This window comes from Flavobacterium sp. ST-158 (assembly GCF_058309975.1).
Map to the genome: position 1 here is coordinate 57,672 of NZ_JBZEEN010000010.1, position 57,671 is coordinate 115,342.

The following is a 57,671-nucleotide window of genomic DNA, read 5'->3' on the forward strand; positions in this document are numbered from 1 at the left end:
ATTGGTTTGGGTAAACGGACACAATCTAGGACGATATTGGAATGCAGGCCCGCAAACACGCCTATACTGTCCTGCTCCTTATTTAAATAAAGGAAAAAATGAGATTATAATTTTTGACATGTTAGAAACACAATCCTTTCCTGTAAAAGGTTTTCAAACCGCAAAATAATATTTTCACAATTCATTTTTAAACCCAATACAATTTATTATGTCTATATAAAACTTATGCTACATATTAAAGCAGATTCAAGAATCTAACGCAATTTTATTAAAAGATGAAAAAAAATAATTACAAATATTTAGGTTTATTCACTGGTTTAATTTTATGTTTTGGATGTAAAAACCAAGCATTAGTTGGCACGAAAAGTAAAGCAGAATCAAATGCTAAACCTAACATTATTTATATTCTAGCCGATGATATGGGTTATGGTGATTTGAGTTGTTATGGTCAGACCAAATTTAGCACACCCAATATAGATAAATTAGCAAAGGAAGGTATGTTGTTTACGCAACATTATGCAGGGACTACAGTTTGTGCACCATCCAGATCTTCATTTTTAACCGGACAGGATACAGGACATACTCCTGTGAGAGGAAATAAAAGAGCAGGACTGGAAGGTGAATGGCCTATGCCAGCTAAGACCTTCACTTTAGCCGAAGTCTTAAAAGAAAAAGGCTATCAAACAGGGGCTTTTGGTAAATGGGGACTTGGTTTTCCTGGTTCTGAAGGAGATCCTTTAAATCAAGGATTTGATACTTTTTATGGATATAACGCACAAAATTTAGCGCACAATTATTATCCGTATTATTTATGGAATAACCGCGAAAAGGTCATGTTAAAAGGAAATGAGGGGACTCAAGAAAATGAATATGCTCCTATTTTAATTCATGAACAAGCTTTAGCGTTCATTGAAAAAAATAAAGACAAACCTTTCTTTTTATATTACCCAAGTATTATTCCTCATGCAGAATTAGTGGCTCCAGAGGTGTACATGAAAAAGCATATTGGACATTATGGACCAGAAAAAGAATACAAAGGAAACGATGGTCAAAGAAAAGGATATAGACTAGGAAAGTATGGCTCTCAAAAATATCCACATGCAGCTTTTGCAGCTATGATTAATTTACTAGACGATCAAGTGGGTGAAATTATGGATAAAGTAAAAGCTTTAGGCTTGGAGGATAATACAATTTTCATTTTTACTTCGGATAATGGTCCACACCTTGAAGGAGGTGCTGATCCAGATTATTTTGACAGTAATGGAATCTATAAAGGCTATAAGCGAGACTTGTATGAAGGAGGAATTCGAGTACCAATGATTGCAAAATGGAAAGGAAAAATACCTAGTGGGGTTACAACAAATCAAGTTTCGGCTTTTTGGGATGTTATGCCTACTGTTACCGATATTTTAAAAATTGAAAAACCAAGTAATATTCAAGGAATTTCATTTTTACCTACTATTTTAGGGCATCAAGAAAGTCAAAAACAACATGATTATTTGTACTGGGAATTTCATGAAAAGAAAGGAAGACAAGCGATACGAAGAGGAGATTGGAAATTAATTCGATACAATGTAAATAATGGTGGGAAATATCAGTTGTATAATTTAAAAGATGACGCTAGTGAAACTAATGATTTAGCTAATAAATTACCAAATGAGGTAGCTCAATTAGCTAAGATATTAGAAGGAGCCAGAGTAGAATCAGAAGTTTTTGAATTTGAAAAAAAGAAGTAAGATAGCTTCGAAACTTGTCCTATCGGGTTCATAAAATAATAGTGTCATAATTACAATCAGTTCATTCCTGATCTAGTAGTTTACTTATCCTTATTGCAAATACGATCGGGAATCCACAATTCAATTCGTAAAAGATGGACTTTATAAAATAGTTCCAAAAGACAAAGAGACAGTTATCAGTATTGACTTTTTTTGTGAACAAGGACAGAACAATTAGCAACATTGAGATTAATATAAAGTACCACACTAACGACAAACGAATTGAAGAAGTTAAAAAATTTATTCAGTCAATAAAAATGTAGACGCCAGCAAAGGTGAAAGGACAATAGGTTAAATCAAAAGTGGCACTATTTGCATAGAAAGAAAAGAAAAACATTGCATAACAGCAGTTTACAAAAATAGTAGGGTTTAGACTTAATTGAAAGTTGGTTTTGTACTTCCAAAGTCAGTGTTTAACCAAAAGTTTAAACTTCCTTAATCTGCCACTTCTGCAAGCTGCGAAAGGTTCTAATTCTAAATTGAGCATACAAACGTTTTATTTGTGCAATATTTTGGCAAATAACTACAAAAGTCATAGGTACAAAAACTATAAATTTGACAAACACATTAATCCTCAACTTCACACGAATATGTATAAAATATTAAAAATTTCGTTTTACTTACAAGTTTGCTTAACAACGCAAGCTTTTAGTATGGATTATAAAATCTCAAACAACTCTTTGTCTCAACAAATCAATAAAATACATTTTTTTAATGACATCCAAGAACAAAAGGAAGCCCTAATTACTATCAAACTGTTACTGGATAAAAAATACATTAATGTTAAAACAAATTATTTAAAGGGATATCAAACTATAATAGCATCTAACTTTAATTATAAAAATAGTAAAGAACTTAATGCTATTTTAATTTCAAATAAAGATGCTGTTCAAAACATTATCGAAAAGGTAAATACTGCCTTAGAAACACCTTTAGCATCAAAATCATTATTTCAAAATGATTTTCCAAAAGCTTTTAATTTCAGAAAACCAGAACATATAAATGAGGAAACAATTTTCAGTGACTGGGAATCTAATTATTCAAAGTTAGATGGGATTTTTGGTAAAGTATTAAATGAAGAATTAAATGAACTTAAAACTAAAAATAGTCCAAATTTCTTTAATCGATTTGCTATTGACAACCCTTCAAAACTAGTGGTATTGCATTTTAATGGGAGATCCAGAAGTCCAAAATGGGAAATAAACAACTATTCTGCTGGTCACTGGATTTACACTACAGGTTGTGACTTAACGAAAGATATTAATGAAAATGACACTGAGATTTATGTATCTGATTCTAATATCTTTAAAACAAATTACGGGATTCGTGGTGCAAAAAAGAATGATGATATAGTACTTGTACCATTAGACAATAATGGTCAAAAAATATGGGAAGATGCCGAACAAATTACTCTAGTATCTAAAGAAAATGGAAAAATAACAGTGCTTCGTGGTCAATACGGCACCAAAGCTCGCACTTTTATTGCAGGAAAAACTTATATCGCTCCTCATTTTGTAGAAGGACCTTGGGGAAATATTAAAATTAATAATTTAATGTGGGCATATAACTTATCTACTACTTGCCCAAAAGATAAAAATGGTAAACAATGTGCTGATATTTTAGCTGATGAAATCGCATCGTGGTTTAAACTAGATGGTCCATTATTTGCTTTTAATGGTATTCAATTTGATGTTTCCCCATGGAATATGAAAAATGCCTTACTTAAAAAAGTTGCCGATATAGATAATGATGGAAAAGTAGATAGCGGATACATTAACAATATCAATGTTTATGGTCAAGGTGTTTTACAATTTTACACTCGATTAAAACAAAAATTAGGACCTAATAAATTAATTATTGCCGACGGAGCTTTAGAAGACAGTCAGAGAGCCGTTGGTGTAATAAACGGAATGGAAGCCGAAGGATTTTGTACTTGGAATGATGTGTACAAAGAGTTTTCAAAACCCTTAAGTTTTTTTAATTATTGGAATAAATATGGGGTGAAAGATCAATTCTCTTATGTAACCCATAAAGATAAAATGGAAGGCAGTGATAAAGAGAAATTGGATAGAGAACGAATGGTTGCCGCAACAGCACAATGTTTGGGTGTTGGCATAAACTCTGTGACTGACAACACCATCAAGGATAAAAATAATAAATTCTCCTTTATAGATGAACTCACAAAAGGTTCCGAAAAAATTACACATTGGTTAGGAAAACCACTAGGAGCAATGATAAACATTGCAGAAACAAAATCTCCTGTAATACAATCATTAAAACAATATAAAATTGAAAGTCAGGATTACAGTTCCAAATTAACTGATACAGGAATTAATTTCACAGCATTAAAACAAGACCTTAAAAGTTCTTCCGTTAGCATCAAAAATGTTGCACTGCCTAAAGGCGATATTATCATCTGTTTTGATGCTATTACAAATAGTCCTTTACCAGGTTTCAATGAATCTATTCCGCGTCAAATTTCGGTTTCATTAAAAGGACGAAACCCTGAAGAAAATACAGCTGATGAGATTTTAAATTATGTAAATTCTAAAGATATGCTGCCTTGTAGTTTCTATTTTAGAAATGCAGGCGGAACAAATGCCGACATAGTGATTACTTTAGAAGGTAACACCAACTTTTCTCTTAAAAACTTCCGAATTTATAACTCGCCACAAGTACTGGCGCGTGAATTTGAAAATGGTGTTGTCTTAGTAAATCCATCACTTAACGACTATACTTTTAATTTAAATGAGCTTTTTCCAAAGCAACATTTTAAAAGAATCTCAGCTACCAAAAATCAAAAAAACGAATTGAATACTGGAGAAAAAGTAGGAGAAAAAGTGCTGCTATCGAAATTAAACGGTTTGTTTCTTATTAAAGACAAATAACCAAGATTACTATAAATTACTATAAACCAAAATTTAAATGAAAAAACTCACACTTATATTAGCTCTCTTTTTAAGTAATTGCTTTCTTTTTGCTCAAGAAAAATTTGAAATTGGAACAAACGATTTATCCATCAAATTTGAAGTTAAAAAGGATGCAACACTAAAAGAAAGACTGCTACTTCCTGCTAAATATCAAGGAACTATAGATTTACCAGAAACTATCGATCAATCTGATGTTCCAGTTTCCTTACATTTAAGTGGTCAAGACAGACCTAGTCATCACGGTATAAAACTTGCTGGTGGAATGCCTGGAATGACACTTAAATTTGTAAAAAAGGAAGAACAGACTATGCCTTGGGGTAAAAGAATTATGATATATCTGAAAGATTCAGATTTAAAGCTAGAGCTTATTTCATATTACGACTTTTATGAAGGAACCAGCACTTGCAGACGCTATACAAAAATTACTAATCAAGGTAAAAAAGATGTTGATATTGAATTTCTAAGTTCGGCTATGATTAATAATGTGGGGAATTTAGGCGAAGGCGCTTTAGAAGATAAAATACGTATACACTGGGCTAATAATAGCTGGAAATCAGAAGGGCAATGGCATGAAGAAACCCCTTCTGAAGCTGGTTGGGGTGCCAATGGAATATTTCAATTATCGGGCATATTTCATAATAATTTAGGTTCTATGTCAACTGTAAAAGAGCTTCCTATGGCCATGGTTGAAAATAAAGCGACTGGTTTAATCTGGTTTTGGCAAATTGAGCACAACGGCTCTTGGCATTGGGAATTTTCGAATGTACAAACACCCAAAAACTTTTCGGGATTAAAATATAGTTCGCCAACTTACATATACCTAGGTGGACCTGATGAGCAACACCACCAAGCTTGGAAGAGCTTAAAGCCAGGTAAATCATATCAAACCGTTCCTGTTGCCATAGGCTGTGTAAAAGGAAAATTTGAAGATGCCGTTAGTGCATTAACAAGCTACAGAAGAAAAGCGCTTTTAAGTGCTAACAAAGACAATGTTGCATTGCCTGTTATTTTTAATGATTACATGAATTGTTTGTTTGGCGACCCTACAACTGCTAAAGAAATTCCTTTAATCAAAGCTGCCGCAGAAGTGGGTTGCGATTATTTTGTGGTAGATGCCGGATGGTACGCCGAATTAAAAGAAACATGGTGGGATGCTGTGGGCCTATGGTTGCCTGGTAAAACCAGATTTCCAAACGGAATTAAGGAAGTTATGGACAGCATAAAGTCTAAAAAAATGATTCCGGGACTTTGGCTTGAAATTGAAAGAGTCGGTATACATTCTCCTTTAAAAGACAAACCTGATAGTTGGTTTTTTATGCGACATGGAAAAAGAGTGATGGATCATTCGAGTTTTTTCTTAGATTTTAGAAATAAAGATGTAGTAGATTATGCAACTAAAGTAGTAGACCGTTTGGTGAATACTTATGGTGCTTCATATATAAAAATGGATTATAACACCAACACTTTAATGGGTACAGAAACCAATTCGGAAAGTTTTGGTCAGGGCTTATTAGAGCATCAAAGAGCCTATCTTTCTTGGATGAGAGGTATTTATGCTAAATATCCCGATTTAGTCATAGAAAATTGTGGTAGCGGAGGTGTAAGAATGGATTATGCCATGCTTTCTCTTCACCAGCTTCAGTCATCCAGTGATCAGACTGATTATAGAAAATACCCTTCTATTGTAGTTGGCGAAATGGCTGCAGTTTTACCAGAACAATTAGCGGTATGGTCGTATCCGCTAAAAGATGGAAACAAGTACGAAGCGGCATTTAATATGGTGAATGCCATGTTATGCAGAATCCATCAAAGTGGCCATCTGGCAGAACTACCAACTGAAAGTTTAAACCAAGTAAAAAACGGTATTCAAGTTTATAAAAACGAATTAGCAAAAGTGATACCTCAAGCCACAGCATTTTTCCCATTAGGTTTTGCCAAAATTTCTGATAATTTAAATCCAGTGGCTTTGGGGTTAACATCTGAAAAAGCTGATTATTATGCAGTGTGGCGATTAGGAGGATCAGAAAGGGTGCATATTGAATTAAAAAACAAAGGAAAAGCAGCAATTTTATATCCTAAAGATTTGGGCGTAAAACTTACCCAAGGGTCGAATTCTTTCGATGTAATTTTTCCTGAAACCTATAATGCTGTAATAATAAAAGTTACAAAATAGAACTACTGTTAAACTAAAATCATAAAAATGAATAAAATAACCCTATTATTTTCAACTATTTTCTTGTCCGCATTATTTAGTAATGCGCAAACAAAAAATTCACAACCTAACATTCTCTTTGCAATTGCCGATGATGCTTCTTATGAGCATATGGGTGCCTATGGCTGTCAATGGGTAAATACTCCTGCATTTGATAGAATAGCAAAAGAAGGTGTGCTTTTTAATAAAGCATACACCCCTAATGCAAAATGTGCTCCTTCCCGTGCAACTATTTTAACTGGAAGAAACTCTTGGGAACTAGAACAAGGAGCTAATCACATGTCTTTTTTCCCTAGTAAGTTTACATCCTTTCCCGAAGTTTTAGCAAAAAACGGATATCAGGTGGGCTACACTGGAAAAGGTTGGGCTCCAGGAACTGCAAAAAATGCAGATGGAACTCCAAGAGATTTATTGGTAAAATCATATAATGCTAATAAATTAGATGCTCCTACTACTGGCATACATTCTGATGATTATGCCGCTAATTTTAATGAATTTTTAGCAAAAAGACCTTCAAACAAACCTTTCTTTTTTTGGTATGGAGGTTGGGAGCCACATCGTCCTTATGAATTTGGTTCTAGTTTAAAAAATGGTAAAAAATTATCTGATTTATACGATGTATATGCTATGTGGCCTAAAACAGATTCTGTAAAAACAGATATTCTGGATTATGCATATGAATTAGAATACTTTGATAAACAATTGCAAAAAATGATTGACAAATTAGATAAAGAAAATTTGTTAGACAATACCGTCATCATTGTAACCTCAGATAATGGAATGCCTTTCCCGAGAATTAAAGGTCAAGAATATGAATATTCAAACCACCTTCCGTTAGCAATTATGTGGCCTAAAGGCATCAAAACAACCAATCGTAAAATCGAAGACTTTGTCAACTTTACTGATTTAGCACCAACGATTCTTGAATTAGCAGGTGTAAAAGCCGAAAATAACAACATGAAACCCATAAGAGGAAGAAGTTTAGTAAACATTTTAAAATCAACTAAAGAAGGTCATTTAGAAACGGATAGAGACCATGTACTCATTGGTAAAGAAAGACATGATATTGGAAGACCAAATAATGAAGTCTACCCTATCCGAGGCATTTTCAAAGGAGATTATTTGTATCTATACAACTTTAAAACAGATAGATGGCCGGTAGGAAATCCAGAAACAGGCTACCTTAATTGCGATGGAAGCCCTACTAAAACGGCTATTTTAAACACCTTTGGGACGAGTCAAAACGTACTATGGCAACTTAGTTTTGGTAAACGACCACAAGAGGAATTATATAATGTAAAAACAGACCCTTTATGTTTAAATAATCTTGCTGCTGAATCTGATTTTAAAGCACTTAAAGAAAAACTACATCAGCAAATGACTAACGAGCTAACAGCCCAAAAAGACCCTAGAATTTTAGGCAAAGGTGATATTTTTGAAAGCTATAAAATATCCCCATTAAAATACATGAATTACTACGAAAATTTCTTATCAGGTAAATTTAATGATCAATTATTCTGGGTAAATAAATCCGATTATCGTCCAGAACAAGCTAAATAATGTAAAGCCTATAAATACTCATAGTATAGAATATTTATTAGTTTTTAAAATAATCAATCAAAACCAAGCATCGATGAAAACAATGAAATCACAGAGTAAGCTTAAACTTTTATTACTGGCTATACTTTGCTTCAGTAGCACTTTTAGTAATGCGCAACAACTCACAAAAGACCAAAAAATGGCTTGGTGGAGAGAAGCAAAACTTGGAATGTTCATTCACTGGGGAGTATATTCGGAACTGGCTGGGGTTTGGAATGGAGTACAACAAAAACAACAATCGGCAGAATGGATAATGAATGTAATGAAAATTCCTGTTACTGAATATCAATCTTATGCTAAGAAATTTAACCCTGTAAATTATAATGCTGACGAATGGGTTAAAACCGCTAAAGATGCCGGAATGAAATATATCATTATCACTGCAAAACACCATGATGGTTTTGCTATGTTTAAAACCAATGCCAGCAAATGGAACATAGTAGACGCAAGTCCATATGGAAAAGACATTCTAACACCACTTGCCGAAGCTTGTAAAAAATACGGAATAAAACTTGGGTTTTATTACTCACAATCTCAAGATTGGACTAACCCTGGTGGAAATGTTTCTCCTAGAGCTGCGGCTTATGGCTGGGACAATCCAAAAAGCTGTGAAATTGATGCTTACGCGGTAGCACATGATGGAAAATGGGATCCAATCCAAAGCAAACAAAATTTTTCTCAATATATCAAGAATGTGGCCGTTCCACAGGTTAAGGAACTACTAACAAATTATGGTGATATTTCCATTTTATGGTGGGATACACCAAGATCTATGACAGAAGATGCGGCAAGACAATTACAACCTTTATTAGACCTACAACCAGGAATTATTACCAATGACAGATTATGCAAACCAAACTTTTTAGGTGATACTAAAACCTATGAGCGTAAAATACCTAGCTTACAAGAGCTGGATGGACAAGATTGGGAAGCCTGCAATACCATGAATACAAGCTGGGCCTATAAGAGTTGGGATAATGATTGGAAAAGCTATGAAGAATTGTTAACTAGTTTAATTGATATTGCATCTAAAGGTGGTAACTATTTACTAAACGTAGGTCCAAAACCTGATGGAACTTTCCCTGATGAAGCGAAAGAAAGACTTAAAAAAATTGGTGATTGGATGAAAGTGAATGGTGAAGCTATTTATGCTACTAAAGTTAATCCTTTAAACCCTGTTAGTTGGGGAAGAATCACTAAAAAAGATGATGCAAAAGGAAATACGACGCTATATATTTCTGTTTTTGAATGGCCTAAAAACGGTGAGCTTACACTTCCTGATTTAAAAAACAAAGTAAGCAGTGCAACACTTTTAGCCAATGGAAAAGCTTTAAAAACAACTACATCTGACAAAGGACTGACTATCAAAGTACCAACTAATGCACCAGATAAAGTAGCAAGCGTAATAAAAGTACAAGTAATAGGAAATCTTACTGTAGATTTTTCAAAACTAAAAGAAATTCCAGTAGCCAAAAAACCTAAATTGTCACCAGAGCAAAGAGCTAAAAAAGAAGCAGAAGACAGGAAAAATGATATTGACAATTAGTATATAAATTTGAGTTTTTAGATGTTTGAAATGGGAAAAGCCGGAGATTTAATCTTTGGTTTTCCTATTTTAAAAAAATAAGCCCCTACCCTTCTATTTTACCCTTAAAAAAAACAACATGAAAAAATTAAACGGAATTATTTTACTCGCCTTACTCTTCCAATTCTTAACTGCATTTAAAAGTGAGGATAAAGCTACCATCGAAAACCAAAACATTAGTCGCGAATTTTCAGTTAGTAAAAATAGATGGGTGACTACTAAAATAACAAACAAAAAAAATGCTCAAACATTGATTCCATTATCTTGTGATGAGTTTAAAATAAGAATTTCCAAAGGAACTGATAAAACAGGAACCGATAAAATACTTAGTACAAAGGATTTTATCTTTGTTTCCCAAAAGAAATCTAAAGCTAAGAATAGTGAAATTCTAAGTGTCAAACTAAAAAATGAATCATTAGGGCTTCAAGTCACTTTAAACTATGAATTGGGTAAAAATGATTTTTATTTACGTAAACAATTAGAAATAGAAAGTACTAAGGATTTTACGATAGAGCGAGTTGATGTGGAATCAATGGCTTTTGAAGATGCGTACCAACCTTATAAACTGAAATCGATTACGGCAAACAGCAAAGGAAAACCAAACTGGAAACCGGGTCTTGGTCAGCCATTATACACCAAAACCAGTGGTACATTCTGGGGAATTGAATTTCCAGCAGCAACAAATTTTGTTGAAAAGAAACAATTAAATTGTGGTTATTTATCTGGTAAATCAGTAAATAAAGATTCAAAATACACATCATACAAATCAGTTGTGGGAGTTGCCGCTGATAGTAATTTGATAGATGAGGCTTTTTTTAATTATATAGACGAGATCAGAGTTCGTCCGCTACGCCTTCAAATTCAGTATAATTCATGGTTTGATTTTGGTAAAGCTGTTACTCAAGAGTCATTTTTAAAAAGTGCCAATATCTTAAACGAAGAATTAGTAGTAAAAAGAAATTGTCGTCCTTTAAGTGCTTATGTGATAGATGATGGTTGGGAAGATAGTTTTTCTCCAAAATCCGATTGGTCTGATGAAGTTTGGAAAACAAATGAAAAATTCGATACTGATTTTGATACGCCTTTAAACAAAGCAAAAGATTTTAAATCAACAATAGGTCTTTGGCTTAGCCCAGGGGTTTTGTTTGGATCAACCAGAATGCAAAAATCGATGAAAACGCAAGGTTACGAGACCTTACAACATTCCATGTCTTTATCGGGACCTAAATATATGGCGGCTTTAAAAAAGAGACTTTTGTGGTTGACGGAAAAAGGAATTTCCTATTACAAATTTGACGGAACTTTTGGTCATCTGCGTCAAAGAGATTTTGAATTAGAAGGACGTGGCACTGCTGCAATGCCTCAATTAAACCTAACTAATTTACAATCGGGCGATTCAATCCTGAACAGCTCAAAATACGATGAGTTAAAAACCTATTATTTGGTTTCGGGAACAGAAAAAATGATTGATATTTTTGATGCAATGGCTAAAATCAATCCAAATGTGTACATCACTATTTCTAACGGAGTTTATTTGAGTCCTTGGTGGTTACAACATGTAGATGCCAGCTGGATGATCAATGCAGGAGACGCTTCAAAAGGTAGTGGTAGAACAGATGAATTGACGTATAGAGATGGGATTTATTATGAGATTTGGAAAAAAGAAAACACCAAATTTCCTATGAATGCTATTTTTAACCATGAACCTAAAAAAACAAAGGCTGAAGAAGACAAAAACTCCGATGAATTTCAAAAATATTTATTGATGAATTTCTCAAGAGGAACTGGCCTTATCGAACTGTATTTAAAAACAGATATCGTAACCGCTTCTGATTGGGACGTACTGGCAAATGGATTAAAATGGGTGTACCAAGTATTTCCAACATTCAAGAATATACACATGCATGGTGGTAACCCAAACCAAAAAGAGGTTTACGGATACACAGCATGGGATAGCAATCAAGGATACATCTCGTTCCACAATCCGTCTGATCTTCCTGTAAAATATAGGCTTAAACTTGATGAGCAAATTGGAGTAAAAGAAGGCAAACAATTGTATCAAATTTCCTCAATGTTAAAAGATGGAACGCTAGGTTTTGCAACTAATTATAAATATGGAGATACCATAGAAATTGAACTAAAACCTAAACAAATTATGGTTGTTAATTTCAATACAAAAGCTTTAGATTGGAATAAACTTTTAGCTATAAAATAATAAATGGTTTTAATTATATGCAGTTGAAGGAAAGTAATCTAATACTTTCCTTCAACTGTTTAATTTGTATTTTTTAATAGCTGACAAAATGAATTCTAATAATATATCAAAGTTTTTTTTACTATTTTTTATTGGCATTGGATTATCGTTATGCTCATACAGTCAAAAGGCAACACCACAACCCTCATCTTTAAAACTTTGGTACACGCAGCCCGCAAATGCAAGCATAGCCGATCTTCCTAAAGGAAAAAAAGATGATCTAGAATGGTTAAAAGCATTGCCTTTGGGAAATGGTTCTTTAGGTGCTATGGTTTTTGGGGACGTAAACAAAGAACGTATTCAGCTAAATGAAGAAACCATGTGGTCAGGCAGTCCTGATGACAATGACAATCCGAATGCTTATCCTGCACTTGCCGAAATTAGAAAATTACTTTTTGAAGGAAAATACAAAGAAGCAAACCAACTAACAAAGAAAACACAAATTTGTAAAGGAAAAGGAACAGGACGCGGAAATGGAGCGAATGTACCTTTTGGTAGCTTTCAAACATTAGGTGATTTATGGATCGATTTTGAAAAACAATCCACTTACGAAAATTATCATCGTGAATTAGATTTAGAAGATGCTGTGATAAGAGTAAGCTATACTCAAGACGGTATCAAGTATAAAAGGGAAATTTTTGTTAGTCAACCAAACCAATTGATGGTTATTAAATTAACAGCCGACAAATCAGGGAGTATCTCTTTTAAAAGTTCAATGACTAGACCCGAAAGATTTGAAACAACAGCAAAAGACAATGAGTTAATAATGCAAGGGTCACTTTCAGATGGCAAAGGCGGTAATGGATTAGAATACATGGCAAGATTAGCTGCCGTAAACAAAAATGGAACCGTACGCTATGAAGGTGCTAATCTAATTGTTGAAAATGCCGATGAAGTAACATTGTTACTCACAGCTTCTACTAATTATGTTTTAAATTATCCTAATTATAAAGGGCGACCTTATAAAAAAATTACTGCCGCCAACTTAGAAAAAGGAAAGCGGACTTCTTACAATGATCTATTAAAGTCTCATTTAGAAGATTATCAAAAATATTTTAATAGAGTAAGTCTTAAACTAAGTTCTCAATTAGATACGATTCCTACCGATGTAAGAATTCAGGAGTTTAAAAAAACGAATTCAGATTTACATTTGGTAGAGCTTCTATTTCAATATGGTAGGTACTTATTGATATCTTCTTCCAGACCAGGAACTTTACCCGCAAATTTACAGGGAATTTGGACAAATAAAATTCAAACTCCTTGGAATGGTGATTTTCATACCGATGTCAATGTCCAAATGAATTATTGGTTAGCCGAAACTGCTAATTTAGGGGAAATGCATTTACCCCTATTTGATTTAATGGAATATTTACAGAAGCCAGGAGCTAAAACTGCTAAAACACACTATAACTGCCAGGGTTGGATAGTACATCCTATCACGAATGCGTGGGGATTTACTGCTCCGGGAGAAGATTCAGGTTGGGGAATGCACATTGGTGGAGGTGCTTGGCTAACGACCCATATCATGGAACATTATTACTTTACTTTAGATAAAAATTTTTTAAAGAAAAGATATCCAATTTTAAAAGGATCTACCCAATTTTATATGGACTGGCTAATCACTGATCCTAAAACGGGCGAGTTGATTTCAGGACCTTCTGTATCTCCAGAAAATAAATTTAGAGCATCGGATGGCAGTATTAGTAAAATATGTATGGCGCCAGCACACGATCAACAAGTAATTTGGCAATTGTTTAAAAACTATATAGATGCCTCTAAGGAATTGAAAATAAAAGATGCTTTTTTAGAAAAAGTAATTCAAGCCCAGCAAAAATTAACAAAACCAAAAATTGGTAGCGATGGGCGTTTGATGGAATGGAATGAGGAATTTAAGGAAGTAGAAAAAGGACATCGCCACATATCCCATTTATTCGCATTACACCCAGGATATCAAATTGATATTGACAAAACACCAGAATTGGCTTTAGCTGCAAAAAAATCATTAGATTTTAGAATTGCAAATGGAAGTGGTCAGACAGGTTGGAGTGCGGCTTGGTTAATTAATCAATATGCCAGATTACGAGAGGCAGAAAATGCAGAACACAGTTTAAATACTGTATTATCCAAAAGTATCAACCCAAATATGTTTGGCTCACACCCTCCTTTTCAGATGGATGCTAATTTTGGAACTACCGCAGGCATTATAGAAATGTTGCTTCAAAGCCAATCGGGAAAAATAGTACTTCTTCCCGCATTACCTAAAGATTGGAAAGATGGTGAAGTTTGTGGACTTTGTGCCAGAGGAGGTTTTGTAATTGATATGAAATGGGAATCGGGTGAGCTTATTAATGTTCGTGTCTTTTCTAAAAAAGGAGGCGATATCACACTCAAATACAAAGACAAAGAACTCTCATTTGCAACAAAAAAGAACAAGGAATATTTCCCGATGAAAGAAGGAAAAACATTTAGTAAATAAATGTAAAAACCAATTGAAGTATCATAAAAAAAGTAGTATGGGATTTTCTTAGCGTCCTTTTCAACTTTTTATATACCATCAAAAAATATTGTTTAAAATTCTAAATTTAACATTAATGACTTATATAAAATGAAAAAAAAACATCTGCTTTTCTTTAATGTATTCGTATTAATTCAAACCTGTGTTTTTGCACAAACGAGACAAATAATAACGCTCTCCTCTGGTTGGAAGTTCCAAAAAGGAGACCAAACAGAAGCTTATGCTCCTAATTTTAACGATTCTAAGTGGGAATCTGTTAGCATTCCGCATGACTGGGCTATATTTGGTCCTTTTGATAAAAATATTGACATGCAAAAGGTTGCAGTTCGTGAAAATGGAGAAAGAATACCTTCAGAAAAAACAGGAAGAACAGGATCGTTACCGTTTATAGGCACTGGATGGTATCGTATAAAACTTCCCTTAAAACAACTTCATAAAGAAGAAAAGGTAATTTTATCTTTTGAAGGAGCCATGAGCCAGCCAATCGTTTATATTAATGGAGAAAAAGTAGGAGAATGGTCTTACGGCTACAGTTATCATTATTTTGATATTACTAAATATTTAAATAAAAGCAAAAATACCTTAGCCGTCAAACTTACCAATTTAGATCAAGCTTCTCGTTGGTATCCTGGAGCTGGATTATATCGTAAAGTACAGTTAATTATAAAAAACGAAAAAAGCGTACAACAATGGGGTACAAATATCACTACTTTAGATGCTGATACAAACTTAGCTAATGTTACTATTAAAACAAAAGTTAATGGCGAAAATTTAAGCTTAACCACTGATATTATAGAGATTGCCTCAGGTAAAGTGGTGGCGACCGATAAAGCTACGAAAGCTAATAATGATGAATTTATTCAGGAAATTAAGGTAACAAATCCCAAACTATGGAGTCCTGAATCTCCAAATCTGTATAAAGCTATTTCCCATTTGTACGATGGAAATCAATTAAAAGACGAAACAAGCACTACTTTTGGAATAAGAACCATAAGCTATAGTGCAACTAATGGATTCCGTTTAAATGGTAAAAACCTAAAATTTAAAGGAGTTTGCTTACACCACGATTTAGGTCCTTTAGGAACTGCTACCAATAAATCTGCCTTGCGAAGACAACTGAAAATTTTAAAAGACATGGGCTGTAATGCTATCAGAACCTCACACAACATGCCTTCGATAGAGCAATTAGAACTTTGTGATGAAATGGGAATTATGGTTATGGCAGAAAGTTTTGACGAATGGAAAAAAGCTAAAATGAAAAATGGCTATCACTTGTATTTTGATTCAGAAGCAGAAAAAGATATCGTTAATTTAGTAAATGCTACTAGAAACCATCCTAGTATTGTGATGTGGTGCTCCGGTAATGAAGTACCTGACCAATCTAGTCCAAATGGAATAGAAATAGCAAAACGTTTACAAGATATTTTCCACAGAGAAGATCCAAGCCGTCCGGTAACATCAGGAAAAAGTCAGGTTGCTAAAATTATTAAATCAGGTTTCGGAGCTCTATTTGATGTTCCCGGATTAAATTATCATTTAGCTTTATATGAAGAAGCACACAAACTTTTACCACAAGGTTTTATTTTAGGTTCAGAAACGGCTTCGGCTTTTAGCTCCCGAGGAGTATACAAATTCCCTGCTGTTCTGGCTAAAAACAAAAAGTATGATGATAACCAATCCTCATCGTATGACCTCGAATATGCCGGTTGGGGAAATCTTCCAGATGATGATGCAATGATGCAAGATGATAAACCCTGGGTAATTGGAGAATTTGTATGGACTGGTTTTGATTATTTGGGTGAACCAAATCCATACGACACCACTTTACCTAATAAAAATTTATTTTCTAGAAGCTCTTATTTTGGTATTTGCGATTTAGCCGGTATTCCTAAAGACCGCTACTACTTATACCGAAGCCGATGGAACGAAAATGACGAAACCTTACATATTTTACCTCATTGGACTTGGAAAGGACGAGAAGGCGAAACAACCCCAGTTTTTGTATATACCAACTACCCTACAGCCGAACTTTTTATAAACGGAAAAAGTATGGGCAAACAAACCAAAAGTAATGCAACGCCACTAAAAAGGTATCGCTTAATGTGGATGGACGTAAAATATGAGCCTGGCACAATAAAGGTAGTTGCTTATGATGAAAAGGGTAATGTTAAAGCTACTAAAGAAATAAAAACTGCTGGAGAACCTTATAAAATAGTTTTAAATCCTGATAAAAAAACATTAGATGCAAATGGAGAAGATATTTCATTTGTTACCGTTAGTGTAGTTGATAAAAATGGTATTGAATGCCCAACAGCCACCAATCAATTGAATTTTAAAGTTACAGGAGCTGGAACATACAGAGCTGCTTGTAATGGTGATGCGACATCTTTAGAGCAGTTTCATTTGCCTACAATGAAATTATTTAGCGGTAAATTAGTGGTATTGGTGCAATCTGGAATTAAAGCGGGAAAAATAAATTTAGAGGTAAGCGGAAAAGGGCTGAAAGGAACCAATTTAAATTTAAACAGTACTTCAACTGATTCTAATAAATAAGGTTTTAATTCTTTTATACTAAAAAGCAGCATCCGAAAAGGTGCTGCTTTTTTATTTTACAATACTTAATATTAATCTTCCTTTAAAATAATTTTTATTTTCATTTCTTTGCCTCTGCTTCCTCCCTCATAAACAATGGTATATTGTTCATTTGTATGTAAATTATAATTAGGTACAACTTTTAAAACATCATCTTGTTTGATTCGATACTCAATAGCATCATTTAACTTAAAATTCAAAATATTATCCTTTGTCTTTAGAGTAAAAAAATTACTATTAAGCTGTTGTATCACACCAGTAACCAAAGTTCTATTTTCAAATCGCTCTACAGGAGGCAGCCATGTTGGTCCTTTTGCTAAATTGAATTTTGGTGCCGAAGCCAACTGCAAAACGATTATCGGCAAATTGCCCGTATTAATTTCCGAAGTCAATTGAACGTTGGCTGTTGTTTGCCCTATATTTTGTTTAAAGGATACTTTCTTTTTGCTTGATAGCAAATAAGCAGTACGTATAGGGGTTTCAAGTCCTGCAATTTCAATTTCTGGTTTTGATAAAAAATCTCCGTTAAGGTGCATGTAAATTTTATCTCCGTTTAGAGTTATGGAACCCCAACTAAACTCTCCACTAAATGGCGAACCTTTTGTTTGGTAGATGGCTTCTCCATTAATTTTCATCCATTCTCCAATTTTTTTTAAGCGATTCTTTTCTTCTTTATTAATTTTCCCATCAGGTTGAGGCCCTATGTTCAGCAAAAAATTAGAGTTACGACAGGCCGTTTTAGAAATCATCGCTATCATTTCATCGGGTGATTTCCAATTGGCATCATTCTTATCATAAGCCCAGTTTAGTCGCATCGTCATAATCGATTCCAGATAATTCCCCATACCTGGAGAAGCGAGTTCTCGATCTCTTAAATTTTTATAATCCCCAAGACCATTTCCTATCCTACTGCTAATTATGCATTCGGGTTGATACTTTCTAACTAATTTTACACAACTTTCATTTAGTTCTTTGTGTTTAGCAATTCCCATATCAAACCATAATAAATCTATTTTTCCATAATTGGTCAAAATTTCGGTAAGCTGATTTTCTACTAATTGTATGTATTTTGATGTGTTTGGTGTGGTATCCAATCTGATTTTGTTACTATTGTACCAATCTTTCTCATGAGAAAAATACAAACCTACTCGCATCCCTTGTTTATGACAAGCATCAACATATTGTTTAATGATATCTTTTTTATAAGCCGTTGCCTGAGTAACATTCCAAGGCGAATATTTACTGTCAAAAAGTGTAAATCCATCATGATGTTTAGATGTTAAAACCATATATTTCATCCCGGCATCTTTAGCAATTTTAACCCATTCTTCAGCATTGTACTTTGTAGGGTTAAAAGATTTTGCCACCTTTTCATAGTCTTCTTTTGGAATATCGGCAGTAAGATAAATCCATTCACTACTGGCAACTCCCATATCTTTACCATAATCTACGCCTTTCCATTCCCCTCCTAAAACAGAATATACACCCCAATGTAAAAACATCCCAAATCTGGCATCAGTCCACCATTCCATTCGCTTAGCATGGTCTTGTTCCTTGTTAACTTGGGAAAAAGCTTTATCCTTTGAAAGAAATAATAAAGCAATTAAAATTAATAATCCTTGTTTTTTCATAAATATTAATATTCAATAATGAGGTGTAAATTTGATAGTTTAGAAATCCAAAAAATGTTATTGCAAATAAATATTATACAAAGGCTGATACTTTTTTTGCAAAGCAAGAACTGTTTTTAATTCTTGATTAGGCACTAGTGATTCTGCTTTTTTGGGTGTATTGATCCATTTTGTTTCCCAATTAGCTAAATCATCATAAAAAGGATTAGCTCTTAATGCTTGCCTTCCATGAGTCATTTTAAGTCCTTCTTCGGTATAATTACTATTTTCTTTTAGATTTTTATGAAGAAAATCAAAGAATTTCTGCCAGCGTGGTAAGTAATAATTCCCAATTAAACCTCCCCACTCTCTCCAAGAATAGTCAAAAATTAGTGGGTCTCTTCCTCCATCAGAACCCCATTGCGTTAAAAGCATGCTGGCATTAAAATCATAAAGATTTTTTTCTTCGGTATTGTTTCCCCAGGATTGAGCATCCGCTAACCATTTATTAAAATTTAATGTGGGGCGTGTTTTAGTTAATTGATCCACATCTTTTAATAAGGTTAAAAATCGTTGTGTATGCAATTCAAAATCTTGAAGATTTTTAGCTTTATAAGCCTCGCTAATTTTAGCATCAATTTTTTGGGATAAATTACTTAATATTTGGCGTTGGATATCAACAATATCGTATCTGTAACCATCAGATTGATTTAAAGAGGAATCAGCTAATAATAAATCTAATACTTTGATTAAATCCTTTTGATCATAAGTAATTTTAAAAGGAGCATTAGGGCCTGATTTTTTAGGAATAATTGCTGGTCTAGCGGCAATCATTGAACTCGCTTCTACACCATTAGTACCTTTTTTATAGGCACTAGTAGCCAATAGTTGTATTGCTTCTTGATTATTATCTGTTTTTTTACCGTATCGTCTTATTGCATAATCACTTAACCAGTTTTTTAAATTAATACTTTCAGCATGAAAAGGCATTTCAAAAGCTAAATCATAATACAACGGATTTTGCATAATTCCCTCCATAAACAAGCCACTTCCAACAAGATTTGGTGCCGTTTCTTTTAAAGAACTATATTGATTTGAAGCTAAAAGACTAATATCACCATGCAAATTTATTCGATTACCAAAGTTATGCAAGTTCCCTGTTACGAATGAATACCCCCAAAAATTGTCTTTAGTAGCTGCTTTTTTACCGTTCAAATCAAGTATTAAAAGTTTTGTTTTCTCAACCGCCTTAACAATTTTTTCATTAATACTCCAAGACTGCATTACCCAAATTCCATCTTTATCATTTGACAACATTAGGTTTTTAATTGTTTTACCTACTGCATCTAAGTATATGCTATCCGTTCTTGGTGGTTTGCTTTCATGAAAAGGATCGGCAGCATAAAAACCATGAAGACCAAACAGTTTTTTTTGCTCCTGAAAAAAAACGTTACCAAATTTAGTAAATAACGGGTCCAGAGGGTCTAACTGCTCACATCCTTCAAAATTACACCAGTTTTTTGTTTGTTGCATTTTGGCATTAGGAAATTTTTCTCTAAAAGAACGTGGGATATATCCTGAAAAACCTTGCTGAATAGGTTTCATCCCCAATTCTAATTCACGCTCTATGATTTGTTTTCCTAATACAATATGGCTGTCTATCCAAGATTTAGGCAGTGGTCCACCAAAACCTTCAATATTTGTCATCCATTGCCAGGCCATAAAAGCTGGTCCTGCTAAAAATTTTCGAGCTTCTACATCAGTATAGCCCATTTTAAGTAAACTATTGTACCAAACTCCTTCTAAACCCACTACGGTTAAAGGCATATTGATACCATTCATGGCCATAAAATCAATCTCTTTTTCCCAACGTTTCCAATCCCACCATGCCATAGAATAACTAAATGTACAGTAATTAAACATCACACGGTAATCTGGTTCAATAGCTTTAGTTATAAGTTTATCAGGCAAAGGCAATTGCTCTGGTAAATTTAGCTGCGAGCCATTCCACGAAAAGTTAACATTACAGTTGTATTTTAAATACCAATTTAGTGCTGATGCAAGTGCAATAGTATTGTTTCCTTTTAAAAGTATTTTATTGGCTTGTGTTGAAATTTGAAAAGTATCTTTTTTTATGGAAGGTAGGTAAGCCAGTTCTATTTGTTTATAATGTTGGGGCAGTACCCTTTTTATTAAATCTTGGGCTGCTAAAATTGCTTGTTGGTTTTCCTGAGCATACCCAAAACAAACGCCCAGCATAAACATCATTGTAATTAATCTTTTCTTAATCTTCATTATCTATATTATTGTTATTATTTGTAGCATATTTTTTAGGAGTATCATCGTATTTAGCTTTGAAGGAACGATTAAAATGAGAGGCATTTTCAAAACCAACCATATACATGACTTCTCCTACTGAATACCTATTTTGTTTTAATAATTGTGCTGCTCTTTTTAACCTAACATCTATAATTAATCCATTGATAGACATCCCTGCCTCGGATTTGATAATGCGGAAGAGTTTAGATCTGCTTAAATTAATATTATCACAAAGATCGGATACGGTATATTGATGGTTTTCAATATTTTTTTCAATATCCGCCATTACATCACTAAAAACTTTTTCATTATAGCCTAAAACTTGTATTTCTGTAGGTTCTAATTTTTCTATTAGATGCCCTTGCGCCATTAGTTTTTCTTTAGATTGTATTAAATTGCGAATCTTTAAACTCAGTATTCTTAAATTAAATGGCTTTTCAATAAAATCATTTGCTAAAGCTTGCAATCCCTCAATTTTGCTTTCTTCAGATCCTTTTGCCGAAATGATAATAATAGGGATATGTGCCAAAAATTTAGTTTTTCTGACGGTTTTAATTAAGCTTAAACCATCCATTTCGGGCATCATTAAATCGGTCAGGATTAAATCCGGATGGCTTGCTTTTATAGCTTCCATGGCCTCTACCCCATTTCTGCAGGCAATTACATCATACTCGCTTTTAAGATAATCTATTAATAGATTTCTCATGTCTTCATTATCTTCAGCAACAACTATTGTTTTCTCCTTTTTTAAATTGTTTTTTTGGTAAGCAGGAGAATTGTGGTAGTCTTCTAAGTAAGGAAGCTCAACTATAAACGAAGTATACGATTTTGTTTTATCACTAAATTTTTGACTATCAATTTTGATAGTTCCTTTGTGCAATTCTACAAGATATTTAGCTATAGATAATCCTAAACCATAACCTTCAATAGGTTCGTGTTCTTCGGTTCTAAAAAACGGCTCAAATATTTTAGTTTGTATTTCTGGAGCAATATAGCTTCCATAATTTTTAATTTCAATACAAACAAAATGATTTCTTTGCTCTAAATTGATTTCAATTTTTGAATGTGTTGGTGTAAATTTTATGGCATTAGAAATTAGGTTTAAGAAAACCTGATCTAATTTATTTACATCAATTAAAGCATATAAATTTTCTTTTCCGTTCATTACAAATTCCAGCGAATTGTTAGCAGCAATGTCTTCAAATTGAGAAAAAATCTGATGCATGAAAAAGTATAAATCAGTAGCTTGAGTCTCTATTGCAACTTTCCCTAATTCATATTTTCTTAAATTTAGTAATTGATCAATTAAGTGTTTTAATCGCTTAGAGTTTTTATATACAACATCTAATTTATCAAACACTTCTTTGGAAAGATTTGAATAATCAAATATTTGCTCAATTGGAGTTAATATAAGACTTAGTGGTGTTCTTAATTCATGAGATATATTAGTAAAAAACTGTACCTTATCCTGGTAACTTTTTAGCTCTTGCTCCTGTTTAAATTGTTGAAACTGAATTTCATTTTTAGTCTTAACCTTAACAAGCGCAAACTTTGTTGAAAAATAAATTATAATAATAATTATTAGAAAGTATACTAAATAGCTGTAATAACTTTGCCAAAAAGAAGGCAATACATTAATAATTAAAGGAGTACTTACTTTACTCCAAATTCCATCACCATTATTAGCCTGGAATAAAAATTTATATTCTCCTGGTTTTAAATTAGAATAATACGCAAAATTTCTTTTATTGTTTGTATATATCCAATCTTTGTCAAAACCATAAAGTTTATATTTATATCTTTTTTTATCGCTGTTTTGGGTGTGAATAGCCGAAAAATCAATACTAAAACTTTTAATACGGTGGTTCAGAGAAATCTCTTTAGAATAACTAATACTCTTAGGAAGGATTATATCACCTTCTACTTCCTCACCTACTGTCACTACCTTATTTTCAACATTTAATGCTGTCAATGCTAATTTAGGCGGTATATTATTATTGACTATACTGGCTGGATTAAAAATATTAAAGCCATTAATTCCCCCAAATATTAATTCCCCATTTGTTAGTTTAAACGCGGACCAAACCTTAAATGAATTGCTTTGAAGTCCATCATTTGCATCATAATAAGAAAACTTTTTATGTTTATAATCAAACTTAGTTAAGCCTTTAGAGCCTATCCAAATATTGCCATCATTATCTTCTAAGATGGATTCAACATCATCCGTTAATAAGCCATTATTTCTATTATAATGTATCGCAATATTTTTTTTAAGATCTATTACGGTTAACCCTCCACCAAGCGTTGCCACGTAAAGAAGCTGATTTTTACTTTTAATAATACTAGTAACCCAATTAGATCTTAAAGTTTGATTTTTTACATTAAAAAATTGGGTACTTATCAATTTATAATCTTTTGATAGTTTTAATTTATATAGGCCATCTTTTATTGTTCCTACCCAAAGTTCAAAGAAATCCTTATGACTATCCTCATCTAAAAAAATATTATAAATGAAGTTTAATTCAATTTTAGCTTTCTTAAGACTGATATCATTAATATGTTTAATTATTTTGTTATTTTTCATCAAAAGCATTCCCTTTGATGTAGCTACCCAGATAACTCCGTTTTTATCTTCAATTAATCTATTTACTCTTGAATTTTCTAAACCAGTATTAATAGTAGTTAATTTAGGATTAATTCCTTTTTTGATGGCATCAGTATTAATATCATTTAAAACATACAATCCATCATAAGTACCTACAATAAGGTTGTTGTTTTTTGTTAATAACAGAGATGAAATATAATTCTTATTGCTAAAAGCGTCAAAGGTTGTATTGTCTAGAAACTTAAAGCTATTCTTAGCCCTGTCCATTAATACCACTCCTTCTCCTCGAGTACCAATCCAAATATCATTTGGATTTTTTGAGGTAAAACAGATAACTTGTTTTATAGGAACTTTCCAGTTAGAAGATGCTTTAGGATAAGAAATAAATTTCTTATTGAAGGAATTGCTATAATAAATTCCATGGCCTAACACACTGGTATATAAAGTTCCAAAACTATCTTTAAAAATTTTTTTTACCTCAGGTTGCTTATTGTTTATTATACCTGAAATGCTTGTATCCAACTTAATAAAGTCGCTAATTTTTATAATATCAGCACCATTATTTGTAGTTCCTACATGAATGTTCTGCTCTGTCTCATCTACATATATACAGGAAACGGCATAATTTTTATAATTAGAAATTTCTCCTGTTTGAAAATTGAATTTAAATAAACCTTTTCTATTTCCTATTAGAAAATAATAAAATTCTCCCACTTTTAATTCGGCTATTACATTACAGGAAGAAATCATTTCTGGTAAAAACTTCTGAAATCCATAGCCCGATTGGTTACTATTTGAAACCAATTTATAGATTCCATTAGGAGTTCCAAAATAAATTTTTTGATTATGATCTTCAAAAATTGTTTTTATCTCTCTTAAGCCTTGAGTTTTAATTTTCTCAAAAGTAACATCCTCTGGTTTTTCGACATTTTTTAACAGTGTAAAATACAAGCCTTTATCTGAAGTCATCCATAACCTCCTTCCTGAGTCAATAAAAATGTCAGAAATAAATTGGCCCGCTTCATTTTCTTTTATGTTGCTAAATTTCTCGGATTCAATATCAAAAAACAATAATCCGCTCCCTTGGGTTCCCAACCACAAACCATGATATTGTTGATCAAAGATGACATTCAATATCCTGCTATTTGTAATATTGTGATCTAAAGAATAATTTGGTTTAAAAGTAACCACATTGCTTCCATCAAACCTGCATAACCCATCTAAGGTTGCAAACCAAACAAACCCACGGTTGTCTTGAGTAACATCATATGAATCTGTATGCGGAAAACCATTACTTATATTAAGTGAGCTTTGAGAATACCCCAATTTTGGTAAAATCCATAAAATAAGAATAACAATATATAATCGCATTTAAATTGAAAATTTATTTTAGTAAAAATTATTATATAAATATTTTCACTAAAAAGATTAATAAAGCCAAAGGAACTAACAAAGAATTATTTGCGAAAAATAAAACTCTACCGAAACAATTTATCAACAGTCTGTCAAAATCATACTAGTTTACAAACCATTAAAAATAATAACAAATCAAGGAACAAAAAATATTTGTTCTTTGTTCCTTAGATTGCACTTCACTTTCTATTTTCAATATCTAAAAAATTCTTTTATTAAAAAACTACGATACTGATTTAGATACTATTAGCATTAGCTAAAATAATGTTTTTGCTTCCTAAAAAGAATTTACTACACATTTAATTTAGCTCTTTTTTGACTTTATTATAACACTTTTTAAACACTTATTTGTTTTTATATCTCATTCGCTGTCTTTTACAGGACTTAAGGAAGCTCTTTTTCAACCAACTTAAAACCTTTAAAACCAACAACTTGATTATTAGAAACATTAATGTTTTCGCAATCTGGCAACATTATCATAGCCTTAGGCTTAAGACTTATTGGGTAATTAAAAGATTCTTGAATTTTATTGTTAGTAAACTCAATCCCATACACCCCTTCAGCCTTAAGTATAAATGGACTAAAAGTTGTAAAACTATTGTCTGTTATTTTTATATTTTTTACTAAACCCGGACTTTGTGTGTGAATTTCAATTAATGCTTGTCTGCCTGCAGTTCCATAAGCTCCATCTAAAAACTTATTATTTCTTATCGTTAAATCTTGAGGATTTCCTGATTCATACCACCAATTAAATTTTGGAGCATCAACAAGAATAGCACTCATCATGTTACTAAAAGTATTTCCTTCAATAAGCACTTTTTTGGGTGTCGAGATTAAAAAACCTCTCGATTTATTATTAATTGCAATATTGTTTCTTAAAATAGCTTCAGGATACCAGGAAATATTGTCTAACAAATCCCCTATTTTAAAATAGTTTTTCAAGTCCTCTTTAAAAGTAATAATTAAGTATTTATTATTAACCGCTTGAACTTTATCTACTACTGCCATTTTTTTCTTTGTTAACAATCCTTTATCCACTATAGCTAAAGAATCATTTGCTTGCGCAAAATCAAACCCCCTTTGCTGAAAATGACCTAATTTGACCTCCACTGATTTATTAGAAACAATACGCGTTATTTCAGTATAAACACCATGAATATTAGTAGCGTCATCTAATTGGTTTTCAAATCTGCAATTTTGTATTTTTACTAATCCTTTACAATTAACAAAATGGGTAGCATCAGCCGTAGTACTAACCATTCTAGTGCTTTTTTCAGGTAAAATAACATTGAATTTATCTAACTCTATATTTGTGCTTTTTTCAGCGATTAACCCCATTCCACCAGCATGATAAATTTGAATATCTTGCAGTTTTAAATTTTCTGAACCGCTAATTCTTACAGCAGGAGAATATCTGTTTTCTGAATTGTATCCTTTGCAAACATAAATCCAACCAACTTTAGGTAACTCAGTATCTATTCCTGTTACTCTCACTAAACCTGGCTCTAATTGAACTGCTTTTATTGCTAAAGGCATCTTGTTATCCATTGTTTTAAAAACAAAAGGTTCATACAAAAAAACCTCAGGTATTGGTTCAAATTTTTCAAATACCCCTCTATTAGTTTTAATCGGAGCACATTTTGCTGAGTTATAAGCCACAGCTTTTGTTTTAGGATCCCAATAGAAACCTGTTTCCAGTGTATGCTCATAATCTTTTCTAAAGAAAATTAAATTGCCATTCTCAATTCTATATGGATACTGATCACTGATTTTAAAATCAATACTTTTTTTATCTTTATCAGTAGCCACAACTTTCAATTCACTACTAAAAGTATATTCCCAATTTACACTAAGGCTGGATATTTTAATATTTTTGGATTTTTCGATTGCAAAAGGAATCATTGGTCCATGAAAAAGGAAATTAGCACCACCGCCATCAATTTCAAAATTATCAAACCCTATTATAGGAAAAGCTATTCGTCTTAAACCATCATCATGATTAGATACAAAACAAAGTTTTTCAAAAGCTTTATCATTAAAAAAATGGTAGTCTCCTTTTTCAAAAATAATTTTATAAGCGCCTTCTGCTTCTGCTTTATGTATTGCTTCTAATACAATTGGCGTATAATCTTTAATTTTTGGATCAAATTTGATACTGATTACTTCATTTTCTTTAAAGTTAAAAGAGCATAAAACACCTATTAACACAAAAGATAAAAAAAGTTTACAGCATGATAAAACACTAATTCTTTTCATAATCATTTTTTTTAAGACAACATACAGTTATTTGTATGATTCAAAACTAGAGGAATAAAAAATGACGGAATTATTTTTATTGGTCTATTTATGATACTATTTAAGCGGTTTAAACCTCTTTTTATTCGTATGTAAAAAACTATCCAATTGTTGAACTCTATATATTTCTTTCTTTTGAGTAAAAAACACGAACTACAATTACTCTTTTATTTGTATAACAACTAACTTTAGGAATGTTAAATGAATTTTATAAAAAAGAGGATGTTAAAATAATTTGACATTACAGAGTTCAGATTATAAAGCTATCTACTTTAAAATCTTTTAATACTTTTGAATATGCAACAAAACATTGTTGATATAGCTAACTAGAGCTAGGTAACAAGCAACCGTTAATATTGGTATTATACCTTAATATATGTATATTTCATTATTGCAAACAGAGCATAACAAATAAGGTCTTAATTTTTAGTCAATTATCAATTGTATAAAATTGAATTCATTAACTCTAAATACATATTTAATTTAAGAGTTTTTTATAGTTATTAATTTGTTTTTTTGTAAATAAATATTTATACAAATATAAAATTATCAACCTCAAGGCTTGATTTTACTAAGGATAGCGCCATATTTAGATTAAAACACTATTTGTTTTAGTTGTCCATTATATACAATAAATTAGTCAATTTGTGTTAATTCTGTCGGTATAGAAATGTTAGATTTGGAACATAACTTTTTTAACCACAAACCTATATTTAATATGAAAAGAAAATTTACAACTAAAGGTTTACTACCTTTAATTTTAGTTATGTTTGTTTCTTTGACGCATGCTCAAAGTAAAATAATCGAACTAAAAGGTAAGGTCGTTTCATCAACAAATGATGAATCTTTACCGGGAGTAGAAATTATGCTTACTAATAAAAAAGCAAGTACTTTAACAGACAACAATGGTGAATTCAGCATAAAAGTACCTATAAATGACACCTTAGTATTTAGGTATATGGGCTTTAAACCCAGAAGATATATTGCTGATGGAAGCAGAAATTTTGTGAGCATAAAATTAACAGAAGACGTAAATGAACTTGATCAGGTAGTCGTAATTGGTTACGGAACTGAGAAAAGAAAAGACGTAACTGGATCAGTAACCTCTATTAAAGCTGAACAATTGGCTGATGCGACAGCAGTTTCCTTTTCGGATGCATTAAGAGGTAAAGCCGCTGGGGTTCAGGTTACCAGTAGTAGTGGTGAACCTGGAGCTGGAGTAAGTATCAAAATTAGAGGAAATAACTCCATTAGTGCCTCTAGTGATCCACTTTATGTTGTAGATGGGGTGCCTATAGAAAGTAATCCTAATGAAATTTATGCTGGAGGTGCCCCACAAAGTACAACTGTAGGAAATCCATTAGCCTACTTAAATCCTAACGATATAGAATCCATAGAAATCTTAAAAGATGCAAGTGCAGCTGCAATATATGGTTCAAGAGGTGCTAATGGAGTAATTATAATTACTACCAAAACACCAAAAAAAGGAGAACCTAATATTTCGTTCTCTTCTAATTTCTCCTATTCAACCTATAACTTTAACAAAATGAAAGTTTTAGGACCAGCTGATTATGCTGAAAACATGCGTAAAATTGATCCAACAAATCCTTTGTATACTGATCAAGACACTGGAGAACCAATTATTTATACAGATGCTGATGGAATGAACTGGCAAAAAGCATTAACCCAAAGTCCTATAAATCAAAACTACAATATTAGTTTATCTAAATCCACTGATAAAACAAAATATTACACATCTCTAGGATACAATACAACCGATGGTTTAGTAAAAGAATCTAATTTTAAAAGATATTCTTTTTTATTAAATTTAAATTCTGATTTAACTAGTAAACTTAATCTTGATTTTAAAATAAATACTGGTTATACTATCCTAAACGGTCAAATAAGTGGATCTGGACAAGGACCAAATGCTGGTTTAGTTAATAGAATTCTTCTAAGCAGACCCATAAATTTTAATATTCCAAGTGAAGATGAAACTGATGATACTTATACTAGTCCTGTAAGCTATGTGAAAAATACCGACAAAATATATAACACACTCAGAAACAGCTTAAATACCTCATTAACCTATGACTTTTCTAAATTCTTGAGTTTAAAAGTTGCTGTAGGTGGTTATATTTCAGGATCAGATAATACTACCTATATGGGTAGAGAAGTTGCTCAAGGTAGAAACCTAAATGGTTTAGCTGTGTTAGGAAATGTTAAAACAATCAACTGGTTGAATGAAAATACATTAAACTATAAAAGATATTTTAATGAAACTAATAGATTAGACGTATTGCTAGGTTATACTATGCAACAAAATACCTTGAATAGTAGCACGATTGAAGTAAACAATTTCCCTATAGAAATAAACAAAGCAGATGCTATACAAACAGCATTATCAGCCCCTTCCTATAGCTCAAATAAGCAAAGATGGTCATTAATTTCCTATCTGGGAAGAGCAAATTATTCTATTAACGGAAAATATCTTTTTACTGCCAGTTTAAGAGCTGATGGTTCTTCTAAATTCCAAGGTAATAATAAATACTCTTTCTTTCCAGCAGCGGCGTTTGCTTGGCAAATTGGTGATGAAGATGCCATTAAAAATTTAAATGTATTTGATCAATTCAAACTTAGGTTAAGTTATGGAAGCATTGGTAATCAAGGTATTCCTTCTTACAGTTCTATAGGAACTGCTACAATTTCTGATTATTATACTGGAAGTATTTTGATAAAAGGTGTAAATGAAAAAAGTATTTCAAATCCTGACTTAAAATGGGAAACTACAACAACTACTAACATTGGTTTAGATTTAGGTTTCTTTAAAAACAGACTTTCTTTATCAACAGACATTTATAATAAAGACACTAAAAATTTATTGCTAAATGCTCCTCTTCCAGGAAGTAGTGGTTTTGATAGAGTATTTAAAAATGTTGGTTCCTTAAACAATAAAGGGATCGAAATATCTTTAAACGGAACTATTATTAAAAATAGAAATTTCAAATGGGATGTTGATTTAAATTATAGCATTAACAAAAATAAAATCACCTATTTAGGTTCTCAAAGCGAAATCCCTTTTGGTAGTGTAGCTGGTAGTTCTAGTTCAGAAAGTATTAATATCTTAAAAGTAGGTTATTCTTCAACTTCATTATATGGCTATGTAGCTGACGGCGTGTATCAAGCAAGCGATTTTGATGAAGGAGGACAAATCCTTCCTGGTGTACCAGTTTTTGGTAATCCAATGCCAGGAAATATGAAATTTAAAGATATAAGTGGTCCAAACGGTGTACCTGATGGATTAATTAACACTTATGATTTAAAAGTTATTGGAGATGCTACTCCAAACAGCTATGGTGGAGTAAGAAATACATTTAGATATAAAAATTTAAGACTTTCCGTTTTTGTTGCTTTCCAAGAAGGAAACCAAATTGAAAATTGGAATATGTATCATTTGGGTGGTAGAATTTCAAATAATCTGTTAGTAGATTTGTATAAAAATTCTTGGACACCAACCAATACAAATACAAAAATCCCTATCCTTAGTGACAATACTGGAAAAGCTGTTGCTTCTTCATATTATGTACAAGATGCTTCTTTTATAAGGTTACAAAATGTACAGTTATCTTATAATCTACCTTCTAAACTTAACAAAGCCTTAGGTATTAGTAACTGTACCCTTACAGCTTCTGCAGATAACCTACTTATTCTTACAAATTATAAATATGGATTTGACCCAGAAATAACCTCTAATAATCCAAGTGTTTATGGAGTTGACTTTTTTAATTACCCAAGACCAAAATCATTTTCTATGGGTTTAAATGTTAAATTTTAAATTTTAATAATATGAAATTTTTAAATAAAATAAAATACATCTTAGTCGCTGGAATTCTATTTTCCACAACCGGATGTGAGAATTTCTTAGAGGAACAAACCTATTCTTTGTTAGATAAAAAGGTTTTAAACACAAAAGAAGGGGCTGAATCATACCTTATTGGAACTTATGAAAAACTAGCTGCCGAAAAAGGGAGTGGCTCATTCAAACAGGGATTGTTAGTTGCCGCAAATTTTGGAACAGATGATTTTACTGGTAAAACACTAGCAGGTGCTTTTTATAGTGAATTTATGAATTATGATATTACACCTACAAATAACTTTTTAGATGATATCTGGACTAACCTGTACAGTGGAGTAAACCAATCAAATGCAATAATTAACATCTTACCAGGTACAAATATTGAAGCCAAATACAAGGATAGATATATTGCCGAAGCTAAATTTTTAAGAGGCTTATACTATTTTTATTTAGTTAGACTATATGGTGGTGTACCATTATTAACAAAAGAAACTGAATCATTAGAGCATATAAATACCCCAAGAGCTAGTGCAGAGGCCGTATATACACAAATTAAAAAAGATTTTGAAGAATCTATAGATAATTTACCAGACACCGTTAATTCAAAAGAATTAGGTAGAGCAACAAAAGCAGCTGCCCAAGGTTTTTTATGCAAAGTTAATCTTACATTGGCTTCTTTGTCTAAATACAATCCTTTACCTGGTTACGAATTTGTGGATACTGATCAAGCTTTTACTGATGCTATTACCTATGGAAATATGGTATTAAGCAATACCAATTATGGTTTAACATCTGATTATGCTGCTATTTTTAATGCCGATAATGATGGAAATATGGAAACCCTATTTGATGTTCAAATGCACGGTGCAAGTGGTTTTAATAATGATGGTAGTTTTGCTGTACAACTTTTTGCTCCTAATGGACCACCAAGCTCTCCAGGTGGACAAAATCATGCACGTCCTAACTTAACTTTAATCAATAAATTTGAAACAAATGATAGCAGAAAAGATGTCAATGTAGCATTTTATACTTTTAATGCTAGTTGTAATAAAGTAAATAGTGGTAACCCTTATGCTGCAAAATATTTAGCTCCTTGTGGTTTTACTGGAACTAAAAGTGCAACTCCTAATAACATCCCATTATTGCGTTACGCTGATGTTATGTTAATGGTGGCAGAAGCCGAAGCTGAACTAAATGGTGGTATACCAACTACTAATGCTTTAGATTTAGTAAGTACCCTTCGTGCAAAAAGATATGGTACTTTTACACCAGCTGCAGTGCCAGCGGACAATACTTTTTTAAACTTTATTTTTGCTGAAAGATCTAGAGAACTTTGTTATGAAAGTCAAATATGGTTTGATTTAGTTAGAACAAAAAGACTAGTAGATGCTATTAAAAACACTAATTTTAGAGGAAACCTAAAAAACAATGGTCCTGCTAATATTACTGATAAAAATTATGTTTATCCGATTCCTCAAACTGAAATTCTTAATAATAATGCCATATCACAAGCAGATCAAAATGAAGGATATTAGTTAGAATATTTTGAATCAATTTTTCATTCTCTAAATAAGAGGACAATTTATAATCCCAGCCACAGAAATGTGACTGGGATTTTTTAATTTTATTACGTTGTTTTTCAAAATTGCTAAAAATAGTTATTCTCATTCAAGGAGATAAAAAAACTCATCTTATATTCTCTTATTATTTCTTTCTATGCTTATTTACTATTACAGCTTTATTATCAAGCATTATAAGGTTGTAATCTGTTCCAAAAAATTATGTACAAATGAAAATAGGGAGTTTTCATTTACTCCTATCTGGTCCGGAAATTACATGGTTGGATTTTCTAAAACTAAAAAAATTAACCAAAGAACACAATGAAAAAAATCACAATGTGATATGAAAAATGGCAACTACCAGCTACCCCTTTTATAATAACCAATCTTTTTTACTAAAAAAAAAGGTCTTTAATTCAATGATTAAAGACCCTTTTTTATCTTCCCAAAAAAACAGACTATTTTGCTTCTTTTTTAGCAGCCGCCGCTTTTTCTGCTTTTACTTTTCTCACATAATCTCCATACATCTGATGCCAGTTGCGACCATGATTATTCAAATATTTTTCGGCTTCTGTTTTATATATTTCAAAAATAGCCGATATCTCTTTCATACTCTTGTAATCTACAGCCTGTTCACGTGCTTTTTCTAATAATTTTTGAATCTCAGCCCTTTCTGTTGCTGTAAAATTAGGCACAATAGCCTCATAACCTTTCATTGTAAAAGCTACTTTTCCAATCGTGTATTTGTCTAATACTGTCGCTACTTGTTCTTCCGTTAAATCTTTTCTCAATCCGTTCATCAAGTCTTCATGTACTGTTGAAGGCATAGCAGAATCGGCAATAATTTGTCTATAAAGGTCCGAAAGCGGTTTTCCATCTAATGGATTAATTCCAGCTGGAACTGAAGACACTGGATGCGAATTATGCCAATCTTTTACAGTAGCAAGATGAGTAGCTACCACCTGAACCAATCGTGTCTCTTTTTCGCTATTATGTAATTCTAAAGTACTAATCCATTCTTTAGCTTTATTCAGTTCATCAGCTGCTACTGTTACTGATTGCGCTTTGGCAAAAGAGCCAAAAGCCATCAACCCAATAAGTAGGGCCGCTTTAATTTTTTTTGTTTTCATAAAATCTAATTTTAATTTAGGCTGTCAACAAATTTGACAACAATTCCTTTATGTGTTAAAAATACAATTTTAAATATATTTCTTCCTTCATTATCAAAAAACAAGCCATTAATGCATTCATTAAAAAATTAATATAATTAAAATTCCAAAAATTAACAATCAAAATAATTTTCAATTAGCTATTTTTATCACCCTTAAACTTTATTTTAATATCCCCTACTCATGAAAAAACTAATCTTAACTGCTTTCTTATTTTTAACTGCATTTGGATGGAGCCAAACTGCCGAAAACTATTTTGACCAAGCCATGAAAAAATCTAATGCAGGAAATGCTCAAGGCGCCATACAAGACTATAACAAAGCCATAAAACTGAAACCTGATTTTGTTGTTGCTTATTTAAACAGAAGTATGGAAAAAATAAAAATTGATGATCTTCAAGGCGCATTAGTCGATGTAAACAAGACCTTAGAAATGCACGACGACAATACTTATGCCTATACAACCAGAGCCAATATTTATTACAAACTTAAGGATTATGAAAACGCTTTAAAAGATTGCAATGTGGCTATTAAATTTAATTCGGGAGACTATATCACTTACAACTTAAGAGGACTGACCTACAACCATCTAAACGACAAGAAAAGTGCTTGCGCTGATTTTGCTAAAGCGGTTCAACTAGGAAGTCAAAGTGCCGCTAAGAACCTAAAAATGTTTTGCAAATAACATTTTCTAGTTCATAAAACAAAAAAGCTGTTTCATCTGAAACAGCTTTTTTTATACTTCAACAATACTCTATTTTTGAGTTAACTTCTTGAGTTCGGTTCCCCCAGGAATTTGCATTTTGTCTGTTAAAATTGAAATATCATTTAAATTAAAAACTCCAGTTAAAGACATCAATACCGAGCGATTAATCCCATTTGCATCATCATCAATAAACATTACAAATTCATTAAGTTGATTGTTATTTCCAGCTCTTTTTACATCAATTGTAACTTGTTTGCCATTATCATTTACTTTTTTTAATTCTTCCAAAGCAGCCGATTTAATATAGGTTTCTGCTACTTCTCTCATTTTTTTTGCAGCTGTAGTATTCGTAGTCGAAAAAACTTTTAAATTTTCTAAATTCTGAATTAATTTCAGGTATTGTAGTGTTTCTTTATCCGAAGCATCCACTTTTACTTTGCTCATTAACTCAAACATTTTTTTATTTACCATTACCGAAACAATTTCTTCTTGTCCATCAAATTGATCAAAAACTGCTTGTCCGTAAAACGAACTCGAAGCTAAAGCAACGAATAATGTAAATAGTACTTTTTTCATTTTCATATCTTTATATTAATATTATACTCATTTTATATTTTACACTTACCATTTCTATGCCAAAAAAATAACAGTAGCTTTTTAAGCTATAACGTCAAAAGATTTAGATTTATGCAAAAAAAATGATTTTATTCATTTTTAAAAAACAAATTATAAAACTAAAGATAGTATTTTTACGTTAATTCCTCTATATAGTTAACAAAATATGAAAACACAATACAAACTCTTTCTACTCTTATTAATCCCTTTTTTGTTTTTACAAAGCTGTCAGGACAATGATGATACATTAGCTGAACCAACAGCACTTGATGTCCAAAAATTCATTTGGAGAGGAATGAATCAAGTGTATTTATGGCAAGAAAATGTTCCCGATTTAGCCGATAAAAGGTTTGCCACAAATACCGATTACGAAACATTTCTAGAAAGCTTTTCTTCTCCCGAAAATTTATTTGAACATTTACTGTACAGAGCACCTGATTCTGAAGATGCTATAAAATATGGAGTTGTCGACAAGAATAGCTGGATTGTGAGCGATTATCTTAGCTTAGAAAATCAATTACAAGGAACGACCAAAAGCAACGGCATAGAATTTGGTTTAAGCCTTACTAAACCAAACAGTGACCAAGTAATAGGTTATGTTCAATATATTGTACCTAATTCTGATGCAGCTAACAAAGATATTCAACGCGGTGACGTTTTTTACGGAGTCAATGGAACAGCTTTAACTCAAAGCAATTTTCGCAGTTTGTTATTCAGTGCTGATGAAAATTACACTTTGAATTTTGCTGATCTTACTTATGACAGCAACAACAATACTGTTATTACACCTAATGGAAAAAATTTGGCGCTAACTAAAACAAGCCTAGCAGAGAATCCTATTTATCTAAAAAAAGTCATCACCAATGGTGCTCATAAAATAGGTTACCTGATGTATAATGGTTTCTATTCGAAATATGATTCCCAACTTAACGATGCTTTTGGTTATTTTAAATCAGAGGGGGTTACTGATTTAGTGTTAGATTTAAGATACAATGGCGGAGGTGAAGTAGCTACAGCAGCGCGATTAGCCAGTATGATTACAGGACAATTTACCGGTCAGATTTTTGACGAACTAGCCTACAATAATAAAGTATCATATCTTAATCGAAAATACAGTTTTGTTAGCACTTTAGATAATAATGCATTAAACAGTCTGAATCTTTCTACTGTTTATGTTTTAACAACAAAAAATACCGCTTCGGCTAGTGAACTCATTATAAACGGTCTCGATCCCTATATTAATGTAGTGCAAATAGGTGATTATACTTATGGAAAAAATGTGGCTTCTGTAACCCTATACGATTCACCTTCTCTTTCTAAAAAAAATGTAAATCCTTCTCATCGTTATGCCATGCAACTTATTGTGGCTTATTCTGTAAATGCCGTAGGTTTTGGTGATTATTTTAATACCGGATTGACTCCGGATTACCAATTAACCGAAAGAATAAAAACCATGGGAACTCTTGGCGATCCAAATGAGCCTTTATTAGCTACCGCTATTGGTAAAATTACAGGAACAGCTAAAATAATCCCAGAAAAACAAACAGACAACTTACAATATCTTAATGATTCTAAAACACTTAGAGGACTTAATTTGATGTATTTTAGTACAGAAGAACAATAATTCACAATCCATTTGAGTTTATAACAATAAGAACCAACCATTTAAAAATAAACCAAATGAAAAAAGTCGTTTATGTATTGCTGATTGTGACACTAATGGTGTCCTCAGGATTTGAAAAAGTATCAGATACTAAAGCACAGGACAAAATTGCACATTCTATTTCTGAATTTATTTCAAACTTGGAACAATAAAATTTCAATTTTACACCAAACAAAAATCCCATCTCCTTATTTAAAAAGAGATGGGATTTTATATTTCAATCCACATTTTACAATGTAATATTCAATCCTACTTTAAAGTTTCTTCCTCTAGTAGTATATCCTATAACCTCATAAAAGTCTTTGTTTAAAATATTTGAAGCCGTTGCAAATACTGACATTCTGTTTTTAATTAACTCATATCTTGCTGTTGCATTTAACAATTGATATGCATTCAAAGTAACTGGTATTGCCGCAAACGTTACTGAATCATAATAAGCATCTGCTCTCTGATCAACGTATTGGTAATTAACATTAAAAAATGTTCTAGCCGTAGGTTGATAATCTAAAGAAACATTCGCTTTATGTTTTGGTATGCGTTGGCTAAAAGTTAAAGCTTTTTCAAATTGTGTAAAGGTATAATTAGCGTTCAATTTTAATGTATTGGATAACAAATAAGAAAACATGGTTTCAACTCCTTTAGCATTGTTTTCTCCTTTTACATTCATATATCCAGATGTATATCCAATGGTATTGGTTTGCTCTCTGTAGAAGGCTACTGCATTAATATTGATTTTTTTATCCCATAATGCTAATTCAAAACCAGCTTCTATAGTGCTGTTTTTTTCAGGAGTCAAATTTATATTTCCAGAGTAACCATCGTACAACTGGAATAAACTAGGAGTAATATAAGCTGTACTGTAAGAAGTAATAATTTTTAAAGGAATTTCAGAAAAGGAAAATGAAGGATTAACATTGTAAACAAAGTTATTACCGTATTTACTGTGAATATTCAATCGAGCACCTGTATTGATATTGAAACCAAAGTCAGAATTATAAACTGCTGTTACATAAGGATCAATCAAATTAAACGTAGCCAATTCTTCTGCAATAGGACCAAATATACTAGTAGAAGACATATCAAAAAACTGAAACTGAGCTCCAGTAACGATAAAAATATCCGATAGAATTTGATATTTATTGAAAGCATCTACACTAACATTTCTAGATTTGTATTTTGTTAATCCTCCACCTGAAAAAGAATTACGATCCATTAAGCTTGCTGCTGTATTAACCACTAATTCCCCTTTATCGTATTTATATTTAGGAGAAAAACCTACACGATATTGCTCAGATTTACCATAATTATTGGCATTATCCACAAATGAATCAGCATCAAAATCATTCTTTAGTCTATCATAATTGGCAAAAAAATCAAAACTTAATTTTTTTGTAGGTGTAAATCCTAATTTCACCAAGCTATTTACTCTTGAAAAACTATCTGCTTCAAAAGTATCAGCATCAGATGCTGGTCTTGCTTCCGAAATTCCAGTAGTCTCAACACTATTTAAGGAGGCAAAATAATTGAATTTTTCTGTCTTCCCATTAAATGAAAATCCTTGATTGTAATCTTGAACCGAATAATCTTTTTGCTTAGCATCTGTTTGTGTCCCTAAACTCATATAAACATTTCCAGCTATAGCCTTTTTTTCTGCTTTTTTAAGGGTAATATTAATTACTCCTGTGGCAGCTCCTGTACCATAAAGCGTACTAGCAGCTCCTTTCATAATCTCAATACTTTCCACTTGCTCCACTGGAATCAAACGCAAATCGTATTCTAAATTGATATTAGAAGCATCTGTAACAGGCACACCATCAATTAAAATTAAGGTTTGACGATTACGCCCTCCCCTAATATAGTAACCCAAATTTTTTCCTGCACTACTATTACTTCCATTTACTTCTACTCCAGCCACCGTGTTTAAAACGGAAGCTACAGATTGTCCTGGTCTTTTTTTCAAATCTTCAGCAGTAATCTTTACAATTACTTTTCCTGATTTTTCTTTAGGTAAAGCAAACTTAGAATCTGAAATAACAACCTCATCTAAATCGTTAGCCCCTGTAAGTATAACTCCTTTTTTTTGCGCAAAAGCACATGCACTTATTAACACGAATAACGCACTAATACGAACGATTTTTTTGTTCATTTTTAAAAACATTTAATAACAGTTTTTACTGTTACATGACTAATAAATGGGAGAAAAGCATAGAATGACCCATACCCAAACCTTTTTTCCCGAAAGTTTGATACTCGATGTAATAGGCAGGTCTCCTGGCTTGCGTCTTGTTGTTTACCTTCTCATCCTGACTACTCAGAACAATGGTTTTGTAGATAACAACAAGCTTGGTAGCTTACAGTTGCGGGTACAGCTTAGGATTTAAACCTAATTCCCTTTTAATGCCATTTTCAAATAGAAAACAACAACCTCAATACGGCGGCAAAGATAAAACTTAATTCAGCTAAAAATCAAATTTATATATACAATTGACTCATATTACCTAAAAAACTAAAAATCAGACAAATAAAAACCACAAACTCAAACTATCGTTCTATTTTTATCAGTTCTCCAAAATCGACTTTATTAGTAAAGGCATCTTTCAACGGTAAATTAGTCAGCTTGCACAAAATACTTCTAATTACTCCAGCATGAGTAACAAGCACTATTTTTTCAGCTTTATTTTTGGTAACAACTGTCTCAAAAAAATCAGTCACCCGTTCGTGTAAAGCAACAAATGATTCGCCGTTAGGAACAGCGACATTTACAAAATCGTTCATCCAAGGGGTATAATCAACTTCGGGAATGGCATTCCAGTTTTTTAATTCCCAATCGCCAAAATGCATTTCCATTAGTCGGGAATCGGTAATAACTGTATCTGATAAATACTTTGCTAATTGGGTACAACGCAACAACGGACTGGAATAAACAATAACATCAGCTGGAATTTGGCTTTTTATACTTTCAAATTGATCCAAATAAGGTTCTTTCAAATCCACATCACTTTGTCCGTAGCAAATGCCTTTTTCACAAACTGTCTCCGTGTGTCGGACTAAATAAATTTCCATAATGCAATTGCTGATAAATAAAAAACTACTTCGCAAACTTGCTGTGTTGCCCCCAAACAATCTCCAGTGTAACCATCAATCCATTTTTGGAAATAACGAGCCAGAAAATATCGGAATAAGAAAACAGGAATAACAACTAGCAACATTTGACAGTAAAAGAATGAAAGAGTAAAAAGTGGTAACAATCCAAAAAAGAAAGCCCCAACAACTTCTCTCCAGGTAAAATTTTGTGCAATGGGTTTGCTTTTACTTGTGGCATCTTCTCTGGAATATTCATGAGTAAAAACAATAGATACAGCAGCTAATCGACTTAAAGCATGTCCTGAAACAAACAACAATAAACCTACCACTATCGAATTTGCCTCTGCAAGTAACTGAACTACGCTCTGGAATTTTAACAAAAACAACAATACCAAACCGATAGCTCCATAAGCTCCGATGGCACTGTCTTTCATAATTAGAAGAATCTTTTCCTTAGTCCATCCGCCACCAAAACCATCGCAAACATCGGCAAAACCATCTTCGTGAAAAGCGCCTGTAACCAGAATACTGACAATCATTGAAAGTATAACCGCTATTTCATTCGAGAAAAGAAAAGCCGAAAGATAATAAACCACAAAACTTATTCCGCCTACAATCCAGCCGATAAGCGGAAAATAACGGGAAGCTTTGTTTAAATAATCCGGATGATGATTGATATTTTTAGGACAGGGAATTCGGGTATAAAATAGTAATGCGGTAAAAAATATATGGAGTTCTTTTTTCATTTTATTTAAATATCAATATCATTTTGGCTAAAGCCAATAAAATTCACAACCTACAAACCAACAGCTAAAGCTGTTGGCAATTCAAGCTAAAGCTCCTACCTTTGAATTGTCTCCAGCTTTATCTGGAGGTACAAAATTGTGAAAGAAAAAGGCTTTAGCCAAATCCTATTTGTTTTTTTCAAACTCAAATTTAATCATGAATTCATCATATTCATCCTGAAATGTTTTCTTTTTATGATGTTCTTCTTGATTTTTGATATAATCTCGAACTTTGTCAATAATCGATTCCGAAACAGAAACGGCAAAATATTCATCTTGCCATTCAAACTTTGCTTTAGTCAAACCGTTCTTATTTATCCAGAATGAAGACTCTCCTTTTATTAATTGCATTATTTTTTGAATATTTTGATCAACACCCAATGAAATAAGACAATGACAATGATCAGCATATCCATTTATAAAATCTATAAAAATCCCTTTTTGAACTGCATTTTCTCGTATATGCTGCCAAACTTTTTGACGCAATTCTATTGAATCTAAATAAGGAAATCTATTTTTAGTACTCCAAACACAATGAATATATACTTTAACAAAAGGCATAATTGTATTTTTAAATTGTTTTATTTTTTTGGCTAAAGCCAATCAAAGATTTATCTTTCTCTCTCCAATAGCTAAAGCTATTGGCAATTCATTAAAAAAATTCTAATTGCTTTAAATCTCGGAATATCAAATCTCCTTTTTAATTGCCTCCAGATTTATCTGGAGATTTCCAAATTTCTTTTATATTGGCTTTAGCCAAAAAAATCTACTTCTCACTCACTCCAGCACTTTCAAAACTAGCCATATCATTTAAAAAAGCCACAGCCGATTCTATTATTGGGAAAACCAAAGCGCAGCCAGTTCCTTCGCCCAAACGCAAATCCAATTGTAAAACAGCCGAAACATTCAAATATCCCAATAATTTCTTATGAGCTTTTTCAGCCGATTGATGACTGAAAATGGCATTTTTTAATATATCCGGATTCTTTTTGTAAGCCACTAAAAAAGCAACACTACAAATAAAACCATCCACTAAAAAAATCATATTTTGATGATAAGCTTCAAGCATTCCTCCTGCCATTTGCAAAATTTCAAATCCTCCAAAATAAGTCAGATAACTTTCTAAATCCTTTTCTCCATCGTAATTAGTAATGGCTTTTCTAAGAATGTCTATCTTGAATTGTAATTTTTCATCATTCACTCCTGTCCCTCTGCCCACACAATCTTCAATAGAAAAATTACAAAGCACACTCATTAAAACAGAAGCTGTAGCGGTATTTCCAATTCCCATTTCGCCAAAACCAACACAATTACTGCCTTGTTTTGCAAGGTTTGCTACAATTTGGCTTCCTTTTGTAAAACACAATTCCATTTGCTTTTTACTCATGGCTGGACCACTTAAAAACGAATGCGTGCCTTTGTCTATCTTAGCCGAAATAAGTGCTGTATTAGATGGAAAATCATAATTCACACCAGCATCAACTATTGAAAGTGCAATATTATTTTGCTTGCAAAACACATTGATCGCCGCACCGCCTTCTAGGAAATTAGTCAACATTTGGCGGGTAACATCCTGTGGATAGGCACTTACGCCATGCTGAGCAATGCCATGATCGGCAGCAAAAACCACAATGTGAGGTTTAGTTATTTTAGGTTCCAAAGTTTGAAAAACAGTCCCAATTTGCAGTGCTATTTTTTCCAAAACACCTAAAGAACCTGTCGGTTTTGTTTTTTGATCTATTTTATGTTGCAAAGCAGTTATAGAAAAAGCTGCATTAGATTTTGCAACAGCTTTTACTTCCGTTTGTTTTTTATCAATTGCTGAAAGTTCGTTTATTTCTGTTATACAAGGTGCTTCCGATTTTTGTTTCCAATGCAGCTGTTGCAACATGGGTTGGTTGTCATAATTGGTTGCGGGTTTGCCTACGCAAAAATACCCCAGCGGTTCCATGTGTTCAGGCAGTCCAAGTATTTTTTTGAATTCGTAGTAATTTAAAATCGAAACCCAGCCCATTGAATAGCCTTGCTCCGTAAGTGAAAGCCAGATGTTTTGCGCCGCACAAACCGCACTAAACTTTATCGCTTCATTACTCCCAACGGTTCCAATGGTAAAATGATTCAGCACCGAACGATCGTAACAAATTACCAATCCCAACGGAGCGTCCTCAATTGCTTCGAGTTTTAAATTTTGATATTGTTCCTTTTGGGATTCATCATCGATACTTTTTGCCGCTTTCTTATCATATTCTAAAAACAATTCTTTGATGGCTTTCTTAACTTCAGCTGACTTAATAAGATAATACCGAGTAGCTTCGGTCAAACCAACAGAAGGCGCCCAATGTCCTGCCTGCAATGCTTTTTCAATAACAGCATCAGGAACGGCATCATTGGTAAAATGACGGGTATCGCGACGGGATTTTATTATTTCGTCTAAATTACTCATGTTTTTATTGCTTTTTTGACATTGCCATTGATTTTGCCTTTGTTATTGAAAACAATTATTCCCAAACTACAAAACAATAGTCATTATGCTCTACAGTTTTAAAAGTGGGCAGTGTTATTTTATCTGAAAACAAAGGACAATAAATTACCATGGTGTGAAATTCTCCATTTTCACCGCAAGGATCAATACCTTTAGCTGCTAATTCGAGCGCTAATTCTTTGGTTAGAATCTTTCCCAAATAAGACTCACCCATCATGGTATTACAGGAAACAATCATCGTTTCTATCCCGCTTTCAATCATTTCATTCACTAAAATAATGCGGTCTTGTTGCCATAAAGGCAAAATAGCTTCTAAATCAACCGCTTTACAAACTTTCTCTTCCCAATCTCTATGAGGCTGCAAATCGATATCGCCAAAAACGGCAGCATCCAACTCAAAATTGGCTTTCAACTTTTTTAAAATACCAATAAACTTTTCCTCATAATCGCCCCAAGTAGCAGGAACCGTTTCTATGGGCAATTGCATTTTTTGAGCTTGCTGATGCAAAATGGACAAAGGCAAACCATGCGAACGCGAAATCTTTCCGTTTTCATTCATCATGTTCAGTAAAACCTTTGGCTTCAATCCTTGCTTTACTGCCTGCATCATGGCATAACAGCTGTCTTTTCCACCAGACCATGAGGTTACAAAATTCATAATCCTCCTTTTATTGTAACTGGAATCCCAGAAACCATTAATACTACTTTATCGGCTTTTTGAGCTAAATATTGATTCATCCAACCTTGTAATTCGGTAAATTTTCGACCAATATGTGTATCAGCATGAACACCCATTCCTATTTCATTTGAAATAATGATAATAGTTGCATTGGGTTGATTGGCTACCGATTCAAATTCGGATTTGGCCTGAATCAAACTCAGTTCCACATCATTTTTTGTATCTACAAAAAAATTAGTCAGCCATAAAGTTACGCAATCAATCACAGCAACTTGTCCCGAAAAATCAATTTCACTGAGAAACTTTTCTTTTTCAATATTAATCCAACGTTCGTCTCTATCTTTTTGATGGCGGTCAATTCGCTTCTGGAAATCATCATCCCATTTTCGGGCTGTAGCCACATACATGGGTCGTTCTGATAATTCTTTGGCTAAATTTTCGGCATAACTACTCTTTCCGGAGCGTTCCCCACCTGTTATAAAGTAAATCATTTTAATTGTTAATGATAAATGGTTAATGATAAGTTTTTGAAATACTATTTGTTATTTATTTGTGCTTTTGAAGTTTTAAGAATACTTGTAATTAATTTCAAAATCTCAATTGCTTCTTCATGTATGCTCTTGTATTCTTTTTCATTCAAATAATTTGTAGCTTTTAATAGTTCCAACCAATAAACAACTTCATTAGCTTCTTTTTGTGCAATTCCAAACTTATGAATAAAATCCTGCTTACTCTCTGCATGTTCTGCTTCTCTAACCATTGCTCCAATACTAGTCCCGCAGCGTAATAATTGCTTTGAAAGAACAAATTCTTTTTTATCAGAACTTAAATATTGATGCAAATTCACTACTCGAACAGCAAAATTAAAACTCTTAATTTTTACCACATTTTCTCCCATAATTGACCATTTATAATTAACATTTAATAATTATTTTAATACGGACAATGACGGCAACCATTGCCACAACAATTCCCTCTTTTGAGATGAAACCAGGCTTTGAAAACATAATTTCCGTTTTCCAGATAGTAATCAATTCCTTCTATTAAATGAGTCGTTTTGGGTAAATCTTTGGCTTTGTTATCTAATGCATTTTCCGGTGAAACCGTAGTTATGTATTCCTCAATTTTAAGCGAACAGCTCTTTTTAAAACAATTGGGACAAAGACAATCTCCTTCTTCGGAAAAATTAAAAATGGGTGGAAAATCATTGCACCAACATTTCTTCTGTTCCGAAATATCTCCGCAATCAAAGGAAGTTCCACAACCGGAACAGCGTTTTAGCTTTATAGTATTCATGAGGTAAAGATACCATTTGTTCATTTTTTTATCCTAAAAAATAAACAGTAATTTTTACAATTTCATATACCTTTGCTTGCAAATAAATTTTGATGATGAATTCTTTTTATAATAAAATCCTGTTTATAATATTCTTTTTAAGTTTTACCGCTTGCAAACAGAATGAAAAAACAACCTCTGTTTCAGCAGCAACTGAAAAAAATGAAATTGAATATTCGACGAATCTTTCTATCCATAAATACGATGGTTATTCGATAGTTAAAATTTTAAACCCCTGGCCGGATGCCAATAAAGATTTTGTGTACATCCTGAAAGAAAAAAACACAGCCGTTCCAGACAGTTTACAAAAGTATACCCAAATCACAGTTCCTCTGAAATCCATTGTAGTGACTTCAACAACTAATATTCCGTTTTTAGAAATGCTGGGAGTTGAAAAATCCTTAGCGGGATTTCCCCATACCGATTATGTTTCTTCTGAAAAAACCCGTAAATTAATTGATGCCGGAATTGTTAAAAACGTGGGACAAAACGAACGCCTAAACATGGAAAAGCTGATTGATTTAGCTCCTGAAGCTATTATAACTTTTGGTATCGACAATAACAATCCGATGATTGCCAATTTAGAAAAAAATGGTTTAAAAGTACTCATTCAGGCCGATTGGATGGAGCAATCGCCACTGGGAAAAGCCGAATGGATTAAACTTTATGCTGCTCTATTTGGCAAAGAAAAAGAAGGCAAAATACTATTTAACAATATTGTAAAAAGTTATAACGATGCCTTGCAATTAGTTGCCAGTGAAAAAGCTGAAAAAACAGTTCTATACGGTTCAATGTACCAAAATCAATGGTATGTTGCCAAAGGAAACAGCTGGGTAGCGCAATTTATGAAAGACGCCAAATCCAATTATTTATGGGCGGATACAAAAGGAAGCGGAAGCTTAGGACTATCATTTGAAAATATATTAGAGAAAGCCAAAAATGCTGATATCTGGATAGCCACAGGCTCATTTAAAAACACAAAAGAATTAGGTGACAGCAATCCGCATTACAGTCAGTTTGATGCTTTTGTTACTAAAAACGTTTATACCTTTGAAAGCAAATTAGGAGCCACAGGAGGAACAATTTACTATGAATTAGCCCCTAGCCGACCTGATTTAGTTTTGAAAGATTATATCAAAATTTTTCATCCTGATTTACTTCCGGACTACCATTTTACATTTGTACAAAAACTAAATTAGTCTGACTTGAAAAATCAAAAAAGAAATACTATTTTATTCTTATACCTGATAGCAGGGCTGCTTTTTTTGTTTTTTGCAAACATTAGTCTGGGATCTGTAACGATTCCGTTCAAAGAAATTTTTCAGAGTTTAACTGGCGGACAAGCCAGTAAATCTACCTGGGAATACATTATTATCAATTATCGTTTACCTAAAGCTATTACAGTCGTGCTGGTGGGAACCGGACTTTCAATAAGTGGTTTATTGATGCAAACCTTATTTAGAAATCCTTTAGCAGGACCTTATGTTTTAGGATTGAGTTCCGGGGCAAGTTTGGGAGTTGCTTTTGTGATTTTGGGTGCGGGCTTACTTCCCGTTTTTTTACAGCAAATAGTGCTCTCGTCCTACGGAATTGTTTTAGCTTCAACACTGGGGAGTTCCTTTGTATTATTAGCCGTTTTACTGGTCTCAGTTCGTTTACGCGACACCATGAGTATTCTGATTGTAGGCTTAATGTTTGGCAGTTTAAGCACAGCCATCGTAGGAACATTAAGTTATTTTAGTACTGCCGAACAATTGCAGAAATTTACCTTCTGGTCTTTAGGAAATTTAGGAAACCTTTCTTGGACATCCATTAGCATTTTAGCCCTTTGTGTATCTGTTGGTTTATTATTGACTTTAGGCAGTATTAAATCACTGAATGCCTTGCTTCTTGGCGAAAATTATGCCCGGAGTCTGGGCATGAACTACAAGAAATCCCGATTGATTATTATTCTGGCCACCAGTATTTTATCAGGAAGCATTACTGCTTTTACGGGGCCTATTGCTTTTATAGGTCTGGCAGTTCCTCATATTGCCAAATTGGTTTTCCAAACCAGTAATCACAAGATTTTATTCTGGAGCAGTCTCCTTTTTGGTGCTGTTATCATGTTAATCTGTGACACTATCTCACAGGTTCCGGGTGGTGAAATTACTTTACCTATTAATGCGGTAACTTCTATTTTTGGTGCGCCAATAGTGATTTGGTTGTTGCTCAGAAAGCAAAAAATGATTGGTTAGTTATAAATTATAATTTTGAAACGAACAGAAACAATAACATTGACGGATTCCTAAAAATATATAAGAAACCGAATCTATTTTGTTAGATTTTGAAAAATCAGGGTTTATAAACCGTATTCTGTTAATATTTTGTGCTTTTGGGAGTTTTAAAAACAGAATAAATCCTTAAATTCGCAGTCTCAATTAATTTAGAAATACATACAAGGTGAAAACTGCTTGTACAAATTTCATTTTGGACAACGTAAAAAAATAAATTAGAATAAAAAGGCTTGAGCTTGCTCATTGCATTTCAACAATAAAAAAACAAATAAATACATAGAAATGAAATACGACGTTATTGTTTTAGGAAGTGGTCCTGGCGGATATGTAACTGCCATTAGAGCATCACAATTAGGCTTTAAAGTAGCCGTAGTTGAAAAAGAAAACTTAGGTGGAGTTTGTTTGAACTGGGGTTGTATCCCAACGAAAGCCTTACTTAAATCAGCTCAAGTTTTTGATTATCTAAAACACGCTTCCGATTACGGATTGACGGTTTCTGAATTTGATAAAGATTTCCCTGCTGTGGTTCAGCGTAGCCGTAATGTTGCCGAAGGAATGAGCAAAGGAGTTACTTTCCTAATGAAGAAAAACAAAATTGACGTTATTAATGGTTTTGGAAAACTAAAACCAGGTAAAAAAATTGACGTTACTGACAAAGACAATAAAGTTACTGAATACAGTGCAGATCATATTATCATTGCTACAGGTGCCCGCTCTCGTGAGTTGCCTAACTTACCTCAAGATGGTGTAAAAGTAATTGGTTACCGTCAGGCAATGACTTTACCGGAACAACCTAAAAAGATGATTATCGTTGGTTCAGGAGCAATCGGAGTGGAATTTGCTCACTTCTACAACTCAATGGGAACTGATGTTACTATCGTTGAATTTATGCCAAACGTAGTTCCTGTGGAAGACGAAGATATCTCAAAAGAATTTGAAAAATCTTTGAAAAAATCTGGAATCACTGTAATGACAAATTCTTCTGTGGAGAAAATCGACACTAAAGGAAACGGAGTTAAAGCATTTGTAAAAACAGCTAAAGGAGAAATTGAACTTGAAGCTGACATCCTGCTTTCTGCTGTTGGAATTAAAACCAACATCGAAAACATCGGTTTAGAAGAAGTAGGAATTGCTACTGACAGAGATAAAATCTTAGTAAACGCTTATAACGCAACAAATATTCCTGGTTACTACGCTATTGGTGATGTAACTCCGGGGCAGGCATTGGCTCACGTAGCTTCTGCTGAAGGAATTAACTGTGTGGAGAAAATTGCAGGAATGCACGTAGAACCAATTGATTACGGAAACGTTCCTGGTTGTACTTATGCTACTCCTGAGATTGCTTCTGTAGGTTTAACTGAAAAAGCAGCCAGAGAAAAAGGATACGATTTAAAAATTGGTAAATTCCCATTCATCGCATCTGGAAAAGCAAAAGCTTCAGGAAATGCAGACGGATTTGTAAAAGTAATCTTTGATGCTAAATACGGAGAATGGTTAGGATGTCACATGATTGGTGCCGGAGTTACTGATATGATTGCTGAAGCAGTTGTAGCCCGTAAACTGGAAACTACAGGTCATGAAATCCTGAAATCGATCCATCCACACCCTACCATGAGTGAAGCTGTGATGGAAGCAGTTGCCGCTGCTTACGGTGAAGTAATCCACATTTAGTCATTGCGAAGGACGGGCGCCATCTCATCCTAATAATTATAGAAATCCGATTGGTACAAAAACCAATCGGATTTTTTTTATTCTGAACTTGTTTCAGAATCTCTTTTTTTGGGCGTGCCCCTGCTTCCACTCCGTTCCTGCAGGGTCGGGCTGTAGGCTCCCGCTTCCCGATGAAAAATCGGGAGAGCTCCGCTGCCATCCCTCACGCAAACGCTGCTACAAGAAAAATTTTGTTTTCAAAATAAATTATTTTGTAAGAATATTTAAATATATTTGAAAATAATAAAAGCGAAATAAACCTTCGCCAATCTACCCGATTTTGGGTGCATATACGAAGGTTTGTTTCGCCTATATACTAGTTAGGCACAATTATAAGACAGACACCATAACAATGAACATTGCTTATACGACAAGAAATTTCCACCCTGACGAGTTGCGAATATTAAAGACATTGAAAACGCAGAAAGAAAAGGAAACAAGTAGTAAAATTAAGTTCTATCATTTTCTTATTGCTGGACTTTTAGGAACTGGTTTGACATATATTACGACTATAATTCCAGACAGTTTTTGGACGTTTCTTTTCGGGACAATTGCTGTTTTCGCCTTTTCGTTTATTGTTTTTGGGCCTTACGAAATCTACAAACAGAAAAACAGACATAAATTATTTTTACGACAACTAAGTTCAGCTATAGAGAAAGGGACGGTTGACACTTGCCTAGTTAACACCAAACGTATTGCAATAGCACCAGAATATGAAGATGAAAGCGACTTGTATATTGTTGAGCTTAACGACAACGAAGTTTTATATCTGTGGGACACTGAATACAATCTAAATAAAAAGTTCCCTTGCTTAGACTTTGAAATATACGAGGACAGCTTTTTCAAACTCGTTGGCAGACAGATTTACCCGTTAAGTGAAAAAGTTCAGCCAGTGAAAATTGACAAGAAAGCAAAATGGAATTTTATGAAAACATATGGAGCATCGGGACATTTAGAAACGGAAAAAATAAACTTTGACGAACTACTACAGAAATATAATAACTGTGCCTAACAGCACCTACCCAAAAGTGGCGGTTCAGTGGTTAAACCATGCTTTGTGCTTCTATCAAAGTTTCTTCTTTGTTGACAGTGAAGTGCTTCTAAATCGCCACCTTCGGGTAGCTGCAAACCGTCAGGCTGTGAAAAAACCTCGTTTTTTCTTTTAAATCTCCCCATTTTCATAATCTACAACCCAAATAAAGCCTTTTTAGAAGGCTGTTTTTTTAGGCAGCAAATGGAGTTTGACTATCAATCAAGTCTAATTTTAGCTTTAAATAAGCCGTTTTTATAAAAACAAAACCATTTGTTGGGTATTTGGCATTCCAACTCTTGATTTTGGCTATTAAATCAGGCACGCCCAAGATATTAATACTGCGTTTAATATTATACACTAGCATAATCAGGCTGTGTTCTCCGTTTACTTTTTCCAGTCCTATTAAATTGGTATGGTTGTATCCCCATTGCCTTTTTATGGTACCAAAAATGTGTTCGTTGATCTCCTGCCTTTTGCGGTATAATTGTTGGTTTTCCTGATAGCGTTTGTTGTTTTCTTCCACTGCATCGGCATACTGGCTGCGGTCTATTTCCCTACCGCCTTTTCTACTGGTACAAAGTTCTTTTACCGGACATTCCTTGCAGGCTGGGGTTCGGTATTTTTTAAATTGATATCCGCTGTTTTCGGTTCGACCTGTTTTTTTTATGCCAACTTCCTGTTGTGGTAAGGATTGCTCCTTGCGGACAGGTGTAAGTGTCGTCCTCTTTGTTGTAATGGAACTTTGATACTAAATACTCGGGTTGTGTGCCGTTTTCGTTGCTCTTGCCTTGTTCCTGATGGGCTACAATGGTGGTGATGTTTTGTGCTTTACATTGGGTGATTTCTCGTCCGTTATGATAACCTTTGTCTACCAAGGCGGTGTAGCTGTCTATCTCCAAATTCTCTTTTGCCTCAACGGCAATAGCCGACAAAGCATTGCGATCATTGCGATTGATCGTGTGAGTAGCAACTACTAAATTGTGTTTAGCATCCACCGCAGCCTGAATATTGTAACTTACTTCAACTACCTGACCTTGTACCAGTAAAGCTCTGGCATCTTCATCAGTAGTACTTATCTGTGGTTCGCCACTTTCTCTTAGCTTTTCTTCCAGGAGTTCGTAGCGGATTTTATTGGTTTTTAATCGTTCTATTTTTTCTTGGATTTTGTTAATACTAACACTAGAATCGTTTTGATCGTTTTGAGCTAACTCGCTTAAATACTCTTGTGTCTTTTCCTCAATATAAGCCAAATGTTGGTCTATTTTCTTTTGACTGAAATTGGCTTTTTTGCTATTATGGGCACGACTCTTTGTACCATCGATGGCAATGATTTCTCCTGCAATCAAATCGGCATCTTTAAGGAAAGAAACAAAGAGTTTGAACAACTTTTTCAATCCCGATGGATTATCCTTCCTAAAATCAGAAATACTATGATAATTGGGGACAATGCCACACAATAGCCATTGTAATTCGATATTGCGAATGCATTCTTTTTCGAGTTTACGCGAACTTCTGATTCCGTTTAAATAGCCGTATAAATAGATTTTAAGGAATACTTTGATATCGAAGCTAGGACGACCTTCGCTTTTTATTGTTTTAGCTATAAAACCTAGCTTTTCAAGTGAAATATTTTCAACAAAGGCTTCAATAAAACGAACAGGATTATCGAGAAAAATTCTGTCTTCTAGACTGCTGATTTGTAACTGTTGGCGGGAGATTCCTGAAATGTGTTGCATCTTTAAATATACAACTTTTCTTCTTTTTATTAAATTCTTTTTCCTACTTTTGATCAACAACAAACGGAAGTTTTTTCACAGACTGACGTTATAAGGCAGTTTAGAGAACAGAAAAAACGAAAATAAATAATATGAAAAAAGGTCTTTTAATTTTTATTTTATTACAAAGCCTAAATGTATTTTGTCAAGATAGTTTGGAAATTAATAAAAATTGGACGAAATTAAAACAACAACTAAAGTTGCGAACGGAAATTACTTTGGAAATAACTAAACAACTTCAGAAGTCGAAAAAGATTGACAAAGTAGAATTAAAAAATACCGAACTTTATGCACAAGAATTAAAACTTGTTTGTGAAGACAATATCTTAAATAAAAGTAAAGTAGATTTAACCAAAGAAAAGAATGGAAAATTAACTACATTGCTAACTCACACTTTAGTTAATTTAGAATTTGACACTAAACTTAAAAACAAAGAAGAAACGCAATCGCTAATTGACCAATTACTTATGATTGAAACACAACTTTGTATTGAAACTAATAAGTATAATAAAAGTTGTAAAGAATATAGTAAAGAAGAATTAATTTTCGACATTCACTGTGAAAATGAACCTCCAAAATTAACAAAAGAATAAAAACCATCTGCTAACACACGCTACAACGGATTTTGACATTGGGCTTAATGGAAAAATTGGTTTGTATTTGGAAGATTGGGCAAATTTGCAAATAAGGCTTTATTTAGTCCCAAACCCGCTATTGTTACGATACCATAAAATTAAATAAACACTTTAAAGACTAAGCCAGCTTAAACAAATGGACAGCAACCTCATCCAAATCGAAACCGAAATCTATAGTAAATGTGGACTAGTCATTTCTGCCTTTAGAATCGAAGCCGAAAGCAAAGAATATTATGCCTGCCAATTTCAACTTAATGGTCGTAGTATAATAAGTCGTAACTCTAAAATAACACCCACTAAAACAGGACAATTTGTAACTTTCTGGAAACGGAATCCCAACGGTCCAATAGAACCTTTTTACGAAACAGATTCCATTGATTTCTTTGTGGTGAACCTGAGAACGGATAACAAATTGGGGCAATTTGTTTTCCCAAAATCAGTCCTTATCGAAAAAGGTATTCTTTCTACAGCTAAAAAAGAAGGAAAAAGAGCATTTCGCGTTTATGCCAGTTGGGACATTGCTACAAACAAACAGGCTGTACAAGCTCAAAAATGGCAACTGAATTACTTTTTTGAATTAGGTAGCACAAGCAGTCTTGAAAAAGCTACGGCATTGTACAACGGCAATTAAACCTGATTGCTTGGATAGCACTTATCAAAATATATCTTTCACGAGGTCTTCAACAGACTCAAACTGACTTTTGGGTTTTATTTAAATTCCGTTTTATCATTCGGCATGGAGAGCAACTTGACATGATGGAGACAGCTGGAATAAACATCAGCCTTATCCATTTTGGCTTTAAGCCAAGCATAAAAACTAATAGTAAACACATCGGTATCTTTGCTGCTTAAGCTCAACAAATTAGCTACTTTATGCCTAAACTTCTCCGAATGCACATCCTCTGTTTTATAATAAAAAATGCGCATTAGTTTTATAAAATCCAAAACTACATGTTCGTTATGTTCTTGCAAACGGCTGTAATATTTCCTTTTAAAACTATTTAATCTTGACTCTAGCAAATCCAAATAGTCCAATTCTATGAGCAACATAATTTCAATAAGATTTTTTTGAATTACCCATATATAGCCCATTTTATCACTATACCATTGCTCCGTATGGTAAAAATCTTGAAGCGTTTTAAAAGCTTCTTTGTATTTGTTTTGAAAAAACAAGGCTACCACCAATGTTAACTTTACATCTAGTGCATAATCGGATTTGTTTTTATACTTGTCAAAATTAAATTGCCCTAACTGTGTTACGGCTTCGTCGTTGTTTCCTGTATAAATACGCAATAAATTTTGCAACAACACATATTGCGGATAAAATAAAGCTTCGTATTTATTGTTTTCTAAATTCAGATGCTCACACATACTTTCTAAATAAGTTGCCGAAAGTTCAAAATTTTTAATCCTAAAATACATATTAGCCAGATAATACAAAACCTGTAAATGATCGTGTAAATACTTGTTTTTAGTACGTTCGCCTGCTTCAATTTTCTGGCAAGCATCTTCTATAAAAGGCAAAAAAGCTTGGTAATCTCTGGTAACATAAGCCACCTGATTGGTAATTTGTAAAATTTTAAAAAGCGACTGGTAACTTAAATTTTTAGTGATGGAGATATTAAATCGGACTAAGTTTCTATTGATAATATCTGAAATACTTAAACTATTCCCGTTTAACGCTGCTTGAATACTGGCATAGAACAAATTCAGGTTTTCTTCCTGACGGATACTGCTTTTATTTTTCTGGTATTTTTTTATTATTTCATCTAAATCTAAAGTAGGATTCAAATGTGCCTGCAAGAGTTGGGTTTGATAGATTTCATTTAGAATATTAAACAAGGCATTTTTACGGGCTATTAATTCGGCTTTTACCAAAGTTTTAAAGCCTAATTGAGCTTGTTTTTGCTGAAAAAAGATTCTGCTTGCCAACAACAATTTCAATGCAGTCATTTCTTCAGAGGATTCCTTATCAAAACTCTTAGTTGCAATAAAATCAATCAACAAATCGTGTAAGCGTTTGCAAAGCGCGTGATAGGCGCCTTTTGACGGTTTCCCATATAAAGCCACATCTATAGACAAAGGCAAACTTGGAGCATCCAAAAGCTTAAATAAAGTGATGTTCTTAGTATCGAATCTTTTGTTTCGCTCTTTTAAGTTTCGTACAAACTCTTTTTTATCTTCTTCAGATAAACTGGCTACAATAGCATGCAAAGTACTCATTTATATCGTAAGTTATTTTATTCAAATATAGCTATTTTAGTAAGTTTACATATAAAATAAAAAATTTATATCGTAAGTAATATTAAAATATTAGTTTCTTCATTTTGGCTATTTTCTACAATTTTGTCCCATATAAATCATTAACCAATTAAATTTTATTTTATGGACATCAATTTCAAATCTGACACTACATTAGAAAAACAAGCAGCAAAAACATCAAAAAAGAAAACAGTTCCTGTTTTTGATCAAAAACCTACACCTGCTTTTATAGGCGCTTCGTGGATGTGCCTTTTCATTGGTATACTATCGTACTGCATAGGATTATGGAATTCAGACATGCAATTAAACGAAAGAGGCTATTACTTTACCATCTTACTTTTTGGATTATTCTCGGCTATATCCGTACAAAAAAGTGTACGTGACCGACTGGAAGGTATCGAAGTAACAGATTTGTATTACGGCATCAGTTGGTTTTCGGCCTTAAGCGCTATTGTTTTATTAATCATCGGATTGTGGAACGCTAACTTATTATTGAGTGAAAAAGGATTTTATGGTATAGCCTACCTTTTAAGTCTATATGCTTCTATTGCGGTTCAAAAAAACACCAGAGACATTAGCTATATAGAAAACCATGAAATCACAACAAAAGACTAAAAGCATTTCTACAGAAACCAGAACATCATAAATTCCACCTCATTTTCCCTATATAAATTCCTTTTTTACGGGCTATTTTATAGGGAAAATTGTTTTTATAGCAATCCAGCCGCTTTACTTTTTATTTAGTGGTTTTATTTTTTTTAGAAAAAAAATTGAAGCTAAATTTTAGAATTCAGAAGTAATTCAACCAATTAAAACAGCTAATATGCAATTCATTCGTTAGCATTTTTTATATATTTGCTAGTAAGACCATAGCGGTCTCCCTGTATTTAATTTCCAAAAATCTCAAACTGGATTAAAAAAAAAAACACCTAATTTCATGAAACACCTAATTGCAACTAGCTACATCTTTTTATTGATGTTTGGTTTTAAAGGATTAGCACAACAAACAGTAGTTGCGCCTAAAGTAATCGTAACTGAAGCTGAAAAAACACTAAACTCACAATGGCAAGGCAAACAAGTAGCTTTTTTAGGAGACTCCATGACCGACAAACGTCGAGTGGGAACTACTTATGTTTATTGGGAATATTTAACGGAATTATTAGGAATCGAACCTTTTGTGTACGGTATCAGCGGTAATCAATGGAATCACATTTACAAACAAGCTGAAAAATTAAAAGTTGAAAAAGGAACCGATCTTGATGCTATCATCATTTTTGCAGGAACAAATGACTACATGCACGGTACACCAATTGGGGAATTCTTTACTGAAACTACCAAGCAAACTAATTTTAATGGTAAGGAAGTGACGCGCAAATACCGTACTCCAATACTAAATGACTCCACTTTTTGCGGAAGAATCAACAAGGCGATGTCTTACTTAAAAAACAATTTTCCACAACAACAAATTGTTATCATGACGCCTATTCACAGGGGATATGCTAAATTTAATGATAAAAACATACAACCAGACGAAAACTTCTGCAACGAGCAGGGTTTGTATATCGATAGTTATATTGAAGTACTAAAACAGGCGGCTTCCTATTGGGCAGTTCCGTTAATCGATTTGTATTCTACAAGTGGTTTGTTTCCAATGGCTGAATCACATTTGCAATACTTTCATAACAAAGACACTGATAGACTGCATCCTAACGCACTGGGAGATTATCGTCTAGCAAAAACCATTCAGTACCAACTTTTGGCTTTACCTTCAGACTTTGTAAAAGAATAAATTAAAAAAAACACCTTCCTAAAAAAAGCGGTTTCATTAGTAATGAAACCGCTTTTGCATCTAAAAACTATTTAAAACTAAAATCTATTTTCTAATGACAATTCGGATTTGCCTGAACAAACAAACTCATGGTAGATGGCGAAACATAAGGAATCCCTAAGCCTAATCCTCTTAGAATAAACAATACTCCTATCAGCATTACCACATAAGGAATCGCTTTTTGAATGCGGTTACGAACACCGAGTGACAAAAATGATTTAAGGTATAATACACTACTCATTAAGGGTACTGTTCCTAATCCAAATAAAACCATATACAAAACGCCTAAACTACTACTCTGCATGGCAATTGCGCCAAATAAAGCCACATAAACCATTCCGCAAGGCAAAAAGCCGTTTAACAATCCAATCGTAAAAAGGGATTGATAGCTTTTCTTCTTAAACTGATTCCCCAAAGCCTGTTTTACTTTTGAAATCAATCGGAAAACCGGTTTAGAAAAATTATAACGGGCAAATGTTTTCTCAGGAATAACAATCGCTACAATCATTAAAATAC

At 33.0% G+C, this 57,671-nt stretch carries 41 protein-coding genes and 1 riboswitch (2 of these 42 cut by a window edge); of the genes, 22 read left to right on the top strand and 19 right to left on the bottom strand.

All coding sequences use genetic code 11. The annotated features are described in order from the left end of the window. The 9 genes from AC4FRF_RS14625 to AC4FRF_RS14665 form a co-directional block, all read left to right on the top strand. Positions 1-169, top strand: the 3' portion of a protein-coding gene (locus tag AC4FRF_RS14625; protein ID WP_491160497.1) for a beta-galactosidase. It extends 1,655 nt beyond the left edge of the window; only the last 169 of its 1,824 coding nucleotides appear in the window; its start codon lies beyond the left edge, outside the window; its stop codon occupies positions 167-169. Positions 170-275: 106 nt separating this feature from the next. Then, positions 276-1,736, top strand: a complete 1,461-nt coding sequence (locus AC4FRF_RS14630; protein WP_491160499.1) for an arylsulfatase — start codon at positions 276-278, stop codon at positions 1,734-1,736. A gap of 629 nt (positions 1,737-2,365) precedes the next feature. Then, positions 2,366-4,663, top strand: coding sequence for a hypothetical protein (locus AC4FRF_RS14635; RefSeq protein WP_491160501.1), 2,298 nt, complete (start codon positions 2,366-2,368; stop codon positions 4,661-4,663). A 37-nt stretch (positions 4,664-4,700) separates the two neighbouring features. Next, on the top strand, positions 4,701-6,878 hold the full coding sequence (locus AC4FRF_RS14640) for a glycoside hydrolase family 36 protein (protein ID WP_491160503.1): 2,178 nt from the start codon (positions 4,701-4,703) through the stop codon (positions 6,876-6,878). Between the two features lie 27 nt (positions 6,879-6,905). Beyond that, positions 6,906-8,477, top strand: a complete 1,572-nt coding sequence (locus tag AC4FRF_RS14645) for a sulfatase family protein (protein WP_491160505.1) — start codon at positions 6,906-6,908, stop codon at positions 8,475-8,477. A 73-nt stretch (positions 8,478-8,550) separates the two neighbouring features. After that, a complete protein-coding gene (locus AC4FRF_RS14650) occupies positions 8,551-10,062 on the top strand; it encodes an alpha-L-fucosidase (protein ID WP_491160507.1) in 1,512 nt (503 codons plus the stop codon). A gap of 118 nt (positions 10,063-10,180) precedes the next feature. Then, positions 10,181-12,316 (top strand): alpha-galactosidase, encoded by a 2,136-nt coding sequence (locus AC4FRF_RS14655; RefSeq protein WP_491160509.1) that lies wholly within the window; start codon positions 10,181-10,183, stop codon positions 12,314-12,316. Positions 12,317-12,404: 88 nt separating this feature from the next. Beyond that, entirely contained in the window at positions 12,405-14,831 is a 2,427-nt protein-coding gene (locus tag AC4FRF_RS14660; RefSeq protein WP_491160511.1) for a glycoside hydrolase family 95 protein, read from the top strand. A gap of 129 nt (positions 14,832-14,960) precedes the next feature. Continuing rightward, entirely contained in the window at positions 14,961-17,423 is a 2,463-nt protein-coding gene (locus AC4FRF_RS14665) for a glycoside hydrolase family 2 TIM barrel-domain containing protein (protein ID WP_491160513.1), read from the top strand. A gap of 71 nt (positions 17,424-17,494) precedes the next feature. Here AC4FRF_RS14665 and AC4FRF_RS14670 read toward each other — a convergent pair whose 3' ends face one another. The 4 genes from AC4FRF_RS14670 to AC4FRF_RS14685 all read right to left on the bottom strand — a co-directional run bounded on the left by AC4FRF_RS14670 (position 17,495) and on the right by AC4FRF_RS14685 (position 27,665). Continuing rightward, on the bottom strand, positions 17,495-19,093 hold the full coding sequence (locus tag AC4FRF_RS14670; RefSeq protein ID WP_491160515.1) for an alpha-L-fucosidase: 1,599 nt from the start codon (positions 19,091-19,093) through the stop codon (positions 17,495-17,497). A 57-nt stretch (positions 19,094-19,150) separates the two neighbouring features. Continuing rightward, complete coding sequence (locus AC4FRF_RS14675) at positions 19,151-21,367, bottom strand: alpha-N-acetylglucosaminidase (protein WP_491160517.1); 2,217 nt, start codon at positions 21,365-21,367, stop codon at positions 19,151-19,153. Continuing rightward, positions 21,357-25,367: a response regulator gene (locus tag AC4FRF_RS14680; RefSeq protein ID WP_491160519.1), complete on the bottom strand. Its 4,011-nt coding sequence runs from the start codon at positions 25,365-25,367 to the stop codon at positions 21,357-21,359. Before AC4FRF_RS14680 ends, AC4FRF_RS14675 begins: the two co-directional genes overlap by 11 nt. A 426-nt stretch (positions 25,368-25,793) precedes the next feature. Continuing rightward, entirely contained in the window at positions 25,794-27,665 is a 1,872-nt protein-coding gene (locus AC4FRF_RS14685; RefSeq protein ID WP_491160521.1) for an alpha-1,3-galactosidase-related protein, read from the bottom strand. A 757-nt stretch (positions 27,666-28,422) separates the two neighbouring features. On the opposite strand from AC4FRF_RS14685, the gene AC4FRF_RS14690 reads away from it, so the two are divergent. Both AC4FRF_RS14690 and AC4FRF_RS14695 read left to right on the top strand, forming a co-directional pair. Further along, positions 28,423-31,539 (top strand): SusC/RagA family TonB-linked outer membrane protein, encoded by a 3,117-nt coding sequence (locus AC4FRF_RS14690; RefSeq protein WP_491160523.1) that lies wholly within the window; start codon positions 28,423-28,425, stop codon positions 31,537-31,539. Between the two features lie 11 nt (positions 31,540-31,550). Further along, positions 31,551-33,095, top strand: a complete 1,545-nt coding sequence (locus AC4FRF_RS14695) for a RagB/SusD family nutrient uptake outer membrane protein (protein WP_491160525.1) — start codon at positions 31,551-31,553, stop codon at positions 33,093-33,095. Between the two features lie 482 nt (positions 33,096-33,577). Here the strand turns inward: AC4FRF_RS14695 and AC4FRF_RS14700 are convergent, their stop codons facing one another. Beyond that, positions 33,578-34,249 (bottom strand): DUF3826 domain-containing protein, encoded by a 672-nt coding sequence (locus AC4FRF_RS14700; protein WP_491160527.1) that lies wholly within the window; start codon positions 34,247-34,249, stop codon positions 33,578-33,580. A 222-nt stretch (positions 34,250-34,471) separates the two neighbouring features. Between AC4FRF_RS14700 and AC4FRF_RS14705 the strand changes: the two genes are divergently transcribed. After that, entirely contained in the window at positions 34,472-34,972 is a 501-nt protein-coding gene (locus AC4FRF_RS14705) for a tetratricopeptide repeat protein (protein ID WP_491160529.1), read from the top strand. 69 nt (positions 34,973-35,041) lie between these two features. Here AC4FRF_RS14705 and AC4FRF_RS14710 read toward each other — a convergent pair whose 3' ends face one another. Continuing rightward, positions 35,042-35,569 carry a GFO_1090 family protein gene (locus tag AC4FRF_RS14710; RefSeq protein ID WP_491160531.1) on the bottom strand — a complete coding sequence of 176 codons (528 nt, stop codon included), beginning with the start codon at positions 35,567-35,569 and terminating at the stop codon, positions 35,042-35,044. 205 nt (positions 35,570-35,774) lie between these two features. Here AC4FRF_RS14710 and AC4FRF_RS14715 point away from each other — a divergent pair, with 205 nt between their 5' ends. Next, positions 35,775-37,232, top strand: a complete 1,458-nt coding sequence (locus AC4FRF_RS14715; protein ID WP_491160533.1) for a GFO_1087 family putative carboxy terminal peptidase — start codon at positions 35,775-35,777, stop codon at positions 37,230-37,232. Between the two features lie 56 nt (positions 37,233-37,288). After that, positions 37,289-37,423, top strand: a complete 135-nt coding sequence (locus tag AC4FRF_RS14720; RefSeq protein WP_491160535.1) for a hypothetical protein — start codon at positions 37,289-37,291, stop codon at positions 37,421-37,423. A 77-nt stretch (positions 37,424-37,500) separates the two neighbouring features. On the opposite strand, the gene AC4FRF_RS14725 is transcribed toward AC4FRF_RS14720, so the two are convergent. From AC4FRF_RS14725 to AC4FRF_RS14765, 9 genes are all read right to left on the bottom strand, one after another. Next, positions 37,501-39,417 carry a TonB-dependent receptor plug domain-containing protein gene (locus AC4FRF_RS14725; protein ID WP_491160537.1) on the bottom strand — a complete coding sequence of 639 codons (1,917 nt, stop codon included), beginning with the start codon at positions 39,415-39,417 and terminating at the stop codon, positions 37,501-37,503. Between the two features lie 98 nt (positions 39,418-39,515). Next, positions 39,516-39,716: riboswitch (cobalamin riboswitch) on the bottom strand. A gap of 96 nt (positions 39,717-39,812) precedes the next feature. Then, on the bottom strand, positions 39,813-40,334 hold the full coding sequence (cobC, locus tag AC4FRF_RS14730; RefSeq protein WP_491160539.1) for an alpha-ribazole phosphatase: 522 nt from the start codon (positions 40,332-40,334) through the stop codon (positions 39,813-39,815). Then, on the bottom strand, positions 40,319-41,101 hold the full coding sequence (locus tag AC4FRF_RS14735) for an adenosylcobinamide-GDP ribazoletransferase (protein WP_491160541.1): 783 nt from the start codon (positions 41,099-41,101) through the stop codon (positions 40,319-40,321). Before AC4FRF_RS14735 ends, cobC begins: the two co-directional genes overlap by 16 nt. 165 nt (positions 41,102-41,266) lie before the next feature. Then, a complete protein-coding gene (tnpA, locus tag AC4FRF_RS14740; protein WP_491160543.1) occupies positions 41,267-41,701 on the bottom strand; it encodes an IS200/IS605 family transposase in 435 nt (144 codons plus the stop codon). Positions 41,702-41,906: 205 nt separating this feature from the next. Then, the gene (cobT, locus tag AC4FRF_RS14745; RefSeq protein WP_491160545.1) at positions 41,907-43,583 is read right to left on the bottom strand and encodes a nicotinate-nucleotide--dimethylbenzimidazole phosphoribosyltransferase; all 1,677 of its coding nucleotides are present in this window, start codon (positions 43,581-43,583) and stop codon (positions 41,907-41,909) included. Between the two features lie 55 nt (positions 43,584-43,638). Continuing rightward, positions 43,639-44,280: a Dph6-related ATP pyrophosphatase gene (locus AC4FRF_RS14750; RefSeq protein ID WP_491160547.1), complete on the bottom strand. Its 642-nt coding sequence runs from the start codon at positions 44,278-44,280 to the stop codon at positions 43,639-43,641. Beyond that, positions 44,277-44,792 (bottom strand): bifunctional adenosylcobinamide kinase/adenosylcobinamide-phosphate guanylyltransferase, encoded by a 516-nt coding sequence (locus AC4FRF_RS14755; RefSeq protein WP_491160549.1) that lies wholly within the window; start codon positions 44,790-44,792, stop codon positions 44,277-44,279. The genes AC4FRF_RS14750 and AC4FRF_RS14755 overlap by 4 nt, the downstream gene beginning before the upstream one ends. A gap of 44 nt (positions 44,793-44,836) precedes the next feature. Next, entirely contained in the window at positions 44,837-45,199 is a 363-nt protein-coding gene (locus tag AC4FRF_RS14760) for a four helix bundle protein (RefSeq protein WP_491160551.1), read from the bottom strand. Positions 45,200-45,234: 35 nt separating this feature from the next. Then, the gene (locus AC4FRF_RS14765) at positions 45,235-45,621 is read right to left on the bottom strand and encodes a C1orf53 family protein (protein ID WP_439228107.1); all 387 of its coding nucleotides are present in this window, start codon (positions 45,619-45,621) and stop codon (positions 45,235-45,237) included. A gap of 71 nt (positions 45,622-45,692) precedes the next feature. Here AC4FRF_RS14765 and AC4FRF_RS14770 point away from each other — a divergent pair, with 71 nt between their 5' ends. The 4 genes from AC4FRF_RS14770 (at position 45,693) to AC4FRF_RS14785 (ending at position 50,634) form a co-directional block, all read left to right on the top strand. Beyond that, positions 45,693-46,835, top strand: coding sequence for an ABC transporter substrate-binding protein (locus AC4FRF_RS14770; RefSeq protein WP_491160616.1), 1,143 nt, complete (start codon positions 45,693-45,695; stop codon positions 46,833-46,835). A 6-nt stretch (positions 46,836-46,841) separates the two neighbouring features. Continuing rightward, positions 46,842-47,873, top strand: a complete 1,032-nt coding sequence (locus tag AC4FRF_RS14775; protein WP_491160553.1) for an iron chelate uptake ABC transporter family permease subunit — start codon at positions 46,842-46,844, stop codon at positions 47,871-47,873. Positions 47,874-48,194: 321 nt separating this feature from the next. Beyond that, the gene (gene lpdA, locus AC4FRF_RS14780) at positions 48,195-49,583 is read left to right on the top strand and encodes a dihydrolipoyl dehydrogenase (RefSeq protein WP_491160555.1); all 1,389 of its coding nucleotides are present in this window, start codon (positions 48,195-48,197) and stop codon (positions 49,581-49,583) included. Between the two features lie 451 nt (positions 49,584-50,034). After that, the gene (locus tag AC4FRF_RS14785; protein WP_491160557.1) at positions 50,035-50,634 is read left to right on the top strand and encodes a hypothetical protein; all 600 of its coding nucleotides are present in this window, start codon (positions 50,035-50,037) and stop codon (positions 50,632-50,634) included. Between the two features lie 211 nt (positions 50,635-50,845). Here AC4FRF_RS14785 and AC4FRF_RS14790 read toward each other — a convergent pair whose 3' ends face one another. After that, positions 50,846-51,391 (bottom strand): transposase, encoded by a 546-nt coding sequence (locus AC4FRF_RS14790; protein ID WP_491160618.1) that lies wholly within the window; start codon positions 51,389-51,391, stop codon positions 50,846-50,848. Further along, a complete protein-coding gene (locus AC4FRF_RS14795) occupies positions 51,279-52,391 on the bottom strand; it encodes a transposase (RefSeq protein WP_491160559.1) in 1,113 nt (370 codons plus the stop codon). Before AC4FRF_RS14795 ends, AC4FRF_RS14790 begins: the two co-directional genes overlap by 113 nt. A gap of 131 nt (positions 52,392-52,522) precedes the next feature. Here AC4FRF_RS14795 and AC4FRF_RS14800 point away from each other — a divergent pair, with 131 nt between their 5' ends. Continuing rightward, positions 52,523-53,023, top strand: coding sequence for a hypothetical protein (locus tag AC4FRF_RS14800; protein WP_491160561.1), 501 nt, complete (start codon positions 52,523-52,525; stop codon positions 53,021-53,023). 178 nt (positions 53,024-53,201) lie between these two features. Next, a complete protein-coding gene (locus tag AC4FRF_RS14805; RefSeq protein WP_491160563.1) occupies positions 53,202-53,696 on the top strand; it encodes a MepB family protein in 495 nt (164 codons plus the stop codon). 77 nt (positions 53,697-53,773) lie between these two features. On the opposite strand, the gene AC4FRF_RS14810 is transcribed toward AC4FRF_RS14805, so the two are convergent. Next, positions 53,774-55,288 carry a hypothetical protein gene (locus AC4FRF_RS14810; protein WP_491160565.1) on the bottom strand — a complete coding sequence of 505 codons (1,515 nt, stop codon included), beginning with the start codon at positions 55,286-55,288 and terminating at the stop codon, positions 53,774-53,776. Between the two features lie 162 nt (positions 55,289-55,450). Here AC4FRF_RS14810 and yiaA point away from each other — a divergent pair, with 162 nt between their 5' ends. Then, complete coding sequence (gene yiaA / locus AC4FRF_RS14815) at positions 55,451-55,942, top strand: inner membrane protein YiaA (protein ID WP_491160567.1); 492 nt, start codon at positions 55,451-55,453, stop codon at positions 55,940-55,942. Positions 55,943-56,264: 322 nt separating this feature from the next. Further along, the gene (locus AC4FRF_RS14820; protein WP_491160569.1) at positions 56,265-57,116 is read left to right on the top strand and encodes an SGNH/GDSL hydrolase family protein; all 852 of its coding nucleotides are present in this window, start codon (positions 56,265-56,267) and stop codon (positions 57,114-57,116) included. 91 nt (positions 57,117-57,207) lie between these two features. Here AC4FRF_RS14820 and AC4FRF_RS14825 read toward each other — a convergent pair whose 3' ends face one another. Continuing rightward, positions 57,208-57,671 carry the 3' portion of a sulfite exporter TauE/SafE family protein gene (locus AC4FRF_RS14825; RefSeq protein ID WP_491160571.1) on the bottom strand. The gene runs 238 nt beyond the window's last position, so only the last 464 of its 702 coding nucleotides appear in the window; its start codon lies beyond the right edge, outside the window; it ends in the stop codon at positions 57,208-57,210.

Excerpts from the sequence above, each read along its gene's own strand:
- AC4FRF_RS14630 (WP_491160499.1), top strand. The coding sequence starts at position 276 with ATGAAAAAAAATAATTACAAATATTTAGGTTTATTCACTGGTTTAATT.
- AC4FRF_RS14635 (WP_491160501.1), top strand. The coding sequence starts at position 2,366 with ATGTATAAAATATTAAAAATTTCGTTTTACTTACAAGTTTGCTTAACA.
- AC4FRF_RS14640 (WP_491160503.1), top strand. The coding sequence starts at position 4,701 with ATGAAAAAACTCACACTTATATTAGCTCTCTTTTTAAGTAATTGCTTT.
- AC4FRF_RS14645 (WP_491160505.1), top strand. The coding sequence starts at position 6,906 with ATGAATAAAATAACCCTATTATTTTCAACTATTTTCTTGTCCGCATTA.
- AC4FRF_RS14650 (WP_491160507.1), top strand. The coding sequence starts at position 8,551 with ATGAAAACAATGAAATCACAGAGTAAGCTTAAACTTTTATTACTGGCT.
- AC4FRF_RS14655 (WP_491160509.1), top strand. The coding sequence starts at position 10,181 with ATGAAAAAATTAAACGGAATTATTTTACTCGCCTTACTCTTCCAATTC.
- AC4FRF_RS14660 (WP_491160511.1), top strand. The coding sequence starts at position 12,405 with ATGAATTCTAATAATATATCAAAGTTTTTTTTACTATTTTTTATTGGC.
- AC4FRF_RS14665 (WP_491160513.1), top strand. The coding sequence starts at position 14,961 with ATGAAAAAAAAACATCTGCTTTTCTTTAATGTATTCGTATTAATTCAA.
- AC4FRF_RS14670 (WP_491160515.1), bottom strand. The coding sequence starts at position 19,093 with ATGAAAAAACAAGGATTATTAATTTTAATTGCTTTATTATTTCTTTCA.
- AC4FRF_RS14675 (WP_491160517.1), bottom strand. The coding sequence starts at position 21,367 with ATGAAGATTAAGAAAAGATTAATTACAATGATGTTTATGCTGGGCGTT.
- AC4FRF_RS14680 (WP_491160519.1), bottom strand. The coding sequence starts at position 25,367 with ATGCGATTATATATTGTTATTCTTATTTTATGGATTTTACCAAAATTG.
- AC4FRF_RS14685 (WP_491160521.1), bottom strand. The coding sequence starts at position 27,665 with ATGAAAAGAATTAGTGTTTTATCATGCTGTAAACTTTTTTTATCTTTT.
- AC4FRF_RS14690 (WP_491160523.1), top strand. The coding sequence starts at position 28,423 with ATGAAAAGAAAATTTACAACTAAAGGTTTACTACCTTTAATTTTAGTT.
- AC4FRF_RS14695 (WP_491160525.1), top strand. The coding sequence starts at position 31,551 with ATGAAATTTTTAAATAAAATAAAATACATCTTAGTCGCTGGAATTCTA.
- AC4FRF_RS14700 (WP_491160527.1), bottom strand. The coding sequence starts at position 34,249 with ATGAAAACAAAAAAAATTAAAGCGGCCCTACTTATTGGGTTGATGGCT.
- AC4FRF_RS14705 (WP_491160529.1), top strand. The coding sequence starts at position 34,472 with ATGAAAAAACTAATCTTAACTGCTTTCTTATTTTTAACTGCATTTGGA.
- AC4FRF_RS14710 (WP_491160531.1), bottom strand. The coding sequence starts at position 35,569 with ATGAAAAAAGTACTATTTACATTATTCGTTGCTTTAGCTTCGAGTTCG.
- AC4FRF_RS14715 (WP_491160533.1), top strand. The coding sequence starts at position 35,775 with ATGAAAACACAATACAAACTCTTTCTACTCTTATTAATCCCTTTTTTG.
- AC4FRF_RS14720 (WP_491160535.1), top strand. The coding sequence starts at position 37,289 with ATGAAAAAAGTCGTTTATGTATTGCTGATTGTGACACTAATGGTGTCC.
- AC4FRF_RS14725 (WP_491160537.1), bottom strand. The coding sequence starts at position 39,417 with ATGAACAAAAAAATCGTTCGTATTAGTGCGTTATTCGTGTTAATAAGT.
- cobC (WP_491160539.1), bottom strand. The coding sequence starts at position 40,334 with ATGGAAATTTATTTAGTCCGACACACGGAGACAGTTTGTGAAAAAGGC.
- AC4FRF_RS14735 (WP_491160541.1), bottom strand. The coding sequence starts at position 41,101 with ATGAAAAAAGAACTCCATATATTTTTTACCGCATTACTATTTTATACC.
- tnpA (WP_491160543.1), bottom strand. The coding sequence starts at position 41,701 with ATGCCTTTTGTTAAAGTATATATTCATTGTGTTTGGAGTACTAAAAAT.
- cobT (WP_491160545.1), bottom strand. The coding sequence starts at position 43,583 with ATGAGTAATTTAGACGAAATAATAAAATCCCGTCGCGATACCCGTCAT.
- AC4FRF_RS14750 (WP_491160547.1), bottom strand. The coding sequence starts at position 44,280 with ATGAATTTTGTAACCTCATGGTCTGGTGGAAAAGACAGCTGTTATGCC.
- AC4FRF_RS14755 (WP_491160549.1), bottom strand. The coding sequence starts at position 44,792 with ATGATTTACTTTATAACAGGTGGGGAACGCTCCGGAAAGAGTAGTTAT.
- AC4FRF_RS14760 (WP_491160551.1), bottom strand. The coding sequence starts at position 45,199 with ATGGGAGAAAATGTGGTAAAAATTAAGAGTTTTAATTTTGCTGTTCGA.
- AC4FRF_RS14765 (WP_439228107.1), bottom strand. The coding sequence starts at position 45,621 with ATGAACAAATGGTATCTTTACCTCATGAATACTATAAAGCTAAAACGC.
- AC4FRF_RS14770 (WP_491160616.1), top strand. The coding sequence starts at position 45,693 with ATGAATTCTTTTTATAATAAAATCCTGTTTATAATATTCTTTTTAAGT.
- lpdA (WP_491160555.1), top strand. The coding sequence starts at position 48,195 with ATGAAATACGACGTTATTGTTTTAGGAAGTGGTCCTGGCGGATATGTA.
- AC4FRF_RS14795 (WP_491160559.1), bottom strand. The coding sequence starts at position 52,391 with ATGCAACACATTTCAGGAATCTCCCGCCAACAGTTACAAATCAGCAGT.
- AC4FRF_RS14800 (WP_491160561.1), top strand. The coding sequence starts at position 52,523 with ATGAAAAAAGGTCTTTTAATTTTTATTTTATTACAAAGCCTAAATGTA.
- AC4FRF_RS14805 (WP_491160563.1), top strand. The coding sequence starts at position 53,202 with ATGGACAGCAACCTCATCCAAATCGAAACCGAAATCTATAGTAAATGT.
- AC4FRF_RS14810 (WP_491160565.1), bottom strand. The coding sequence starts at position 55,288 with ATGAGTACTTTGCATGCTATTGTAGCCAGTTTATCTGAAGAAGATAAA.
- yiaA (WP_491160567.1), top strand. The coding sequence starts at position 55,451 with ATGGACATCAATTTCAAATCTGACACTACATTAGAAAAACAAGCAGCA.
- AC4FRF_RS14820 (WP_491160569.1), top strand. The coding sequence starts at position 56,265 with ATGAAACACCTAATTGCAACTAGCTACATCTTTTTATTGATGTTTGGT.